Genomic DNA, 56,765 nt, shown 5'->3' with positions numbered 1-56,765 from the left:
TTACCGCGTCAATCTGCGCCACGGCGTCAGCCGCCTGCGCTCAGGCATGCGCCACACGGTCGGCATCATTTTTCATGATGCCAAGTGAGTGCTGGCTCACGCCTCCCAATAGGGCGGATCGCCAAAGATATCGCGCAGCCATGCGGTGAGCGCGCGCAGTTTGGCGGACCCGCGCCGGTCCTCGGGACAGGCGATGTAGATGGTGGCTCCTTCCGGCTCGGCACCGACATCGACGACAGCCAGTCGGTTGTCGGCAAGCTCCGCCTGGATGAAGTATGCGGGAAGCAGCGCCAGGCCGAGGCCGGCAAGCGCGGCATCGCGCATCAAAATCCCATTATTGACGCGCAGCGCGGTTTCCGGGCGGATCGTCACCAGCCGCCGCGAAATTTTGAACCGCCAGTCGGCGGCACCCCTGATGGAATAGATGATGCCCTTGTGCCGTTTCAGGTCCTCGATCGTCCCGGGCCGTCCGAACCGCTCGAGATAGTCCGGCGAAGCCACCAGGAAGCGGCGGCTGGAAGCCAGTTTCTTGACGATGACAGGTCCGTCCTCGACGACCGGCCCGTGACGCAAAATGGCGTCATAGCCATCGGCCACTATGCTGACGAAGCGGTCATCGAGATCGAGCGTCAGTTCGATCCCCGGATGCTTCGCCAGGAAGCCATACAGCGCCGGGCCGAGATGCAGGATGCCGAAACTGGTTGGAGCCGCTATTCTGAGCGGCCCGGCAAGTTCGCCGCGGCGCTCCGCGATTTCAGCGCTGGCATCGGCCACCTCCTGCATGATGCGCTTGGCGCGTTCGTAGAAACTTCGCCCTGTCTCGGTGATGGATAGCTTGCGCGTCGTGCGGTCCAGCAGCTTCGTGCCGAGGCTGCGCTCAAGCTCCGACAACCGCTCGCTGACAACTGATTTCGACAGCGCCATGCGCCGGGCCGCTTCGGTGATCGAACCGGATTCCGCGACGGCGACAAAGGCGGCGGCGGATTCGAGCTTCAGCATTGTTCGGCTTTCCCGAATTCACAATCAGGCGACCGTCGCCTAACGAAATCAAGGACATGGTGTCATAGTTGGCGAGGCCGCGATATGGCGGCCCCAAACAAAATCTCGGCGGGAGTATGGTATGTTTCGTCCTTTGGTCATCGTCCTTGGTCTGTTGGCAATGAGCGTTCCAGCTTCAGCCCGCGTGGTCCCTTTTCCGGCCGGTTTCAAGACGCAGACGATCGAGACCAACGGCACCAGCCTGCATGTGCGGGTTGGCGGAAAAGGCCCGGCGGTCGTGCTGCTGCACGGCTTTGCCGATACGGGAGACATGTGGGGAGCGGCAGCGATAAAGTTGATGAAAGACCACACAGTGATCGTGCCCGACCTGCGCGGCATGGGCCTTTCGGCGCATCCCGACGGCGGCTATACCAAGAAAAACCAGGCGGTCGACATCGCCGGCGTGATGGATGCGCTGAAGATCGACAAGGCCGATCTGGTGACGCACGACATCGGCAACATGGTCGGCTATGCGCTGGCCGCGCAATATCCGAAGCGCATCACCAAATGGGTCGTCATCGACGCACCACTGCCGGGCATTGGCGACTGGGACAAGATCAAGCAAAGCCCGCTTTTGTGGCATTTCAATTTCCGCGGCCCCGACATGGAACGGCTGGTCAAGGGCCGCGAGCGCATCTATCTCGACCGCTTCTACAACGAACTGTCGGCCGACCCGAAAAAGATCGACGAGGCGACGCGCGTCCACTACGCGAAACTCTATGCCCGGCCGCACGCCATGCATGACGCGTTCGAACAGTTCAAGGCATTCGACCAGGACGCCATCGACAACCAGGCGATGCTGGCCGGCGGCGGCAAGCTGGCCATGCCGGTGCTGGCGGCCGGCGCCGAGAAATCGGCCGGCACGGCACAGGCCGACATTCTGCGCTTCGTCGCCAGCGATGTGACTGGAGCCACCGTACCTGCCTCCGGCCATTGGATCATGGAGGAAAACCCCGACGCCACCGTCAAGCTGATCACCGATTTCCTCGCCAGGTAACAACCTCGCGGAGCGGCCATTCCGGGCTTTGCCGAGACCGGTCTTATAACACAAAGCCGAACGGGGTTGACCGGCCGCTGCCCCCGGTCACCCCGCCGGCGCGTAGCGGCTGACCACCATGCCGCAGGCATAGGCCTTCGAGGCGAGCAGCCGCAGCTTCCCGAAGCCGCCCTGGTCGAAGATGCGGCGGCCCGCGCCCAGCACGGCCGGGTTGACGAACAGCTGGAACTCGTCGACCAGCCCGGCCGCGATCAGCGAGGAAGCAAAGCCGGCGCCGCCGAAGACGGCGATGTCGCCGCCCTCGCCGGCCTTCAGCGCCTCGACTTCACGCGGCAGGTCGCCACTCACCACCGTCGTGCGTTCCCATCGCGACGACTTGAGCCTGTCGCTCGGCACCACCTTGTGCGCCTCGACGATGCGTCGGGCGAAGGCGTAGAACGGATCGGCCGGATATTTCCGCGCCGCATGGCCCCAATGGGTGAGATAGCCCTCCTCGGCCATCTTTCGGCTGAGCAGGATGGTGTCGATGCCGGCGAACACGGCGTTGAAGTCCCGCTTCAGCTCGGCGTCCCAGCCATTGTCGTCGCCCCATTCCCAGAGCTGCCAGGCATGGTCCTCATTGGCGCCGACGAAACCGTCGACCGATATCTGCATCTGAAGGATCAGCTTTTTCATGTCTGGAGGGTCCTCCTCGTCTCAATCGTCAAATGGTTTACTTATGGAACCATTGACATGAAGTCAAAATGATGTCAATAGTAAAGTGATTTAAAAATGGAACCATAGACATGTCGACGCGCCAAAGATCCGGCTGCCCGATCAACCTGTCGCTCGAACTGCTCGGCGACCGCTGGACGCTGCTCATCATCCGCGACCTGGTCTTCGCCGGGAAAAAGCATTTTCGCGAGTTCCTGCAATCCGATGAAGGGATTTCCTCGCGTACGCTGGCAGAGCGGCTGCAGACGCTGCAGGACGAAGGCATCCTCACCCGCAGCGACGACCCGACCCACGGGCTGAAGGCGATCTACCGGCTGACCGAGGCCGGTATCGACCTGTTGCCGGTGCTGGCCACGCTCGGCGCCTGGGGCAGCAAGCACCGCAAGGCCGACGATCATCTCGCCCGCATCGCCGACGAACTGGCCGCCGGCGGCGATGCGGCGCTGGAACGGATCAAGGCAGCGCTGCGGGCGGAGCATGCTGGATAGGGGCGCGTGGCGGGCCTTCCGTCCAGGTGATCGGTTTAATTTTAACATTTCGTAAAACAATACGTAGAAACCCCTGCTGTAGTACCTGGTACTAATCTGACGAGGGGCGCTGTCGTGTTGAAAGACTTCTGGGCTTCGGAGCGCGGCAATTTCGCGCTGACCACGGTGATCGCGATGCTGCCGCTGATGCTTGGCGTGGCCGGCGCGATCGATCTGGTGGGCACGAGCGACGACGCCGACCACTTGCAGAACTCGCTGGACGCGGCGGGGCTCGCCATCGGGACAAAGTATTATGCCGGCATGGCGGCTGGCGACATACAGCAACTCGGCCAGAACTTCTTCACGGCCAATATGCGCGCCGCCGACCAGCAGGAATATTCGGGAAGCGTCGCTGCCCTCACGGCAGCAGCCAGCGGTAACCCCAGCGCCTACTACATTTCGCTTTCATCCAGCATCAGCCGCCCGAGCTTCATCAGCGCCCTGCCTAACTGGCAAGCCTCGCGCTCCACCCTGGTCAAGATCGTGCCCGGTGCGCAGGCCTGCGTACTTGCGCTCGATCCTCACGCATCCGCCGCGGTCAACCTGCAAGGCTCGACCGACGTCGCGATGAACCACTGCGTGATCGCCGCCAACTCGGACGCGGCCGATTCCGTCAACAGAGGCGGATCTGCGCTGGTGAGCGCCAGCTGCGTTTCGACCGTTGGCGGCACTTCCGGCCTCTTGCCGCCCAACGCCAGCTTGAGTTGCGGCAATCCGCTCGAACGTCAGTATGCGTCGTTTGACCCGCTGGCTAACGTCACCCCTCCCCCCTACACGCTTTGCCAGACGGCACCCAACGGCAAATCCATCACCCTTTCGCCCGGCACCTATTGCGACAAGACATGGTCGGGAAACATCACGCTCAACCCCGGCGTCTACATACTGCGTGGGGTCACCATAAAGCCCGGCGGAAATGGCAGCCTCGCCGGCCAGGGCGTGACGATATTCCTGATGGAAGGCGCGCAGATCTACATCAACGCAAACGAACAGGTGACCCTCTCGCCTCCCACCAGCGGCACCTATGCCGGCATCACCATATTCCAGGATCGCGGCAATACATCGCCGCTGACACTGAACGGCGGGGCCGGCTCGGTGATCAGCGGCTTCATCTACGCGCCGGACGCGCCGATATTCTACGCGGGCAACTCGGATATGAATTCCCAGGGCGATTGCATCCGGCTCGTCGGCGATACCGTGCAGATGACAGGAAATTCGGCCGTGCAGTCGGATTGCGCGGCGGCGCTCGGAAATCGCGAAATGTATGCGGGCCGCCTAATCACGCTCGTCAAGTGAGCCGAGAGAGCTTGCCGCCGGCGGCAAGCCGTCTCTGGAAACGATCAAGACGGCGTTGCGGGCTGGGCATATTGGTTAGGCGGCGGCTCTCTTCCAGGTTCAGGCTAAGCAGCTTTCCTTTCGAAGTCAGAGCCGCCCCTCGCCTGCCTGCCGGCATCCTCTCCGGTAGAGTGACGGGGAGAGGGCCACGCTCATCGCCGATGTCGCCAATCCGCGGGATGCTTTCAACAAACCCGTTCCTTGCTTGACAATGATCCCTTTTTGTTCTTCATTCGTTCGCATCTATCAGCAACTGCGGATGAGCGGTCGGGATGGAAACGACAGCCACCATCCTGCATGCCGATCTCGATGCCTTCTATGCCTCGGTCGAGCAGCTGCTAGACCCGTCGCTGCGCGGCAAGCCGATCGCGGTCGGCGGCGGCGTGGTGCTGGCCGCCTCCTATGAGGCGCGCGCCTTCGGCGTGCGTGGCGGCATGCCGGGGCGCAAGGCGCGCGAGCTTTGCCCGCAGCTGATCTTCGTCGGCGGCAATTTCAGCCACTATCAGCGGCTGGGCGACGCGGCGATCAAGGTGCTCGACGATTTCACGCCAGTGGTGGAACGCGTCTCCATCGACGAAGCCTTCGCCGATGTCGCCGGTTGCACGCATCTGTTCGGGCAGCCGCGAGAGATCGCCGAAACCATCCGCCGCCGCGTGCGGGCCGAACTCGGCCTGCCGATCTCGATCGGCGTGGCCCGCACCAAGCATCTGGCCAAGATCGCCTCGCAGGTCGCCAAGCCCGACGGGCTGGTGGTGGTCGATCCCGGCACCGAGCTTGCCTTCCTGCACGATTTGCCGGTCTCGCTGATGTGGGGCGTCGGCCCGGCGACCAGGGCGCGGCTGGCCGAAATCGGCGTCGAGACCATCGGCCAGCTGGCCAGGACGCATAGCGGCGCGCTGATGCGGCTGCTCGGCCCCGCCGCCGGCGAAAAGCTCGCCGCCCTGTCTTGGAACCGCGACCCGAGGAAGCTGGAGACGAAGCGCCGCGCGCATTCGGCCGGCGCGCAATCGGCGCTTGGCCAGAAGCCGGCCGTGGCGCGGGTGATCGTGCCCACGCTGCTGCATCTGGCCGACCGCGTCGCCAGCCGGTTGCGCGCCAAGGCGCGGCCCGGCCGCACGGTGACGGTGCGCGTGCGCTTTGCCGACCTCCGCGCCGTGACGCGCTCGATCACCCTCGACCAGCCGATCTCGGCGACCACCATGCTGGCCGAAATCGCCGGCGATCTGGTGCGCGGCGTGCTGGCCGATCACCCCCGCGAGAAGACGATCTCGCTGCTGGCAATCTCGGTCTCGCATCTGGAGGAAAGTGCCGAGCTGCAGCTCGACCTGCCGCTCGGGCTTGCCGACGAAAAGCGCCGGCCCGGCACCGAAAAAGGCCTGGCGCGCTTCGGCGCCGACCGCGCCATCGACAAGATCCGCGAGCGCTTCGGCAAACAGGCGGTCGGCTACGGCACGGTGGCGTTGGAAGCGGCGCGCTCGGTGCCCGACGAATTCAGGGAACTGGCGGAAAAGGAACTGTGAACGGATTGCGCACCCGTCTCAGCCTCTGATCGCCCTGCCCGTCTGCTGCAGCAGCTCAAACGCCGCGAACCGCTTGGCGTGCCAGCCGGCCAGCGGCGCGTTGGGATGATAGACTTCGCCGAGTTCCGACATGACGGCCATGGCCGTCACCAGATCCTCATAGGCTCCGGCAGCGACGGCTCCGAGCATCGCCGAGCCCAGCAGCACCGGCTCCGGCGAGGTCGGAGCCACCACGACCAGGCCGGTTGTGTCGGCCAGCAGTTGGCGGACCAATGGGCTTTGGCCCGCGCCGCCGCTGACGACGATCGTATCGACGGCAATGCCCTTTTCGCGCTCGGCGCACACGATCTGGCGCGCGCCATAGCCAAGACCGCAGATCCCGGCGACATAGAGCGCGACCAGGCTGTCGAGGCTGGTGTCGAGATCGAGCCCGGCGATCAGCGCATGTGCGTCCGGATCGGCGAAAGGCGCGCGATTGCCAAGAAATTCCGGCACGACATGGATGCCGCCGGCCAGCGCCGGCACAGCCGCCGCCCCGCCCCGGCTTTCGGCCTGCAGCGACAGCCAGACGCTGAGAGTGAGCCCTGCGGCTCGTGCTTTCTCCGTCGCTTCGCCGGCTGCCGGATGCAAACGCACCAGGTGGTCGATGGCCGCGCCTGCCGCCGATTGCCCGCCCTCGTTCAGCCACAGGCCCGGCACCATGGCCGAGAAATACGGACCCCAGACGCCGTCGACAAAAGCTGGCTCGGCCGTCGTCGACATGGTGCAGGCCGAGGTGCCGAAGACATAGGCCATGCGCGACAGAACACTGCCGGCCGCGCCGCGCGCGCCGACCGTGCCGATACCACCGGCATGCGCGTCGATCAGGCCCGCCGCTACCGCTGTTCCCTCGGCCAGGCCCAGCTCTGCGGCCGCTTGCGCCGTCAGCCCGCTGCCGAGTGCCGCACCGGCTGGCACGATCTCGGTGCCGATGCGCGTGAAGGCCTCGTCGGCGAGTGCCCCAAGGCCTATCTCGCGGAAATATCCCTCGTCCCACCGGTTTTCATGCGCGAGGTAGGTCCATTTGCAGGTCACCGTGCAGACCGAGCGGGCAAGGCTGCCGCTGGCACGCCAAGTCAGGAAGTCGGCGAGATCCAGAAACTGCCAGGCCGCGTCGAAGGTAGCAGGCATGTTTTCGGTCAGCCACAGAAGTTTCGGCGTCTCCATCTCCGGCGAGATGACGCCGCCGACATAGTTCAGCACCGCCTTGCCACTGCGGTTGATGCGGCGCGCCTGTTCCGCCGCACGGTGATCCATCCACACGATGATGTTGCGCTCCGGATCGCCAGATGGGCCAACCGGCAGCGGCGCACCGCCTTCGCCCAGCACCACGAGCGAACAGGTGGCGTCGAAGCCGATCCCGGCGATCGTCTCCGGCGCGGCGCCGGATTGGGCGACGGCCTCGCGCACCGCGGCACACACCGCACGCCAGATGTCGCGGCTCGACTGCTCGACGATGTCACCGGGCTCGCGCCACACCTCGATGTCCCGCTTGGCCGAGGCCAGCAGGGTGCCGGACAGATCGAACACCCCGGCGCGTGCGCTACCGGTGCCGACGTCGATGCCTATGTAATGGGGCAAGGAAAACCTCTGATTTCAGGGAGCAGCAGGTCGTAAGCAGTGAGTGGACGGTGGTGACGTGGTGCGTGGCTATTGACTACTCCTCAGAGATCATTGCTTTGCGGCAGGATCACGAGATCCCTGATGGTGACGTTCCTTGGCCGGGTCAGCATGAACATCACTGCTTCGGCCACTTCGCGCGGCTGCATCAGGCCACCGGCGGCAAGCTCTTCCTCGAGCTTTGCCTTCGGCCAATCGTCGACCAACGCCGTCACCACCGGGCCGGGCGCCACCGCACCAACGCGCAAGCCGTGCCTGGCGACTTGCCGGCGCACCGTGTGGACAAAGGCCTGCACGGCATGCTTGGACGCGGTGTAGATCGGCTCCCAGACCACCGGAACCAGTCCGGCGATCGAACTGGTGACGATGATGTCGCCGGTCTTGCGCTCGACCATGTACGGCAGGACGGCCTGGATCGAGCGGAAGCAGGCGTTGATATTGAGGTTCAGCACGCGGTCCCAGAGGTCGGGATCGCCGTTCGCCACCTCGCCGCCGACATAGGCGCCGGCATTGGCGTGGAAGATGTCGAGCTGGCCGGCCTTTTCCAGGATCAGCGGCATCATCGTTGCAACGCTTGCCGGCTGCATCAGCTCGATCAACAGCGGGATCGCCTTCGGACCGAGTTCGGCACAGAGTGTGTTCAGCGTCGCCTCGGCGCGGTCGACCAGCACCACGGTGGCGCCTGCCGCCAGCATATGCCTGGCGCATTCCAGACCGATGCCTGAAGCCGCACCGGTGACGGCGGCAACTTTTCCGGACAGTTCTTCACTCATGTCTTCACTTCCTGTTGATGGGTTCAGGCTCGGCCATGAGAGACACGCGAGCGGCGTGCCAGCGAGTCGACGATGACTGCGATGGCAAGCACGGCGCCGGTGATCATGTACCTAAGCGACGAGGACAGATCGAGCAGCGTCAGCCCGCTGGCGATCGACTGGATGACGATGATGCCGAGCAGCGCCGAATAGGCACTGCCGCGACCGCCGAAGAGGCTGGTGCCGCCGATGACGGCGGCCGCGATGGCGTTGAGGTTGACGTCGCCGGTGCCGGCCTGCTGGCTGGCCGACGCAAGGCGGGCCGCCGACAGCACGCCGCCGAATGCGGCCAGCATCGAGCACAGCACGAAGGCGCTGGAATAGATCAGCCCCACGTTGATGCCGGCACGCCGCGCCGCCTCGCGGTTGCCGCCGACCGCCGACATCGAGCGGCCCCATTTGGTCCGCGTCAGCGCGTAGTGCATGGCGATGGCCAGGCCGACGAAAAGGCCGAACATCCAGGGAATGCCGCGTGCCCGGTTGAGATAGAAGACGATGACTTCCAGCACGAGCGTTATCGCCACGGCGCGCGTGATCAGGCCACCGCTCGAGGGCGCCGACAAATTGGCGGCACGGCGGCGCGCCACGGTGCGCAGGCCGGTAACCAGCATGACGATGCCTGGCACGGCCGCCAGCCCGAAGGAAACCCATTTCGGCATCACCAGCAGCTGGCCGAAATTCACCAGGTTCGAGCCGTAAGGCAAGTTTATCGAGCCGGTCGATCCCAGGATGTAAAGCTGCAGGCCGAGTACCGCGAGCAGGCCGGCCAGCGTCGAGACGAAGCTCGGCATGCCCAGCCGGTTGAACAAAAGCGCATAGAGCGCGCCGATGGAGCCGCCGACGGCGACGGCGGCAAGAATGGCGAGCGCCACCGGCCAGCCCTGGTTGACCCAGAGCGAGCCGACCAGTGCTGAGGCAAAGCCGCTGATCGAGCCGACCGACAGGTCGATCTCGCCGACCATGAGCACACAGACGATGCCGAGCGCGATGACGCCGACGGTGGAGCAGTCAAACAGTAGGTTGACCAGGTTGCTGCTCGACAGGAAGATCGGGTTGATGCTGGCGAACACAGTCCAGATGATAACCAGCCCGACGACAACCGGCAGCGAACCAAGATCGCCGGAGCGCACGCGATCGGAAAAGGCGCGGATAGTGCCACCGATCCCGGCCTCGTGTCTGACACGCACATCGGCACGGTCGAGCGGCGCTGGAGCAGGCTTCTGGGCTTCAAGGCTCATGAGTGTGGCTCCTGCGTGTGATCTGGCCTCGCCTGCCGGCGCTCCGCACGCCGCGAAACCGAATTGTTCGACGCGCCGGTGATGGCGCTGACCAGTTCCTGGTTCGAGGCGTCGGGCGTGAAGATGCCGTTATTGCGGCCAAGCCGGAGCACGACGATACGGTCGGCCACCGCGCGCACGTCTTCCATGTTATGGCTGATGATGACGACGCCGAGGCCGCGATCGCGCACGCGCTCGATCAGGTTGAGCACCTCGGCCGTCTGCGCCACACCGAGTGCGGCCGTCGGCTCGTCGAGCAGGATGAGTTTCGGCTCAAGCAGCAGCGAGCGTGCGATCGCCACTGTCTGGCGCTGGCCGCCCGACAGCGACGCCACCACCTCGCGCACGCTTGGGATGCGCGCCGACAGTTCGTTGAGCAGCGTCCAGGCGCGTACTTCCATTGCCACTTCGTCGAGCCGCAGCGGGTTGAGCTCGCGGCCAAGAAAGATGTTGGCGACGATGTCGAGGTTCTCGCACAACGCCAAGTCCTGGAACACGGTGGCGATGCCGAGCGTGAGTGCTGCACTCGGGTCGGCAAGCACCACCTGCTTGCCTTGAAAAAAGATCGCGCCCGAACTTGGCTGATGCACACCGGCAAGGATTTTGACCAGCGTCGACTTGCCGGCGCCATTGTCGCCGACCAGCGCCACCACTTCGCCGGCATGCACGTCGAGGTCAATGTCGGTGAGCGCCGAGACGGCGCCGAAATTCTTCGAGACGCCACGCAGGCTGAGCACCAGCTCGCCTGTCGGAACCGCCGGGGTATCGATCATGCCTGGAACACCTCTTCAAACCAGTTCGGAATATGCGCTGTCCGGCCACGACCGGACAGCGCAACGGGCAAAGGTCGCGGTCAGTTGATGCCCAGCTTCTTGCAGCCTTCCGCGTAACGGTCGACGCACAGTTCAGCCGCGGTGTTGATCTTCTTGTCGATGATCTCGGCCTTCAGGTTTTCCTGCGTCACGACAGCAGGGGTGAACAGCTGCGAGGGCGTATCATACAGCGTCATCTCGGCTTTCGGCGTCTCGCCCGAGAGCAGCTTTACAGCGACGTTCGCCGCCGCCGCCGCCACGATCTCGCTCGGCTTGGAGATGGTGTTGTACTGATCGCCGGCAATGATCAGCTGCAGCGCCGCGATCGTGGCGTCATTGCCGGTCACCGGCGGAACTGGGTCGACACCGGCGGCCTTGAAGGCAGCGATGGCGCCGCCGCCGGTGCCGTCGTTGGCGGCAACCACGCCGAGGATCTTCGGACCGAAGCGGGTGATCTGGCCGCCTGCCCATTGCTGCGCCTTCGGCGGCGCCCATTCCGGCGTGTCGAATTCGGCCAGGATCTGGTAGCCGCTGTTGTCCAGGCCCTCATGGATACCCTTCTTGATCAGGCCTGCAGCCGCGTCGGTGGGCGAACCGTTGATCTGCAGCACACCGCCGGTGGCCGGATCGACCTTGAGCGCCTTCAGATGGGCGACCAGCGAATCCGCGATGGCCTTGCCGATGCCTTCATTGTTGAACGAGACATAGAAGTCGGCCGGAGCGGTCGGGATCGGCCGGTCATAGGCGATGACCTTGATGCCCTGGCTTTGCGCCAGCTTGACCAGCGAGGCAGCGGCGGTCGAGTCGACGGGGTCGAGCACGATCGCCTTGGCGCCCTGCGAGATCACCGAGTTGAACTGCTGCTGCTGGCGCGAGGCGTCGGCATCGGCGTTCTGGTAGATCACCTTGCAACCCGGGCACAGCTTCTTCATCTCGGCGGCGAAGCCGGGATAATCGTGCTGCTCGTAGCGGGTCGAGGCCTGGTCGGGCATCAGGAAGGCAACCGTGGCATCGGTGACCTCGGCGGCACGGACGCTGGCAGCGGTGCCGGCCAGCAGCGACAGCGCGAGCGCCGCCATGCCGGTCGACTTTAATGAAATTCTGGTCATTCGGTCTTCTCCGTTTCTGGATATGGTTGTAAGAAGGTCGTTGACTGCTTTTGTGTGGAGACACGACCTCTCCTGGCCCCAACTGCTATTGGGACCAGGGCCGGGAGGCGGCCATTCCAGGCTGCGCCGACATCCTCCTGGCGCGGAGGATTTCCCGGACAAGCGTTCTCCATCGCGGACCGCTTCCTTGCGGTCCACGTCCTCATGTCGAAAACTTCTATCTCCTCCCTTGGCTCCTCCCGTTAAGCGGCTTTTCCCGCGTTGATATTGTCGGCCAGCAGGCGTCTGAAACGCGAGGGCGGCATGCCCTTCTCCGCCAGGAATTGCCGGTTGAAATTGGACAGGTTGTTGAAGCCCACCTCGTAGCAGATGTCGGTGATCGAAGCCTGCTCGTCGCTCATGAGTATCTGGCAGGCAAGATTGATGCGCAGCCGCTTGACATACTGCACCAGCGACATGCCGGTGTGGCGGCGAAACGAACGCGAAAACGCGCCGGTCGATTGCCCGGCGATGGCCGCAAGGTCGGCCTCATCGAACAGTTGCGTCAGATTTTCCCTGATATAGGCGAGTGCTTTGTTCATGCCGGCTGTCATGTAGCCGGAGGGGTCGGGCCGGTAGCTGGCGCTGGCCAGCAGCCGGATCTCCTGGGCGCGGCTGAGCAGGCCCGCGATCATCATGAACAGCTCGATGCGGCGCACGCCCTGCGCCTGCATCATCTCTTCCATCAGCGGCGCCAGCTCCTTGTTGGTGCGGGCGGAAAACAGCACGCCGCGCCGCGATGCCTCGAGCAGCGGGCCCAGCCCCGCGAGCTCCGGCAGAACATGCATGGCGTCGCCGATAAAACTCTCCGAGAACTGGATGATGCGACCGCGCAGTGGAATGGAACTGTCGCGCGGAATGTCGCTGACCCAATTGTGCGGCAGGTTGGGTCCGGTCAGCACCAGATTGCCCGGCTCGAACTCGCCGATGAAGTCTCCCACGAAATACCGGCCGCTGGTGAAGATCACCTGATGAAGCTCGTATTCGGGATGGAAATGCCAGCGCACCGTGTGGAAGGGATAGCCGTGCGACCACGCTTTGAAAGACTCACCGCGTCTGATCTGGACAACTTCCAGGTCCGGTTCCATGTCCGTTTCCTCCCGGGCCGGCACGGATCATTGCCGCATTCGGCCCCAATTCCCTAAACCGGCCGAATTGGTTTCGGCTCTGCATTTCGAAACCACGGTACCGGCTCGTTTGAGCAGGCGCCACCACGATTCAGGGCAGCGGATGATACTTTTTTGACCGGGAGGAGATGTGGGGAAGCGATATTCGGACAGCCTTGCTGATTGCCGCGCAATGGTTCGCGCCGGCACCGAGGGCGACCACCGCCCACCCTCGTCCTGGCGCGCGTTGCCGCGGTCGATCTATAGGCCCAGATCACCAAGCCGCCATGCAAGTTCCGCGATCGTAGGCATGTGCGCCATCACCCGAGGCCCTGCTTCAGCAGCTGTTCGAAGTTCGCGCCGCCATGGCTGGCCAGAGCCGAATTCCAAACAGTGTTCAGAGCCGCGCCGTGCCGAAAATCCGGTCCCAGAATATCGACGTCACGCCGAAATTGGCGGTATCGTCGACATGGTGGTGCACCGCGTGGCGGCGCTTGAGCGTGTAAAGGTAGCTCGGATGGCTGGGGTGCCAGTGATGGATCATGTGGTGGACGCTGATGTACCAGAGATAGCCCAGCATCAGGCCGCAGCTCACCGCGCTCGCGGCCACGAAGCCGGAAACCAACCAGACAGGCAGGAACGCGACCAGCGCATGGACGCCGAGGCTGAGCCAGGTCGGCGTACCCACCGAGCTGCGCTCCTCGACATGATGGCGGTCGTGCAGATCCCTGATCCAGGGAATGTGGTGAAGGACGAAGCGGTGCAGGACGTATTCGATCAGCGTCCACAGGCCGAGGCAGACCAGCACCGTGCCGATCCAGTCCGGCGCGCTCTCTTCTCCGGCCTCGATCAGCCCTGCCACCCCCAATATCGCGATCACCAGGGGATAGACCACGAAGTCGCTGTAATAGCCGATCAGACTCAGTTGCATTTGGACGCCCCGCTGACTTTCGACGCCGCCCCAGAAAACGATGCCATCAGATTGCCGAACTCGCCTATGAGGTGCAATGCATGCATCTGAAATAGCGTCGCAATTCCCTGGTGCAAGGATCGGCACCCATCATCCCGGACGAATCAGATGGCGGCCGAAGTCGCACCGGCGCCACAAACGGACATGCAAAAATGGCAAAACGCAGTGCGGGATTGCTGATCTATCATCGAAGCCATGGCGATATCAGGGTGCTTCTGGTTCATCCCGGCGGACCGTTCTGGGCGAAGAAGGACGATGGCGCCTGGTCGATCCCGAAGGGCCTCATCGGCGAAGACGAGGATGAGCTCGCGGCAGCGCAACGCGAAACTGAGGAAGAGCTCGGCCTGAGAGTGGAAGGTCCATTCGAGCGTCTCGGCGACTACAGGCAGCCAGGTGGCAAGATCGTTGTGGCCTGGTCCGCCGAGACCAGAACCGGGATCGACGTTGCCACGATCAAGAGCAACATCTTCACGATGGAATGGCCGCCGCGGTCCGGGTCGATGAAAGAATTTCCTGAGGTCGACAGAGCAGGCTGGTTCAGCCTGCCCGAGGCCGAGGTCAAGATCCTTGCCGGGCAGCGGCCGATGCTGACGGATTTGTTAGCGCAGCTGGATGCCGCGTGATCGCCGGCCAGGTCCCTGGCTCGTCACATCGTTTCGCGCAGGATCACCGTCGGTTCCATCAGCACCATCCGGCGCGGCTGCTTGGGATCATTCAGAAAATCGATCAGCGCGCCGATTGCCAGGAAGCCGGCCTCGGAAATGCGCCGTTCGATGGTCGACAGCGGCCGCACCAGCAGCGGCGCGATGTAGATGTTGTCGAAGCCCATCACCGCGCAGTCGTCGGGAACGCTCAAGCCCCGCTCCCGTAGCGCGACGGTGGCCCCCATCGCCAGCATGTCGCTCATGCAGCGCATGGCGGAGAAGCTGGTGCGGTCGAGCAGCGTGATCGTCTCGATTTCGGGGAATGGGCGCCGCCACGGCGACTTCCGGGATTGACGCGCGTGTCTGCTCACTGCAATGTCTATTAACCAGCTGTTAACCTTGCGACGGCTGAGATCGGGGGCACTTTGGAACCGTTTTTGGACGCGAACCTCCTGAATTGGGACGATCGGGCCGAACTGCACGCGACCGACAGAACGGGCAGCTACCGCATTGAGAATGTGCTGGCTGGTGGATCCAATCTCTATGAGCTGGAAACGCGCGAGGTCGGAGACATTTTCGGCAAGGACATCGTCCATCTGCAATGTCACATCGGGCTCGACACGATCAGCCTGAGGAATCTCGGCGCGGGCAGCGTGACCGGCCTGGACTTTTCACCGAGGGCGATCGCCGCGGCGAGGGATTTCGCCTCCAAGGCAGGCAGTGACGTTCGCTTCGTGGAGGCGCCGCTATACGAGGCGGTCGAAGCGCTCGACCAGACCTATGACGTAGTCTACGTCACCTGGGGGTCGGTGAACTGGCTTGACGATGTCTTTCGTTGGGCGCGGGTGGTCGCCGATCTTATGCGGCCTGGCGGCCGGCTGTACATGGCCGAGGGCCATCCCTTGATGTTCCAGTGCAACCGCAAGGCTGCCGCCCTCGAATTGAAGGACGACTGGCGAACGCCGGTGGCGCGACCGCTCGCCTGGAACGAGAATCAGACCTATACCGGCGACGAACGAACATTGAAGCACCCTCGATACTATGAGTGGATCCATCCGATCAGCGACGTGGTGAACGCGCTGATCGCAGCGGGGCTGACGCTCGATTTTCTCAACGAGCATGACACGGTTTCCTGGAAGCATTTTTCATTCGCGGTGAGGGCCGGCAGGGATATGTACCGCCTGCCCGAAAAAGCTCCAAAGATTCCAATGGCTTATTCAATTGGAGCAACCAAGCGCGGCGTCGGGACGTATCGGATCGTCCAGAAAAAAGTCGATAGCCACTAACGTTATGTGGCGAGTGCTGGTGCGATTGCCCGCGCCAGCACCCGAAGGCGCAAAAAAAATTTTAAAGACTGTGAAGGCCAAAATTAAGTTATTGCGAACTAATATTCCCTTGATAAGGCTCACCCAGAGAGCCTGACAAGCACAAGGGAACCTCGCCCTATTGGCTCGTTTCGCCAAAATCCTCGGCCGCGCAAGGGTGGCCGTCTTCTCACCGGCAAGGATCCCGGTGGGGATCGCGATTGTGGTTATTGCCGTTTGCGCGGCGTTCGCGGACCATCAGAACAAGATCGTTTCGGACCAGGCCGCCCGCGCGGATGTGCTGGCCAAGGTCAACGTCATTCGCGCCAAGCTCGAAGGAAACATCAACGGCAATCTTCAGCTGGTTCGAGGTCTGGTCGCCGCGGTCACGACCGAACCATACATGGGAGAGCAACGCTTCACGGAACTTGCCAGCCGCCTGTTCAGCGAAGAGTCCCAACTTCGCAATATTGCCGGCGCGCCCGACCTGGTCATTTCCTTGATGTACCCGATGGCCGGCAACGAGAAGGCCATCGGTCTCGATTACCGCAAGAACGACCAGCAGCGCGCGGCTGCCCTGCGAGCGCGCGACGAGCGCAAGCTCGTTCTCGCTGGCCCGGTCGATCTGGCGCAGGGAGGACAGGCCTTCATCGGTCGATTCCCGGTATTCGTAAAAAGCGCGGGCAACACCGACCGGTTCTGGGGCATTGTTTCCGCGGTCGTCGACATGCAGCGCCTTTACCAGGCGACGGGTCTCCTCGACAAGAATCTCGGGATTGACGTGGCGCTCATCGGCAGTGATGCCCTTGGCGCGAAGGGAGTCCAGTTCTTCGGTGACCAGCGAGTCGTCAAGAACAATCCGGTGACGGCCGACGTTCTGCTCCCGTCGGGCTCCTGGCAGATCGCCGCCATTCCCAAGAACGGTTGGCCCGCCACTCCCGCCAACGCATGGCTGCTGAGGGCGATCATGGCGGCAGCGGCCGCACTGATCTTGATCCCCTTCCTGGCGGCAGGCCGCCTGATCGACGAGAGGCAGCAAAACTACTGGGAGTTGCATCGGCTGTCGCGACGGCTGGAGCTTGCTCTGGAGGCGTCGGCCATCGGAGTGTGGGAGCACGACCTCGAAACCAACCATCTGACGTGGGACGATCGCGTCAACGAGATCTACGGCAGAGAGTCCGATGGCGAGCCGCGCGGATATCCGGACTGGGCCGGGGCCATTCATCCTGCCGATCTGCCTGGCGCGCTTGCGGATTTCGACAAGGCAGTGGCCGGGCGAAACACATATTCGTCGGAATACCGGATTGTTCGGCCGAACGGTGAAATTCGTCACGTCCGGTCCACGGCTATCTTCTACCAGATCGCAAACAATTCGCCTCGAATGGTCGGCGCGGAGTGGGACGTGACTGCAGACGTCCTGCTGAACACCGATCTGGTTCGCGCAAAACAGCTGACCGAGTCGAAAAATACGGAACTCGAATCTGCCAAGGCGCGCATAGAACACATCGCCCTGCACGATTCGCTGACGGATTTGCCCAATCGGCGTTATCTGGACCAGGTGCTGGAAGATTATGCGGCAAAGGCCAGACTCAACGGCGGCTGCGCGGCGCTGCTTCACATCGATCTGGATCGCTTCAAGCACATCAATGATACGCTTGGTCATGCGGCCGGCGACGCAATGCTGGTGCACGCGTCATCCATCCTCAAGTCCAATGTCGGCGACCGCGGTTTTGTCGCTCGGATTGGAGGAGACGAATTCATCGTGCTCTGTACGGTGTACGGCAATGTCAGCCAGGCCGCGGCGCTCGCTGACAACATCATTGAGCAGATGCGCAGACCTGTTTATTACCATGGCCATCAATGTCGGTTTGGCGTCAGCGTCGGAATTGCGATCGACAATGATAGAGACACCGATGCCAGGCAGTCGCTGGTGAATGCCGATATTGCCCTCTACCGGGCAAAGAGGCGGGGCCGCAACCGCTATGAATTCTTCAGTGGAGAACTGCAAAGCGAGATCGTCAACACGAAAAGAGTTGCCGACGAGATTCTAGCCGGTCTCGAGCGAGACGAATTCATCGTATTCTACCAGCCTCAATTTGATGCAAAGACGCTGGAAATCGTCGGCGTTGAAGCGCTGGCGCGGTGGAGGCATCCAGAGAAGGGGATTCTGACGCCTGACGCTTTCCTGAAGACCGCCGAAGAACTGAACGTCGTGTCGGTGATAGACCGGAAAGTCCTCCAGCAATCGCTTTTGGATTTCGAAGCGTGGTCCGCCGACAAGATCGGTATTCCGCGCGTGTCGGTCAACGTTTCGGCACGGCGCCTTCAAGACGAGGAACTCCTGAAGAGCTTGCGTGACCTCAACATCAGAAAGGGAACTTTTTCCTTTGAACTCGTCGAGTCGATCTTCCTCGACAACAACGACGATCTGGTCACATGGAACGTCGAGCAGATCAAGCAACTCGGCATCGACATCGAAATCGACGATTTCGGCACCGGTTATGCCTCTATTGTCAGCCTGCTCAAATTGCAGCCTCGCCGCCTCAAGATAGATCGTCAGTTGGTGGATCCTATCGTGAACTCACCCCAGCAACGGCAGGTCGTCTCGTCGATCATCGAAATCGGCAAATCCCTGGGTATCGAGATCATAGCCGAAGGCGTCGAGACGATGAAGCACGCACGTGTGCTCAAAGGGCTTGGCTGCGACATATTGCAAGGCTACGCATTCGGGCACGCAATGGATTCCGACCGGCTGAGAAGCTTCGCTCGATCTCGACGGTTGCCCGTGGCAAGCTAGAGCAATTCCAGGAAAAGTGCGTGGCGGTTTTCCGTCCTGAATTGCGTAATAACAAAGACTTAGAGCGGGGCAACGATCCCGCCAAACGCTGAACCGCTCTAACCTTATTCGAAATCCCGCATGCGTTCTATCGCGGAAAGCTTCGTGCGCCTCAGCCAAACCGCGCAGCCGTCCACGCCCCGCCCGCCGCGTTCGACTCCACCGCCGCGGCGACGAACTTCACGCCGCGCGCGCCATCGACGACATCGGGAACCTGCGCCGCGCGCGCCGGATCGACCACGCCGCCCGACCGATGCGCGCGGATGATGTCGGCGGCGTCGCGGTAGAAATTGGCGAAGGCCTCGATATAGCCCTCGGGGTGCGCCGCCGGCATGCGCGAGACGCGCCGGCTTTCCTCGGTCGAGCCATGGCCGCCGCGCACCAGTGTGCGGGTTTCCTCGCCATATCGGGAGAAGCGCAATTCCTCCGGCCGGCCACCCGACCATTCGAGGCCGGCCTTGTCGCCATAGATGCGTACGGAGAGGTCGTTGTAGTGGCCGGGCGAGGTCTGGCTGGCCAGGATCGTGCCGCGCGCCCCGTCCGTCCAGCGCACCAGCACATGCGCGTTGTCGTCGAGTCGCCGTCCAGGCACGGCGGTGAACAGGTCAGCCGACACAGTCTCGGCCTCGCGGCCCGAAATGTAGCTCGCCAGGTTGAAGGCATGAACGCCGATATCGGCCAGCACCGCCGACTGCCCTGCCCTTGCCGGATCGGTGCGCCATTCCGCCTGCTTCTGGCCCTCGGCGTCGATCGGCCTGGTCAGCCAGTCCTGGATATAGGCGCCCTGCACGGACACGATGCGGCCGAGCTCGCCCGCCATCACCATTTCGCGCGCCTGGCGCACCATGGCGTAGCCGGTGTTGTTGAGGGTGACGACGAAGCGGCGCTTTCGCGCCCGCGTCAGCGCCACCAGCGCCTCGGCGTCGCCAAGCGTGGTCGACAGCGGCTTGTCGCAGATGATGTCTATGCCGGCCTCGAGGAAGGCTGTCGCGATCGGCGCGTGCAGATGATTGGGCGTGACGATGACGACCGCCTCGATGCCGTCCGGCCGCACGGCCTCGGCCTTCGCCATGGCGTGGTAATCGGCATAGCTGCGCTCCGGCGCGATGCCGATCTCGGCGGCCGAGGCGGCGGCATTCTCCGGATCGGACGACAGCGCGCCGGCGACCAGTGTGATCTGGTCGTCGAGCCGCATGGCGAGGCGATGCACGGCGCCGATGAAAGCATTGCGGCCGCCGCCGACCATGCCCACCCTCAGGCGCTTGCGCGTTGATCCGTCCGATGTTGCGTAGACCATCTTTGAAAACTCCTCCCGGCCGACCATCCCGCCGACGCGGGAGACCCTAAAACGCGGCTACCACTTTCGAACAGGATTTCCAATTTCCATATTGTAAAACGATCGTATCGCGCTAGCCTAAAATCATGAGCGGGGCGCGCAAATCATCCGGTCGATCCAGTGCCGACGAGGCCGCGACGCGCAAGCGCGGGCGCTCGCTGGCGGCATTGGGCTATATCCAGCCGCAAACCTATGAGGAACTGCGCGCGGTGCTGTCATCGGGCACCGTGCATTTCCCAAAGCGGCTGCGCCAGGTGGCGATCTTCCTGTGGCAGCATCCGAGCGACGTCGCGCTCGGCACCATCGCGCAGGTGGCGGCGCAGGCCGGCGTGCAGCCCTCCACACTGGTGCGCTTCGCGCAGATCTTCGGCTATGCCGGATTTTCCGATTTCCAGGGCCTGTTCAAGGAGCACGTCAAGGGCTCGTGGCCGGAAGGGCGAGGCGAACAGCGCAGCGAGGCCGAGCCCATTGCGCAGCTGCATTTCCTGCACGGCATGGTCGGCGCCTCGCAGGCTTCGCTTGGCCGCATCGAAAGCGGCTTCGACGTCGAGAATTTCGAGAAGATGGTGGCGCTTCTGGCCGCCGCCGACCTGATCTATGTCATCGGTTCCAAGCGCGCCTTCCCGGTCACCGCTTATCTGTCGCTGACGCTCTCGCAGCAAGGCGTGCGCAACGTGCTGGTCGACAATGTCGGCTCGACCGCGCTCGACCAGGTCGGCTGCATCGGCGGCCGCGACGCCGTGCTGGCGGTTTCCTTCAGTCCCTACAATTCGATCACGCCCGACCTCGTCGCCGTGGCGCATGAGCGCAAGGCCCGCATCGTCACCATCACCGACAGCACCTTCAGCCCGCTCACCCGGCTGTCGGACAGCTGGCTGGAGGTGGTGGAATCCGACTTCGCCGGCTTCCGCTCGCTGGCCGCCTCGCTGGCGGTCGGCATGGCGCTGGTCCATGGCGTGGTGGCGCGGCGCGGCAAGTAAGCTGGTTCTGGATTGTAGCCCTTGTGGCGGAGGTCGCCAATTGCCGAAGTCGGCGCCGCCCCTCATCGCCCTGCCGGGCACTTCTCCCCGTATAGTGACGGGGAGAAGGGGCTGGACGCAGCGCCGGCGCCTTCTTGCGACGCTGGGGATTGGCGAACCGGCGGTGAGAGCGCCCCTCTCCCCGCTCTGCGGGGAGAGGATGCCGGCAGGCAGGTGAGGGGCAGCGCCAGCCAACAGCGATTGTCCTATGAACCCACGCTGGCCCGATTGACTATCGGGAACCATCGTTCCATATTTCAAAAAATAGAAACTTTGTTCCGGGAGGAGGAATGGAGATCCGGCTCGACGGCAAGGTGATTTTGGTCACCGGGTCGACGCAAGGTATCGGCCGTGCCATCGCCGAAACGCTGGCGCGTTCCGGCGCGGCGGGCCTTCTGGTCACCGGCCGCGCGAAGACGCGCGGCGAAGCCGTGGCGGCGGAGCTGTCGCAATTGGGCACGCCGGCGATCTTCGTCGCCGCCGACCTCGCGGATCCGCAAGCCCCTGCACTCCTGGCTCAATCCTGCGTCGAGCGCTTCGGCCGCATCGACGGTCTCGTCAACGCCGCCGGCCTCACCGACCGAGCCTCCTTCCTCGATGCCAGCCTCGACGACTGGGCCTCGCTGTTCGCCGTCAACGCCCGCGCGCCCTTCTTCCTGATGCAGGCTGTCATCGCCGACATGAAGAAGCGCGGCCAGGGCGGCGCTATTCTCAACATCCTGTCGATCAACGCGCATTGCGGCGCGCCGGAGCTCGCCGTCTATTCCGCCACCAAGGGCGCGCTCTCCACGCTGACCAAGAACGCCGCCAACGCCCACCGCTTCGACCGCATCCGCGTCAACGGCATCAATGTCGGCTGGACCGACACGCCGGCCGAGCGCGTCATGCAATCTGAAACGCTCGGCCACGGTCCGGGCTGGCTCGACGCCGCCAACGCCGCGCAACCTTTCGGCCGGCTGCTGGCGCCACACGATATCGCGAATCTTGCCGTGTTCCTGCTCTCCGACGCCGCCGGCCCGATGACCGGCGCCGTGATCGATCAGGAGCAGTCGGTGATCGGGGCGAACCGGTGAACACTTCGCCGGAAACGCTCCGGCCCGAGATGCTGGAGAGGCTTCCCGCCACCGTGCAAAAGCCGGCCTACGACCGGGCCGCGCTTCAACCCGGTATGGCGCATCTGGGCGTCGGTGCATTCCACCGCTGCCACCAGGCCGAATACACCGATGATCTTTTGTCGCGCCAGTTCGACCGCTGGGGGATTGTCGGCATCAACATCCGCCCGCCTCATCTCGCCGAGACGCTGGGCCGCCAGAGCGGGCTCTACACCAGGCTGATCCGCGAGAACGATCACGTCGAGGCGCGCGTCATCGGCAGCATCGTGAAGGTGGTGGACAGCCAGGACAGCGCCGGACCAGCGCTAGACGTGCTCGCCTCACCCGACATCGAACTGGTGACGATGACGGTGACCGAGAAAGGCTATTGCCATATCCCGTCGAGCGGCGAGCTTGATCTCGGTCACCCCGACATCGTCCATGACCTTGCCAACCCGGAGACACCGCGCAGCGTGCCCGGCATCCTCACGCGGGCGCTGGAGTTGCGCCAAGCCACGCATGGCCAGCCGCTGACGCTGCTCTCCTGCGACAACATCCCGACCAACGGCCTTATCCTGGAGACCGTGGTGCGGACCTTTGCCGAACGGCGCGGCAACGGCCTGGCCGACTGGAACGCAGCCAACGCCGCCTTCCCCTCCGCCATGGTCGACCGCATCGCGCCGGCGGTGACGCAGGACGATCTCGACAGCGTCGAGCAATGGTTCGGCTATCACGACGGCGCCGTCGCCGTCGGCGAGCCGTTCCGGCAGTGGGTGATCGAGAAAAAGTTCGCTGGTCGCATGCCGCGCTGGGATCTGGTCGGCGCGACCTTCGTCGACGATGTCACGCCGTTCGAGCATCTCAAGATGCGGGTGCTGAACGGTGCGCAGACGACGCTCGCCACGCTCGGCGTGCTGGCCGGGCTCGAACACACGTCAGACGCCATCGCCGACCCGCTGCTGTCGGTCTTCGTGCGCCGCATGCTGGTCGAGGAGACAGTGCCGACGCTGATGCCGGTCCCCGGCATGGAGCCGTTGGCCTATGTCGAGCAGAGCCTCGGCCGGTTGAAGAACACCGCGATCCGGCACCGCAACCACCAGATCGCCACCGATGGTTCGCAAAAGATCGTCCAGCGCCTGCTCAACCCGATCCGCGACCGGCTGGACCAAGGCGCCAGCATTGGCCTGCTATCGGTGCCGGTCGCCGGCTGGATGGCCTATCTGATCCAGGCCTCGGAACGCTTCGGAAAAAGCTGGCCGGTATCGGATCCCTATGCGGGCAAGGTCGCCGCGATTGCCGACGCCACCGGCCGCGATACGCCGGCGCTGGCTGCCGCCATCCTGGCCATCGACACGATTTTCGACCCCGGCCTTGCCGCGAACCAGACATTCCGCGAGGCCGTCACCGTGGCGCTTGGCGAGCTGCTTTCGGACAATCCGATGGCGGCTGTCCGGCACAGTCTTGAACAAGATGAGGTCGCGAGGTTGAAGCGATCCAAACAATCGGCATTATAGGCATCGGTCGTGAAGCCACGGCCAGGGGAGGCATGATGAAACTTGGACTGCTCACCGCACCGTTCGCGGAGACGCCGCTTGGCGATGTCGCCGGCTGGGCCAGCTCGGTCGGCTTCGAGGCGCTGGAAATCGCCTGCTGGCCGAAATCCTCCGGCGCCAGCCGACGCTATGCCGGCACCAGCCATATCGACGCCGCCTCCACCTCGCCCGCACAAGCCAAGGAGATCGTCGCCTCGCTGGCGGAGAAGAACATTTCCGTTTCCGGCCTCGGCTACTATCCCAACCCGCTGCATCCCGATGCCGCGCACCGCGAGGCGGTTATTGCCCATCTGAAGAAGGTGATCGTGCTGGCCGCCAATATGGGCGCGCCGTTGGTCAACACCTTCTGCGGCGGCGATGCCGCCAAGCCCATCGACGTCAACTGGCAGGACGCTCTTAAGGTCTGGCCCGAGATCGTCGCCTTTGCGCGCGACCACGGCGTGAAGCTCGCCTTCGAGAACTGCCCGATGATCTTCAGTTATGACGAATGGCCGGGCGGGCACAACATCGCCTATTCGCCGCAGATCTGGCGCCGGATCCTGGAGACCTGGGGCGGCGATATCGGCATGAATTTCGACCCCTCCCATCTGGTCTGGCAGATGATCGATCAGGCCCGCTTCATCAGGGAATTCGGTCCCTACATGCTGCATGTCCACGCCAAGGACCTGATGATTGATCATGACGGTTTGTACGAGCGCGGAATCCTTTCGGCTGGCATAGGCTGGCAGGTGCCGCGCATGCCGGGGCTGGGCGATGTCGACTGGAGCGGTTTCTTCTCCGGGCTCTATCGTGCCGGTTATGACGGATCCATCATCATCGAACACGAGGACAGGCGATTTGAAGGCAGCGACGATCATGTGAAGCGTGGCTTCCTGCTTGCCCGCGACGTGCTGCGCCCCCTCGTCAAATGAATTGAAGCGCGCTGCGTGACTCAGTTTGTCAGCGGCACGCTTTAACGGGTTGAACTGAAACTGAAAAACAATGTGGAGGAGTACTGAAATGAAGAAAATCCTGACCATGGTCCCGCTGCTTGCGGGTGCTGCCTTGCTGGCCTCGATAGGCGTGTCGTCGGCCGCCGGCAAGTACACGATCGGCATCTCCAACACCGTGCAGGGCAATGGCTGGCGCGAGGAGATGGTGTGCGCCATGAAGGCGCAGGCGCTGGCTTCCGGCGAGGTCGCCAAGCTCAACATCGCCCATCGCAACACCGATGCCGCCGGGCAGCTGGAAGACATCCGCAACCTGATCAGCGCCAAGGTCGACGCCATCGTCGTCAACCCCGCCGATCCGGCCGGCATCAAGGCGGGGCTTGAGGAAGCCACCAAGGCCGGCATCGTCGTCGTCGCCGTCGACCAGGCGGTCACCGAGCCGTCGGCCTACATCATCTCCAACAACCAGGAGGAATACGCCTATCTCGGCGCCAAGTGGCTGTTCCAGCAGATGGGCGGCAAGGGCGAGGTGTTCTACATGCGCGGCGCCGCCGGCGCTTCGGCCGATAGCGACCGCGACAAAGGCTTCAAGAAGGCGCTGGCCGAATTCCCCAATGTGAAGGTCGCGCAGGAAGTCTTCACCGGCTGGCAGCAGGACCAGGCCAAGCAGCAGATGCTGTCGTTCCTGGCCACCGGCACGCCGTTCAACGGCGTGTGGACCTCAGGCATCGACAACGTCATCGTCGACGCCCTGGTCGAATCGCAGGCGCCGCTGGTGCCGATCGTCGGTGCCGACAATGCCGGCTTCGTCGGCCAGTTGAGCTCGGTCAAGGGCCTCGTCGGCGCGGCGGTGACCAACCCCGGCTCGATCGGCGGTGCCGGCGTCACACTGGCGCTGCAGATCCTCGACGGCAAGAAGCCGGCGGAGCACACCGTGCTGGTGCAGCCGCAGCTGTGGGAAAACGCCACGGAAGAAGGCAAGGCCAAGCTGAAGGCCGCCGCCGATCCCTCGCTCAGCCCGGAATGGCCGGTCTCGATCATGATCCCGGACTGGACGACCTACACCAAGGACCAGATCGTCGCCTGCAAGGGCCCGGGCGAGTAATTGGGCTGCTGACGGCCATCCGTCGGCGCCGCCCCTCACCTGCCTGCCGGCATCCTCTCCCCGTATAATGACGGGGAGAGGGACACTCGTCGTCGATTTCGCCACCCTTCAATGTTCGAAAAGGGCACCAGCATCGCGGCCAGCTTCTCTCTCCCCGTTTTACGGGGAGAGATGTCCGGCAGGACAGTGAGGGGCGGCGCCGACATTCGCACTGATTTGGTCCCACAACCGAGACCCGAACGATTGACCGCAAATCCTCTCCTCGACGCCTCCGGCGTCGCCAAGAATTACGGCGCGGTCGCCGCGCTGCGCAACGCGTCGCTCTCCGTCCTGCCGGGCGAGGTGCACGCGCTGATGGGCGCCAACGGCGCCGGCAAGTCGACGCTGGTGAAGATCCTGACCGGAGCGATCTCGGCCAATGCCGGGCGCATCCTGATCCGTGGCGAGGCCCGCGACATACGCTCGCCCGCCGCCGCGCGCCGCGCCGGCCTGCTGCCCGTCTACCAGGAGCCGTCGCTGATCCCCGACCTTGACGTGCTGTCCAATCTGCGGCTCACCGGCACGCCGGTCGAGCCATTCCGCGCCTGGGTGCGCGAACTCGGCATTCCTGACCTCGATCTCCGCGACACCGCGCGCGACATTCCGCTGGCCATTCTGCGCGTGCTGGACCTGGCCCGCGCGCTGGCCGTCGAGCCCGATGTGCTGCTGCTCGACGAGATGACGGCGGCGCTCCCCGCCAACCTCGCCGAAAAAGTGCTGGAGGTGGTGCGGCGCCAGGGCGACAGCGGCCGCGCCGTGATCTTCATTTCGCACCGCTTCGTCGAGATCGCGGCGCTGTGCGACCGCGCCACCGTGCTGCGCGACGGGGCAACCGTCGGCGTCGTCGACATTGAGCCGGGCGTCGAGGAAAAGATCGTCGAGCTGATGCTCGGCACCCGCATCGTCAAAACCCACGTCGCCGCCCGCACCGCCGCCCAGAAGGCAGCGCCCGCCTTTGCCCGCCCCCGGCTTGCCGTGCGCAATCTGCGCGTCGGCACCAAGCTCAACGACGTCTCCTTCGATCTCGCCGATGGCGAGGTCGCCGGCGTCGTGGCACTGGAAGGCCAGGGCCAGGACGAATTGTTCGCGGCCCTTGCCGGCTCGATCAAGCCGTCGGGCGGCACGATCGAGGTCGACGGCCAGCCGGCGAAGTTTTCTCACCCCATCGACGCCATCCGTGCCGGCATCGCCTATGTGCCGGGCGACCGCTCCGAGGCGCTCGCCATGCAGCGTTCGGTGCGCGAGAACATCGCCCTTCCCTTCAGTGCGGCTCTTCGCAACTGGGGGCCTATTCGTATGCGCAGGGAGCGCGCCACGGTACTCAGCGCCATCCAGCGGCTGCAGATCGACACCCGCGCGCAAGGCGAGGTGCAGCGCCTGTCCGGCGGCAACCAGCAGAAGGTGACGATCGCCCGCTGGATCGCCGCGGACGCCCGCACCATCCTGTGCTTCGACCCGACGCGCGGCATCGATGTCGGCACCAAGCAGGAGATTTACAAATTGCTGCGCGAGCTCGCCGGCCACGGCAAGTCGGTGCTGTTCTATACGTCCGAACTGGAAGAGGTGCAGCGCGTCTGCGACCGCGTCATCGTCATCTTCGGTGGCCGCCTCGTCGATATCTTCCCGGTCGAGGAAGCCGACGAACCGGCGCTGATGCGCGCCGCCTACGGCCTGCCGCGCGGCGCCAAGGCCGATATCGGCATTCTCGCCGATCCCTCGGCGAATCCGTCGGATTCGACGTCGGCCAATGCCTCCGATGCGCCGGAGGCCGCGCCATGAACCATTTCCTGCGGCGTCAGGGCTGGGTATCGGGCCTGTTCGCCCTGCTCATCGTTCTGTTCATCGTCACCAAGCTGATCCAGCCCGGCTACGGCAGCGGCGATTTCGGCTCGCTCGCCCGCGCCGTCTTGCCCTATGCTTTCGCCGTCGCCGCGCAGACCGTGGTCGTCATCGCCGGCGGTATCGATCTGTCGGTCGCCGCCATGATGGCACTGACCAGCGTCACCGCCGCCTCGATGATGGCGGGCGCGTCGGAAGAATACGCGCTGTTCGTCGTGCCCTTCGTGCTCGCCATGGGCTTCGTGCTCGGCGCGCTCAACGGCCTGCTCATCGTCGTCACCCGCGTGCCCGACATCGTCGTCACCCTCGCGATGCTTTTCGTGCTGCAGGGTGCCGCCCTTCTGGTGCTCGAAGCGCCCGGCGGCGCGGCCGCCGAGTGGCTGAAGGCGCTGATCTCGGGCACGGTGCCGATACCCGGCCTGCCCGACGCCGTCGACGCCTGGGTCCCGAAGGCACTGCTGGTGCTGATCGTCTGCCTCGCGATCATCTGGATACCGCTCAGGCGCTCACGCCTTGGCCTCTCCATCTACGCCATCGGTTCCAGCGAACTGGCGGCGTTCCGCAGCGGCGTTCCGGTCAAGCGCACCCGCATCATCGCCTATGCGCTGTCGGGCCTGTTCGCCGCCTTCGGCGGGCTGGCTCTGACCATGAGCACCGGCATCGGCGCGCCCATTCCCGGTCCCTATCTCCTGGCCAGCGTCGCCGCCGTGGTGCTGGGCGGCGTGGCGCTCGGCGGCGGCAAGGGCGGCCTGCTCGGCCCCATCGTCGCCGTCTTCGTGCTGCGCCTGGTGCGCACCGACCTGACGCTGCTCGCCATCGACCCCAACGTCACCGCCATCATCGAAGGGCTGATCATGGTCGCCGTGGTGATGTTCGGCGCGTTCATCACGATGCGGGGGCGGCAATGATGGGAAGGCATCGGCGCGCCTTTCTTCCTTCCCCCCTTGTGGGGGAAGGTGGCCTCGCGAAGCGAGGTCGGATGAGGGGTGCTCCAGAAGGCACCGACGCCTCATTCCTTCCAGCACCCCTCATCCGTCTCGGCCCTACGCGCCGATCCACCTTCTCCCACAAGGGGAGAAGGGGTAGACGCGTCGCTTGCGCCACCCTATCGCGAACAGGAGCCGCCTCATGAGCACCACCGCGATCACCCAGCCCGTTCCCTTCGGCCGCCGGATAAAGCGCTTCATGGCCGACCGGCCGCTGGTCCCGCTGATCCTCCTGCTCGTCATCCTGGTGGTGATCCTGCAGATCCTGCGCCCCGGCATCGTAAACGAGCGCTGGATCGCCAACACCATCAAATTCGCCATTCCGCTGGCCATCCTGGCCGGCTGCCAGACCATGACCATGCTGACCGGCGGCATCGACCTGTCGGTGGGCACGGTGGCGACGATGAGCGCCTTCATCATGGCGACGCAGATCGTCAATCAGGACCCGGCTATCGCCTTCCTGCTGGCGATGATGCCGGCGGTGCTGATCGGGCTCGTCAACGGCGTCGGCGTCGGCGTCTTCCGCGTCCACCCGCTGATCATGACGCTGGGCACCAGCCTGATCGGCACCGGCTGCCTGCAGGTCTACCAGCGCACGGTGATCGCGTCGGGCGCCAAGATACCCGATTTCCTCAACTGGCTGGGCACCGGCGTCACCTGGGGTTTCCCCAACGCCCTGCTGCTGTTCGTGCCGCTGGCGGCCCTCATCGTCTTCACGCTGGCCCGCACCGGCTTCGGCCGCCTGCTCTACGCCGTGGGCGACAATGAGCGCGCCACGCGCCTCTCCGGCGTGCAATACTGGCAGGTGATCACCGCGCTCTACATCACCTCGAGCGTGCTCGCCGGCATCACCGGCCTGCTCTATATCGGCCTGATCAAGGCCCCGTCCCTGTCACTCGCCGAACCCCTGGTGCTGCCTTCGGTGGCGGCGGCCGTGATCGGCGGCACCTCCATCTTCGGCGGCCGCGGCGGCTACACCGGCACCATCATAGGCGCACTCATCCTGACCGTGCTGACGACGCTGCTGACGATCTTGCAGATGCCGGAGGGTGCGAGACGGATCCTGTTCGGGCTGATCGTGCTGTTCGTGACGGCGGCGTATCTGCGGATTGTGGAGGAGCGATAGAGGATGAACGGCTGATCTGGGCGGAAGCGGACACTTGCCCGCCCGATGGCTGCAATTCGCGAGGGGCGGTGCAGGCCCGGATCACGCGTTTGTTTGACGCCTTGGCCTTAAATGCCTTGCTCTTGGGCAGCGCGCTTGGAAATGTCGCGTTATCCCGTTCTTAGGACACCAAGGAACAGATCCATGCGCAACATCTTGCTCGCAGTTGCTTTCATCGCCGCCTCCGCCACGCTTTCGAGCACCGCCTATGCCCATGCCCATCTGGAAGCTGCCCAGCCGCCGATCAACGGCACGGTGAAAGACGCCCCCACGGAACTCGACCTCAAATTCAGCGAGGAGCTCAACCTGAAGTTCACCGGCGTCAACGTCATCGGACCGGACAAGAAGCAAGTCAAGACCGATGGCGACATGCTGATGGACGGCGACAAGACGTTCATGGTCAATCTTCCCGCCGGGCTCGCCGCCGGCACCTACAAGGTCGAGTGGCATGCGCTGTCGCAGGACGGCCACAAGACGCATGGCGACTATAAGTTCACCGTGAAGCCGTGATCGATCAGAGGGGCCCACGATCATGCCCCCTCTTTTCGCTTTCGTGATGACGGACCGCCCAATGTTGCCTCCCCCGGCCGCCCGATGATGCCGGACACTTTCCTTATGGCCTGCCGCTTCGTTCACGATGCGGCGCTGATGATGCTCTGGGGCGGCTTCGGCTATCTGGCGGCGCTTGTGCCTCGGCGCCTGGCCGGGCCGATCGCGGACCGGCTGGCTGGTTCCCGCCTCGTTGCGGTCGGGCTTGCGCTGGCCACCACGCTTCTCGCCCTGCCGATCCAGACCGCCATGATCGGCGACGGCTGGACCGATGCGGTGAACGGGCGGGTACTGACCGATGTGCTGATGACGACCAGCGTCGGGACGGCATGGCTGGCGCAACTCGCGGCTGTCGTCATCCTTGTCTTTTCGCAATTGTCTCCTGCCCGCTTCAAGACGGCAGCGACCGCCGGCGCGGCAGCGCTCGGTCTGGCCGCGCTCGCCTTCAGCGGACATGCGGTCATGCAGGGCGGCTGGCAAGGCGTTGTTCATCCGCTCAACGACGTCCTGCACGTGCTTGCCGCCGGCGCATGGATAGGCGCGTTGCCGCCGCTACTCATTGTGCTCGCGCAATTCGGCCAGCCGCCCTTCAAGGCCGAGGCGACGGTGGCACTGCGCCGCTTCTCGACCGCCGGCCACTGGGCTGTTGCGCTGGCGATCCTGTCCGGTATCGGCAATAGCCTGTTCATCGTCGGCTGGCCACTCGGCATCTCCCCTACCTACCGGGCGCTGCTGACGGCAAAGATCGTCGTCGTCTTCCTTATGACGGCGGCAGCTATCCTCAACCGCTATTGGTTCGTGCCGCGCCTCGGCCGACACCGCGCCTCCGCCCTCGCCGCAATCCGGACAGGCACGCTGGCCGAGATAGGCCTCGGCCTTGCCGCGATCTTGCTCGTCTCGATCTTCGGCTTGCTCGATCCGATTGGCGGGAACTGATCGAGTCGCCTCACCATGGCGCGGTGTCCATCTCGTGCCAGAGCCGACTGTGCGACATCACCGTCGAAAAACTGAGAAGCGCTAGCTCAGAGCACCCATTGCACGACCAAGCCCAGGACACAGAGCGACATGACCAGCGTGGATAACCATCCAAGCGCGCGTAGCCAGCCTTGCACGGGGAATTCTCCCATAATCTCCCGGCGATGGGTCATCTGCATCATGACCGCCATCACCGGCACCGCACAGACGCCATTGATCACGGCACTCCAGTAAAGCGCCTTGATGGGGTCGATCGGTGTAAACATGATCCCCATCCCCAAGGCCCCGGCGCTCGCCAGGGTGGCGTAAAAGGCGACAGCTTCCTTGGGCCGGCGCTCAAGACCGACTGGCCAGCGAAAAGCTTCGCCCACCGCGTAGGCGGCCGAGCCTGCGAGGACAGGCACGGCGAGCAGCCCGGTGCCAATGATTCCAGCGGCAAAGATTATGAACGCGAAACGGCCGGCCACCGGCTCCAAGGCCTTTGCGGCGTCTGTCGAAGAACCGATATCCGTCACCCCGGCCTTATGCAGGGTTGCGGCACTGGTGATGACGATTGCGATCGCGATCAGATTCGAGAAGGCCATTCCCATCAGCGTGTCGGCGCGGATGCGTGAAAACGCCGGCGAGGCCTGCCAGGGCGCCCAACGGAGTGGCTTGGCCTTGGGATCGAGTTGCTGTTCCTCGACTTCTTCCGAGGCTTGCCAGAAGAACAGATAAGGCGAAATGGTCGTGCCCAGGATTGCAAGCAGCGTCGTGAAAAAGGTCTCGTTCCAGCTTATGCGGGGAATCAGAATGCCGCTTACCGCGTCACCCCATGATACATGCGCGAGGAAAAGGGCACCGACATAAGCAAACAGGCTGAGTGTCGTCCATTTGAGGACGGTGACGTATCTCGAATAGTTCAGGAACACGATCGCCGAGATGCAAATCGCACCGAAAAGGACGACATAAAGCGAGCTCGGGCCACCAACCAGGAGCTTTAGAGCGTCGCCCATGGCGCTGAGATCAGCCCCGATGTTGACGACGTTGGCGACAAACACCAGCGTAACGATAAACCACGATAGCGAAACCGGGTAGTGCCGGCAGAGATTGCCGGATATGCCCCGCCCTGTGGTTCGGCCTAACCGCGCCGCTATCTCCTGGATCGCCGCCATGAGAGGAAAAGTGAAGAGAAGCGTCCAGCTGATAGAGAACCCGAGTTGCGCTCCGGCCTGGCTGTAGGTGCCGATGCCTGATGGATCGTCGTCGGAGGCGCCGGTGATGAAACCCGGGCCGATGGTCCGGAGGAGACGCTGAAATGGTCCTTTTGCCGAGACGTTGTTCTGGTCTTCGGCGACTTTGGCGCTGAGATCGGTCACGACTGCCCTCGCGCCTCTCAACGAAGGCCGACCGCATTGGTTTCATAATGCTAATAAAAAGCGTGGCTTACCAAGGCGCGAACCATTGCCCTCGGCACTGAAACTGCGCTCGTGCCGGTGTATCCAGGCCTTGGGACCCCTTCCCAAGCCCTGGCGTTGGCCGACCAAGTTCCCGTGCCGGCCGAATTGGTCTGGCCGGCGCTTCGTCGCTTCGGCCATTACAGCGCTTCCAGTGCGGCTCTGTGAACGCGCCGACATATCAAGGCAGGCTGATCCGCGGATCGGGCCTAGGCCGGTTTGGCGTACTGTTCGGCGCTCAGCACTTCGATGCACTGGAACGGTGCCTTGCCTTCCACCCAGGCGTCGTGGCCGGGCGGGATCGTGTAGGACATGCCTTCACTGAAGGTCTTTTGCGTCCCGTCCTTCATTTTGATTGTGATTGTCCCGGACACGACATAGCCTACATGTGAGACTTGGCAGCTGTCGGTCTTGACCACCGGCTTCACGCATTCGGACCATCGCCAGCCCGGCTCCATGTTCATCCGCGCGAGCGTGTAGCCTGGCAGCCGCACCACTTCGACGCGCGTCTTGGCGGGCGAGCGCACCTCGTCCGGTTTGTCATGCGATTTGGCTTCCAGTTTCGTGACGTTCATTGCAGCTTCGGCCATGGCATCCTCCCATCTTTTTGAAGCGGAGCCCGACACCGCGATCGCCGGGGACCGCTGTCGCATCCATACACCATTTCATCAGCATTCGCTAATGTAACAGGCCTAGTCCGGCCTCGGATACAACTGGCGGCCGCGCCACCCTCACCAGAAGCCGATGAGTGACCTCAGGACCACCGCCGTGCCAGCGCCGTTCCGCCAGCTCTTGCGGAAGCCGGCTCGCGCATGGGCAACATTGCCGTCGGGCAGCCTGTGCGATCCGCCGGATGCTGAACGCGTCATAGTCGCCTCACAGCGCCAGGCTCCCCTGCTCCGCCTCCTCGGCATTGGGATCGCCGGGTGCGGTAGCCCAGGCGAGTTCAACCAGCGTCACGGTGCGTTTTCCCGTACCATCGACCTGGCACACGATCAGGCCCTGCTCCTCGATATAGGTCAGGAGACGCCGGGCGCGGCGCAGCGAGTGCGAGCCATAGGCGCGGGCGATCGCGGCGTCGCTTGGACACGGCCAGCCCTCTTTCGCCGCACGCGCGATCATCATGAACACGCCCTGCATGTCGTCGGGCAGCAGGGAGGCGCGGACCGAGACGTCGCGCCACGCATCGTCCTCGGTGGTTTCGGACCCCAGCCCGGCACGCGCGCGCGTCAGCATGCGGCGGAACGCGGGCAGATCAGGCACCACCGAGGCGAGGCCCTCGATGCGGCAGCGCACGACGAATTCCTGGTAGAGCACGCCGATGACGCGGAACCCGGCATCGGGCTCCGCCAGCACGGCGCGCAGCACACGGTCGACCCGCTCGCGCCGTTCGGCCAGATCCTCGGCGCTGATCGGCGGTTCCACCGGCTCGGGCCGGATTTCCAGCGCCGCCGATTTCGCCGCCATCAGTTGGTCGAGCAGATCGGGCGACGCCGTCCGGCGCGGCGCGCGCGCCGTCTCGGGCGGCGGCGCCGCCAGGATGATCGCGCGCGCGTCCTCGAGCGCTGCCCCCGGCAGCGGCATCAGCCGCGGCGTGCCGTTGCGCGGGCTTGTATCGGTCGGGCCGATGCGCAGGCCGAGCGGCCGCCGCGACAGCGCCGGCCCCAGCGCCATGAACTGCCCGCGCTCCAGGTCGCGAAACGCTTCCGCCTGGCGCCGCTCCATGCCCAGGAGATCGGCCGCGCGCGCCATGTCGATGTCGAGGAAGGTGCGGCCCATGAGGAAGTTGGACGCCTCGGCCGCGACGTTTTTGGCGAGCTTGGCCAGCCGCTGTGTGGCGATGATGCCGGCCAGCCCGCGCTTGCGGCCACGGCACATCAGATTGGTCATGGCGCCGAGCGAAAGCTTGCGCGCCTCGTCGGAAACCTCGCCGGCCACCGCCGGCGCGAACAGCTGCGCCTCGTCCACCACCACCAGCATCGGATACCAGTGATCGCGCGCGACCTCGAACAGCCCGCCGAGGAAAGCGGCCGCGCGCCGCATCTGGTTCTCGGCATCGAGCCCTTCGAGATTGAGTACCGTGGAGACACGATGGATGCGCGCCCGCTCGCCGGCCGCCTGCAGGCCACGCTCGGTATGCTCCTCGGCATCGATCACCAGATGGCCATAACGCTCGCCCAGCGACACGAAGTCGCCTTCGGGATCGACGATGGTCTGCTGGACCCAGGGCGCGCTCTGCTCCAGCAGCCGGCGCAAGAGATGCGACTTGCCGGAGCCCGAATTGCCCTGCACCAGAAGACGGGTCGCCAGCAGCTCCTCGAGATCAAGGTTCGCCGGTGCGCCCGCCGTGGTGTGGCCCATCTCGATCGCAACGGTCATGTCTCGACTCAGGCTCTCCCTTCGCAGACGGGCTTATCAACCCCATCGCGGCGCGTCGAGCCGCACCGGGCAGAGGCTTCGCGTTGCGCACAGCCGCGAGGAGCGGTGAATTGCCTCGGTAGGGACCAGCGGGCAAGGCGCAACTGGTGCAGCCGACCGATCGCCGTCGAGCCTGTGGATAGTAACCACCTGTTCACCATGGGCCGGCGTTCAGGTTGAAGCCGTTCGGCATCCGCGTAGCCTGACCCTGCATCGCGACCCCAATGTGATGCACCCCAACGCCCCAAATGGCGACCGGCGTTTTCAAGTTCTCTCCACAAGTATACGCCGGTCGCCACCCTCATCGCCCATCATTGCCGCCGCACGAAACCGGTTGTCTGGCGCAAAGCCGGGGTTGACCGGCCCGGAGCGCGAGGCGACACTTCATGCGAAGAGCAGTTCCGGGAATGCCCACTGCCAGCCCGGACTGCGCAAGGCGAGTGCGAGGAGGAAACGCGATGGACGAGCCCGAACGGTGGCGCCACATGTCGACGGCGCCGAAGGACGGCAGCCGGATCCTGGTCACGGTCCGCCCCTCCGAACAGGGACCGGCGGAAGTCGACCTCGCCTACTGGTCGCGCGCCGACCAGTTTGCCGAAGAGGGCTGGCGCGCCTCTGATTCTTCTCCAGGCCGCGTTATCGAATATGCCGAGCCGGAGCTGAAATGCTGGATGCCCCTACCCTCGGCCAACCTCGCCCGCGCCTCCATGCCTGCCCCTTGGGAGGGCGACGACGCCGGGCAGTTGGACGGCTCGGGGATTTAGGGGCCATCGGTGAAGCTGCTGATCTCCCCCCTCGAGGGGGAGATGGCCGGCAGGCCAGAGGGGGTTGCCGCGCGTGAGGCGCCAGCCTCTTTTTTGCAGCAAAGAGGGTGTCGCGTCAGGTCGGACCGACCCCCTCTGTCGCCTTCGGCGACATCTCCCCCTCAAGGGGGGAGATTTGCAGCTTCATCCTCTCAGAACAGAAATGCAGCCGTCGCCGGGTTCGGCCCCGTCCGGCCGTCAGCGGCATCCATCCCCGCGATCGCCTTCAAATCCTGGGCGTCCAGTTCGAAATCGAAGACGTCGAAATTGGCTGATATGCGGTCCTGGTGGATCGATTTCGGGATGACGATCAACCCTTGCTGGAGATGCCAGCGGATGATCGTCTGGGCGGCGGACTTGCCGTGCTTCCTGGCAATGCCCGCAATGGTCGGGTCGCTGAGCAGCCGGCCGCTGCCGAGCGGGCTCCAGCTTTCGGTATGGATGCTATGCCCAGCATGGAAATCCCTGAGTTCGCGCTGCTGCAAGCGCGGATGCAATTCGATCTGGTTGACGACGGGCGTCACGCCGGTTTCGCCGATGATGCGCTCCAGATGGTCCCTGTTGAAATTCGAAACACCGATCGACTTGATGCGACCGGCCTGCTTCAGCTCGATGAGGGTCTTCCAGGCCTCGACATATTTGTCCTGGCTGGGCACAGGCCAGTGGATCAGGAACAGGTCGATCTGCTGGATGCCGAGCTTCTTCATCGTATCGTCGAAAGCGCGTAACGCCGCATCGCGCTGGTGGGCACCGTTGCGCAGCTTCGAGGTGATGAACAGCTCGCTTCTCGGCACGGCGGCACCACGGATCGCCTCGCCGACGCCCTCCTCGTTCTGATAACTCTGCGCGGTGTCGATCAGCCGGTAGCCGGCCTTGATTGCCCAGCCCACGACCTGCGCGGTGATGTCATGATCGACCTGCCACACGCCAAGGCCAAGTTGAGGAATGGTCGCGCCGTCGTTCAACGTGATCTGTTCGGGCATGGTGGGATCCTTTGCGAAGAGATGTCCGGGCGGGCGGTGCACGCCTATCTAGGTTGGATAGGGGCCACGGCCAGTCGCCGGCGGACAAATTCGCGAGAGATGTAAGCATGCCAACTTCTGGACAGAGGGGGCGTGAAGGAACGCGGCGCTGGTTCGTGGTCCGCCTTTCCCGCCTCTGCACCCTCACCTCGGCCGGCGCACCGCGCGCACCACGCCGGCGGGGCCGCTGCCGCAGAAGAAGCAGTCGCCGCCATCGGATTCCAGCCCCGACACGTTCTTGCCGGCCGGCATGTCGAGCCTTTCGAGCACCTTTCCGGTCTCCGGATCGATGCGCCTGATATCGCTCTGGTCGCCTTCCCAGGTGGCGTGCCACAGTTCGCCGTCCACCCAGGTCACCCCGGTGACGAAGCGGTTGGACTCGATCGTGCGCAGGATTTTTCCGCTCTCGGGATCGATCTGGTGGATCTTGCGCTCCCGGTACTGCCCGACCCAGAGCGTGCCCTCGGCCCAGGTCAGCCCGGAGTCGCGGCCGCCGCCGGGCGCCGGAATGGTGGAGAGCACCCCGCCAGTATCGGGATCGATCTTCTGGATGCGGTCGCCGGCGAGCTGGAAGAAATGCCGGCCGTCATAGGCGGTGCCTGCATGGGCGGCGACGTCGATCGAACGCAGCGTCTGCCCGCTTTCCGGATCGAACGCGTTCAGCCTGTCGCCTGAGGCGAACCAGACATTCTTGCCGTCGAAGCTCACGCCCGCGACCTGGTCCACCCCTGAAAAAGGCCCGTATTCGCGCAGGATTTCGGCCGCTGAATGTTTCATGTCTTGATCCTCACAATGATGTCATCCTGCCTGTTCGTTTGCCTGGAGCATGATCCGTTCCGAAAAGAGGCTCCACTTCGGGATCATGTCCTAGCCGTTCGGCAGCGGCGCCGGGAGTAACAAGGTGGTCGTGAATCCCGCCACCGGCGGCGTCATCCAGCGGCGCGCCCGGCCATGGCCGAAGGACTGCACCTTGCCGGCCTCGGCGAGCGGCTCGAGCGCCCGCTGCACGCTGCGCTGGCCGGTTCCGAGCGCCAGCGCCAGGGCCGAGCTCGACCAGGCCTCGCCATCGGCAAGCAGGGCAAGCACGGCCGCGTGCCGTTCCTCGATCGGCCGCGCCAGCACCATCACGGCGCGCGCCTGAAGCGGCGCCAGCGTGAAGCCGCGCCTGGTGGCGCTGATATCCGCCAGCACGCCAAGCTCGGCGCGCAGCCGGCCGATCTCGACGCGTAGGCGGGCGCGGTGCGATTCATCGGCATGCTTGCCGCCGAAGGCCCGCGCCACGAGCTCCTCGCGCGACACATCCCCAGGCCATACTTCAGCGAGCGCACGCGCCAGCGCGAACAGCACCGGCCGGCTCGCCAGCGAAACCGTGGTCTCGCCGCTGCGCACCGCATAGCGGAAGGCATCGACGATCAGCGCTGGCGATCCTTGCAATGCCTCGACCTCTTCGAGGAGCACCGGCCGCTCCGCGCCCTGCGTGATCAGCCGTGCCGCGGGTGCCTCCAGCGCCTGGAATGCGCTGTCGACCTCCGCCATGAGGCCGGCAATGCCGGCCTGGCGGGCGGCGTTACGGGCCCATTCCAGCGCCGCGCGCGCCGGCCGGGTCCTGAGGCGCCGCATGGCGATGCCGGCGACCGCGAGCTCATGCGCGGCCCGCGGCGCCGGCGGAAGCGGCGTCGGGTCGAGCCCTGCCAGCACATGCTCGGCCTCGTCGAGACGGCCGATCAGCAGCAGGCGCCGCACCTTGAGGTGCCCGGCGTGCGCCGCGTTCAGACGGTCGCCATGCTTTTCCAGCGTCGCGCGCGCCGCGTCGAGCGCCTTCGCCGGCCAGCCGAGGTCGCGCGAGACCAGCGCGATCTCGGCTTCGGCGACAACGCATCTGGCGCGCGCGACGGCCTCTTTCGGGCCGAAGGCGCGTGTGGCCCGCCGCAACAATAGCTTGGCGCGCTCGAAGTCGCCGAGCTGCGCCATGGCGATGCCGCGCAGCGCCAGTGCCGGCGCGTCCTCGCGCAAGGCGACCCGGTCAAGCGCGCCGAGCGGATCGCCTCCGGCCAGTGCCAGCGCCGCCGCCGTGATCAGCGAGTCCATTCAAATCCCGTCACACTTGTAACTCCCACCCCGAAAAGCTCCGCCCTAACTTAAGTCACCGCAGCCAAGCAGCAAGCCGCATCGGCAGCGAGCGGCGCAACAACGGAGAACACCGAATGTCCACCGACGCAACCAACGGCAGCACCGGGCGTGCCCAGCGCCACCCCTGCTGTGCCGGCCCCGAGGATGCGGATGCCATTGCATTTGCACCGCCCGCCCCGCCCGGCTCCACCATGGCTCAGGATGCCCAGGCAACGACAGCCCGCAACGACACCATGACTGACAAAGGAGAAGACCAATGACCAAGCACATGACGATGAAGACCCCGCCGATCGTCTCACGGCAGGAATGGGACGCCGCGCGCGAAAAGATGCTGGTGAAGGAGAAGGCGACATTGCGCGCCAAGGACGCGCTCGCCGCCGAACGCCGGCGCATGCCGTGGATGGAGGTGGACAAGGCCTATGTGTTCGAAGGCCCCAATGGCAAGGCAAGCCTGCTCGACCTGTTCGAAGGCCGCCGCCAGCTGATCGTCTACCGCGCCTTCTTCGAACCGGGCGTCTATGGCTGGCCCGATCACGCCTGTCGCGGTTGCTCGCTGGGCGCCGACCAGGTCGGCCACCTCGCCCATCTCAACGCCCGCGATACCACGCTTGCCTACGCTTCGCGCGCGCCGCAGCCCGACATCGCACGGCTGAAGACGCGGATGGGCTGGGACATGCCCTGGTACACAATCACCGACAGCTTCGACAAGGATTTCGGCGTCGACGAATGGCACGGCCACAACGTGTTCATCCATGACGGCGAGCGCATCTTCCGCACCTACTTCATCAACAACCGCGGCGACGAGGCGATGGGCACGGTCTGGAGCTATCTCGACGCCACGCCGCTCGGCCGCCAGGAGGTCTGGGAGGACTCGCCCGAAGGCTACCCCCAGACCCCGCTCTACAGCTGGTGGAACTGGCACGACAATTACGAAGCCGGAGCCGACAAGAAATGGGCCGAAGTGGCCGCCGCCGGCGAAGCCGCTTTCCGCGACAAGGGCGACAAGTAGGGACAATCCAGCTTGGGCTCCTCGCCCCCCACGGAGTGCAGGGCTATCGCATATGGGCCAAGGCTTTCGCCCTACGAGTACCCCACCCCTAACCCCTCCCCACAAGGGGGAGGGAGACTTCCGTTGACGCCGATCCTGACCAATCGAGCATGTTTTCGATCCCAAGGCGTAGGTAAAGGTGCGCGCGGCAGCATTCCCTCCCCCTTGTGGGGAGGGTTAGGGTGGGGGTCCCTCTTCGCAAGACTCCATATGCGATAGCCGTGCCACCGAGTGGGGGAAAGATGGCTCGGCGAAGCCGGGACCGAGCGGGGGCCCCGCGAGAGCCCCCTCTCCGGCCGCTGCGCGGCCCTCCCCGTCTTTGGCAGGAGCGAGGAAACCAGATCCGACGGCTCGCGACCATCAAGGAAAAGACCATGAGCGATATCCATTCCGGCATCGGCAGTGCGACCCCCGAAAATACCGCCAGCCTCGGCATCGCCGACTGGCTGTGCCTCGCCGCGGCACCCACCTTCGCCCTGATGGCTCTGCTTTCCTGCATTCAGGGCAGCGACGCGGCCATGCTGTGCATGGGTGCTTCGCCGCTGACCGGCCCGATCCTGACCGGAATGCCGGCGATGTATCTGCTGATGAGCGCTTTCCATCTGGCGCCCTGGCTGCGGGTGATCTCCGGCCGGCAGGTCCGATAGAACGAGCGCCCAGCACCAGACATCCCCGCATAACGGAGAAGACGATGAAACTGGTCAGGCTGAGAGCGCCCGATGGCTTGGACAGGCTTGAACTGGTCGAGGAAGATCCGCCGCAGCCAGGGCCAGGCGACGTTCTGGTGAGGATCCGCGCCTGTTCGTTGAACATGCGCGACGATTTCGCGGTTCGGGGCAAGACGCCGCTCGCCGACGGCCGGGTGCCGCTCTCCGACGGCGCCGGCGAAGTCGTCGCGGTCGGCGACGATGTCGATGCCTTCAGGCCCGGCGACAGCGTCGTCAGCACCTTCTACCCCTGGTGGTTGGACGGCGACATGACGCCCGCCACCAAGTGCGACATTCCGGGAGAAAGTATAGACGGTTTCGCAAGCGAATATGTGTGCATGCCGGCGCACGCCTTCACGAAAGCGCCGGCCGGCTACACACATGCCGAAGCGGCAACGCTCACCTGCACGGGCGTCACCGCCTGGCGGGGCCTTTTGGCCTCGCGTTATATATGAGCAATAGCTAATTGACAGGTCCGGGGAAACGGCGCTCAGTGCTTGCACAGGTGGATCGCAGCATCAGGCGGGCGATTTCGGCCGCTGGCGTCACCTTGGGGAGGATGCCATGCCGACAATCATTGGCCATCACGACATCACGAAGGACACCAAGCACTGGCTCGGTTCACCCAAGCGCAGGGAGCTTTTCGGCTCGATCGGGATCACTAACATCCGTACGTTCGTCGATCCGCAGAACCCGAAACGCGTGGCCGTGATGATGGACGTTCCCGACATGGACGCCCTGGCGGCAATGATGAAGAGCAAGCAGGCCGCCGATGCGATGGCCTTCGACGGCGTGGTCCCGGAATCGCTGGTGATCCTGGTCGAAGCGAAGGCATAGCCCTGAGCCGACCCGTGTCAGCCTGAGAAGACGTGTGCGGGCAAGCCTTGGCGCTCCGGTGGGTAACTGTCCCTCTCGCGCAGTGCCACCGACGATCAGCAGGGACGAACCGGCGCGTCGGGCGCGGGACGAAACGCGCGATCGGCCAAATACCTGTCGAGAGTATCCACGAACCCGTCGATGTCGGCCTCTGTCGTGCGATGGTTGACGATGGCGCAGCGCACCACCAGCTCGCCATTGAGGGTCGTCCACGAAGGCGCGGCCAGGCCGGATTCCTGAAGATCCAGCACCAGGTCGCGGATGAATTCAGAGCCCGCCCCGCGAATGCCGAAACAGACGATGTTGAGCGCCACGGGCGCTTTCAGCTGGAATGCAGGGTGGCGTTCCAAGGTTTCGGCGAGATGGCGGGCGAGCCTGCATGTGTGTGCTATCGAGCCGCCGATGCGATCGGTTCCAAGCGCTTCGATCGTCATCCATGTTTTCAAGGCGCGGAACCCGCGCGACAGGTCCGGGCCGAGATCACAGGGCCAGGTTTCGCCGGCGGCGAGCCCGCGGTCGCCGCGCTGCAGATAGGCGGCCGGCTGTGCGAACGTGCGCTTCTGGGCATCGCCGTCGCGCACCAGCAGGAATCCGGCATCGTAGGGAACCTGACCCCATTTGTGGAAATCGAGCGCCACCGATGCCGAATTCTCGATGCCCTTGAACAGTTCGCGCAGGGAATCGGACAGCACGGCGAGTGCACCGATCGCTCCATCGACATGAAACCAGAGTTTCTCCCTGGACGCGATTTCAGCGATTTCCGCCAGCGGATCGATCGCCCCGGTGTTTACCGTTCCCGCCGTGCCCACGACCAGGAACGGCAAGAAGCCTTCCGCCCGATCTTCCCCGATAGTGTCGCACAGCGCGCCAGGCAGCATCCTCCCGGCATCGTCGACGGCGACTGTCCTCAGATTTGCCGATCCGATGCCGGACAGCTGCATTGCCTGCGCGATGCAGGAATGGGCTTCGGCCGATGTATAGGCGACCAGCTGGCGGTCACAGTCGCGCAGCCCGGTCTCGCGGACGGACTGACCCAGCGCCTCGGTCTTGGCGATCGTCACCGCGACGAAGTTTGCCATTGACGAGCCGGTGAGGAATAGGCCGTTTGCCCCAGCGGGGTAGCCGAGCGCCTCGCTCATCCAGCGCACGATCTGCTGTTCGACCACGAGACCGGCATGGTCGCGGCCGCCGCAATTCATGTTCAGGCCGCTGGCGACGATTTCCGCGACCATGCCGATCGGCGTGCCCGCGCCATGGACCCATCCCATGAACGACGGATGCAGGTTGCCGGTGGCGAACGGCACAATGTGCGCGCGCACGTCGTCCAGGACATCGCCCAGTTCGCGGGACTGCTTCGGCAGCGGGCGGACAAACCTGGCGCGCGCCTCATCGCTGGGCCGCTGCCATACCGGTCTCTGCCTGATCGTTTCGATATGGGCGATCATGTCGTCCAGCAAGCCGTGCGCGAGCTCGCGAAACTGATCCCAGTCAGATGGATCAAGGCTGCCGACGGCCGCTTCTGTTGCCGCCACGCGCTCCTGCTCGATCGCCCGCGACATCAGGCGCCTCGGTGATGGTGAAGGGCCGCCGACAATTTGTGGAAGAAGACGTCGAGCCTGGCTTCCATCGGAGCGAACGCCTGGTGCAGCGGCTGGCCGGCCGACATCGCCTGCGCAACGCCGATCACGTCGGGAGCGGACGCGGCAACGCGCAGGACCGTGCGCGAACCGAGCCGCACGGCTTGCCCGACATGGCAGATCGGCCCCCCGTCGAGACCGCGCATCGACAGTTGGATGCTCTGGCACTCCTCGAACGACGCGAAAGCGGCGGCCCCATTCATGACGGTCAAGGGGACCATGGCACGGGAGCCGAGGTGGTCGCCTTCATCATCCTGATGCAGCGAGACGCCTTTCACCGCATCGATTCGAGACCGCACCATCCGGACAAACTGCTCCTTGACGAGGCTTTGCCGAGATTCGTCGATCGCCGCGTAGCGGTCGAGATGGGCGAGCGCCGCGACCCAGCGCAGCCCCAGTCCCAGGTTCAATTCCGACTTGAAGCCGAACCGCGTCCGTTGGCGAAGGGCCGCGGGCCAGTCCTGCGCCGCGCTGTATTCCGCAAGGCCCGCTGGAATGTCGGATCTGGCGGCAAGCTCCTCGGCAAATGCCGTGGGGATAAGGAGAGCGCCGGAAAAAGGCGGGCCAGCGACGAACTTGGATCCGGTCAAGGCCACCAGAAAACCATCCGCAAGGTCCTGCCTCAATCGCGAGATCGAGCCGCGGAACTGGCAGGCATCGACGATGACCCGCACCCGGTCCGGGGCAAGGGCCGCGACGTGGCGCGCCGCCTGTCGGGTTACGGCCGGCAACCCGGTCTTGGACGCATCGAGCACATGGACGAGGACATCGCGATCCCGCTTCAGCTCCATTTCGACGGTGGCGATGATCTCGGCATCGATGTCATGCTGGTGGCGAGGCTCCCCCGTCTCGTTGCGAATGGCGATCGTGCGCACCTCGATGCGGTCCGGCGGCAGCCCCTCAAGCGGCGCACCAGCCTCGACGGTGCTGCCGAGGGCGGTCAAATCCGAATAATGGAACCCTGCCGCCGCCCGTGGAACGCCGTTTCCTGTTTCATCGGGCGCGACAAGCACATTGGTCAAGGGGCGCCTGGAGACGCCCGCGACCATGCAGAGCGCGAGAAGCTCCGCATCCGTTCCGGAAGCCGCGAGCACCACCTGCGCGCCCGCGCAGCCGAGATTGCCGGCGATCCGGTCCCGGATGTCGGCGAACCATTGCTCGGAGGCGACAGGGGAAGGCGACGCGATATCGATGAGACGCGCGAGCCCGGCACTGGCCGCCTGGAACCCTTCGCGGGAGATGTTGCTTGCCGTCGTCGACGAGAACGAGATCTCGTCGTCCGCCGGCGTGGCGCGCGTGCCATAGCGGTTGCGCCGCGTGATCGCGTCCGGCCAGATGCGTCTGTCGCCGCCTGTCTGCAGCAGGAACGAAACGGATGCCGGCGAACCCGCGCGGTGGTCGCGGCCGATCGTTTCCAGGTCCGGGCCCGTCGGCACCGGCAGGATCCCGCGCTGAATTGCAGGCATGATGGTCTCCGAAGTCAGGGCGGTGGTGAGTTGATTGCGATCAAAGCGGCGTCGAGTTCACGCGCGCCGTGCGCCGTGCCAGCGCGTTTTCGAATGCCGCGAAGAGTTTGCGCATGGCGCTCTTCTTGTAGGGAAAGATGCTCTCCCAATCCATCGAATGGACGATCATCGCCACATCCGCCTCGAACACCAGCAGCCGGCCGTCGGCGAGTTCAGCGCAATCGATGGCGAAATAGTCCAGCCCGAGGCGCCGGTGAAGGGCTTCGAAGGCATGCGCGTGGCGCACCGCGAAATCGCTGTCGAAGCTGGCCATCCACGCCGCTTCCTCGGCACGCCTGTCTTCGTGCTGGGTCATGCCGGCGTTCAGATAGTGGACCATCCAATGTTCGGAGACCGCGAGATGGCTGGCATAGGGGCGCCCGTCGATGAACGCGACACGCTGCTTGCGGAATTTGCGGTCCGTCCCGCTATAGTCGATGAATGGCGTGACATAGAATTCGGCCTCGGCGTGCGAATTCAAATAGGCCGAAAGCTCCGATCGCGTGGAGATCTTCTCCATCCCCTTGCCGGCATGCGTGCCGGCCGGGCGCACGATCACCGGAAACGCCTTCGCCGCGAGGATTGCCCCGACCTCGATTTCCCCGCGAGCCAGGCTCTCGATCACGGCCCGGTCAATGCGCGCGGCGGGCGGAGCCAGGATCGAAGGCTCTTCCTTCAGCGCCTCGGCGACGCCGTCCCTGGACAGCGCCATGATGCGGCGCGGCGCGTTGTTGACGATGGGCCCGGCCCAATCGCGCAGCAGCCGGTCGAGGTTCGCCAGCACGGCCAGATTTGCCGCCGACTCGCCGACAGCCACGAACGCGACGTTATGCTCGGGCACGTCCTTCAGATCGGCCGTGTCGGCATCGACATAATAGAGCAGCAGGTTCGTGTCGGAATCCTCGAGCAGGAATTCGATCGGCGTGTTGGCCATGAAGTCGCCGGCCGTCATGAACACAAGGACGTTCAGGCCCGTACCGCGTCCGTTGCGGACCCGGTATTGGCGGCTGATCTCGAGCGCCGCCTTCTGGCTGAGCGCCGCCTTGTCTTCCTCGCCGATCGCATGAAGCAGGATGGACACGTCCAGGAATGCCGCGGCATCGGTCACATCGGCGGAGATGCGCCCGAACAGCCCGTTCCACAACGGCGAGATATCCCGCCCCTCGAAGACGGCCCGCACGATGGGCGCCTTGCCCATGATCAGATTCCGATCGTCGAACGTCTCGATTTGAACTGCCGCGCTTTTCAAGCCCTCAAGCCTTCTGCCACGCGGTGGTTACGGCCGGTTCAGCCTCCACGCCGCCTGCACGATGTGCGGTGGCACTTTGGGCTGCGGCGCTTGTGCGAGCCTTGTGGCCCGGCGGGCGGATCGCAGCGTTGGCAGCTGCTGGCCTCGGTCAGCGATCGGCCTTCATTGATGTGCCCGCTCCGAACCGCAAGCCGTCCATCAACAGCTTGACCAGCCGGCGCGAGCGATCGCGCCACTCCGGCGTGTCCGGCGCGGAGTAGATGCCGCCGAGCGCGTGCAGCACGTCCGAGGCGTCGACGTCGCCGCGGATGGTGCCGTCGGTCACCGCCGCCTCGACCAGTTGCCGCAGCGCCTGCGAGATCCGCCCGGACGTGTCGGAAAACAGCGTCGAATTGGTGGTGAGCAGGATGCGCAGGCTGGTCGCCAGGCCGCGCTTGGTGGCGATGTAATCGACGAAACGCCGCATCCACTCTTCCAGCGCGACATCGGAGGGATATTTGGCCGCAAGCTCGCCGGCCGCCACGCACAACCCCTCCGCCTCACGGCGGTAAACAACCTCGACCAGATGCTCGCGGGTCGGGAAATGCCGGTAGAGCGTGCCGATGCCGACGCCGGCGCGCCGCGCGATCTCCTCCAGCGAGGCATCGATGCCGCGCCCGGCGAACACCTCCGCCGCCACCTCGACCAGCCGGTCGCGATTGCGCCGGGCATCCGCGCGCAGCGGCTTGCCCGCCGTGGCGGTCTGTTCAGCAATAATCGACGGCTCAACGGCCAATTTTTTCTCCACTGTCGAAATATGGGGCTTGAACCCGGTCGGGTCAGCCCCCACGTAATAAACGGAGGCGCCTCCGCTTTAGTGGAGTGCCTTTATCATATAAGCAGGGGAACCGGTATGTCACGTCCGCAAACCGCCGAGCGTTTAATCTCCCCCCTCGAGGGGGAGATGTCGCCGAAGGCGACAGAGGGGGTCGCCCCGCATGAAGCGCCAACCCTCATCCGCCGCAGGAGGTTGCATCCGGTCGAACCGACCCCCTCTGGCCTGCCGGCAATCTCCCCCTCGAGGGGGGAGATTACGCCCTTCGCGCCCTTGCCCTCATCTAGCCTAACCCCAATTCATTCCCATCCGCGTCAAGCAACTGGAGCCAGGCGCCCATGACAAACACAATCCCCGTCCATCTCGACATCAACGGCCACCATCACGAATTGCGGATCGAGCCACGCGTCACGCTGCTCGATGCCTTGCGAGACCGCCTCGGCCTGACCGGCACCAAGAAGGGCTGCGACCACGGCCAGTGCGGCGCCTGCACCGTGCATGTCGACGGCGAGCGCGTGCTGGCCTGCCTGACACTGGCCGCGCAGGCCGAGGGCCGCGCCATCACCACCATAGAGGGGCTTGCACGGGAGGGCGAACTGCATCCCGTGCAGGCTGCCTTCCTCGAACAGGACGCCTTCCAGTGCGGCTATTGCACGCCCGGCCAGATCATGTCGGCGGTGGCCTGCATCCGCGAGGGCCATGCCGGCTCTGACGATGAGATCCGCGAATACATGGCCGGCAACCTCTGCCGCTGCGGCGCCTATCCGCACATCGTCGCCGCCGTCCGCCAGGCAGCCCTGGAGGTCGCGTCATGAAGGACTTTTCCTATCTTCGGGCCATCTCGACCGACGCCGCGCGCGAGGCGGCCGCCCTGCCCGGCGCCATGCTGCTGGCCGGCGGCACCACGCTGATCGACCTCGCCAAATGCGGCGTCGCCGAACCCGACACGCTGGTCGACATCACCCATCTCGAGGGACTGGACCGGATCGCGGTCGACGAGCGCGGCGCCACCATCGGCGCGCTCGCCCGCATGGGTCGTGTCGCCGACCATGCCGACATCAAGAGCCGCTTCCCTGCCGTCTCGGAGGCGCTGTGGCAGGCGGCTTCCGCGCAGATCCGCAACATGGCGACCATCGGCGGCAATCTTATGCAGCGCACGCGCTGCCCCTATTTCCGCGGCCCCTCGAACTTTTCCGCCTGCAACAAGCGGCAGCCCGGCAGCGGTTGTTCGGCGATCGGCGGCGTCACCAGGGGACACGCCGTGCTCGGCACCAGCGAAGCCTGCATCGCCATGTACCCCGGTGACCTCGCCACCGCGCTGGTCGCCTTCGACGCGACCGTCCATCTCGGTGATCGGCGTATCCTGGTCGACGATTTCTTCCTGCTGCCCGGCACCACCCCGGACAGGGAACACGCGATCGAACCTGGCGAGATGATCACCGCCGTCGAAATCCCCTCCTCCGCCGCCGCACGCCGCTCGACCTATCTGAAGATCCGCGACCGGCAGTCCTATGAATTCGCCGCGGCCAGTGCCGCCGTCGGGCTCGAACTGGAAGCCGATGGGCGCACCATCCGCGACCTGCGCGTGGCGCTCGGCGGCGTCGCGACCAAGCCCTGGCGGGCGCGCGCGGTCGAAGACGCCTTGAAAGGCAAGGTGCTGGAGCCGGACGCGGTGCGGGCCGCCAGCCTGCTCGCCGTCGAGGGCGCCGTCGACCATGGCGCCAACCACTACAAGATCGAGCTCGCGCCGCGCGTCGTCGCGCGCGCCATCCTCAAATTGGGAGAAGCGGCATGACCGTTCACACAAGACATGGCGATGCGTCCGATGGCGCGCTGGCGGAAGCCGTCGGCGGCCGGCTGTCGCGCGTCGACGGCCCCGCCAAGATCACCGGCGCGGCGAAATACGCCGTCGAGCAGCAGCTCGAAGGCCTCGCCTATGGCGTGCTGGTCGAAAGCACGATCGCATCGGGCAAGGTGCGCGCGATCGACACCACGGCGGCCGAGGCGGCACCGGGCGTGCTGCGAGTGCTCACACCTGACACCATCATCAGCCTCAGGAGCGCGTCGGACTGGTTCGGCACGCCGCCGCCGGACAAGCCCTATTGCCCGCTGGCGCGCGACATCGCCTTCTCGGGTCAGCATGTCGCCGCTGTCATCGCCGAGACCTTCGAGCAGGCGGCCGCCGCGGCGGCGCTGGTCAAGGTCAGCTATGACGAGACGCCGGCAATCGTCGACCTCAGCGATAGCAAGGCCGGCGACGGCATCCCGATCGACGCCATGACCAAGGAATGGGGCGACGCCCAGGCCGCTTTCGCCTCGGCCCCGGTGCGGATCTGCGCCGCCTACAACACGCCGCGCGAATACCAGGCGCCGATGGAGCCGCATGGCCTGATCGCGCGCTGGGAGGGCGACAGTCTGACCGTGTGGGAGCCGAGCCAGTGGCTGGACGGCATGGCCCGCACCTATGCCGAATGGTTCGGCGTGCCGTTCGAGAATGTGCGGCTGGTCTCGCCCTATATTGGCGGCGGCTTCGGTTCCAAGGCGCTGGCGCTCAGCCATGGCGCGGTAGCGGCATGTGCCGCCAAGATGCTCGGCCGTCCGGTGCGGCTGGTGATGACGCGCCCGCAAACCTTCACCGGTTACGGCGGCCGCGCCGCGACCCGGCAGACGGTGACGATCGGCGCCGACCATGACGGCCTGATACAGTCGATCGTGCATCGCGGCGTCAATGAAACATCGATCGACGGCATGTGGGTCGAGCCTCTCGGATCGGTCACCTCGATCATGTATGCGACGCCGAATTTTTCCTCCAGGCAGAATGTCGTGCGGGTGAATTCGGTGGTGCCGGGCGCCATGCGCGCGCCAGGCGAAAACCCGAGCGCCTTCGGCATCGAAAGCGCCATCGACGAACTCTCCTACGAGGTCGGTATCGATCCGCTGGAAATCCGGCTGCGGAACTACGCCGAACAGGATCCGGAAGCGAAAAAAGCCTGGTCGACCAGGCAGTTGCGCGAGGCTTTTGCCGTGGGCGCCGAGCGCTTCGGCTGGGCCAGGCGCACGCCGGAGCCACGCTCGATGCGCGACGGCAACCAGCTGATCGGCTGGGGTGTCGCCGCCGGCACCTATCCGGTGCGGCGCGCCTATGGCGAGGCGGTCGTGCGCATCCTGGCCAACGGCTCGGTCGAGGTCGAAAGCTCCTCGATCGACATGGGCCAGGGCACCTACACCATCCTGGCGCAGACCGCCGCAGAGACGGTCGGCGTGGCCGCCGACGACGTGGTGGTGAAGCTCGGCGATTCCCGCTTTCCCCGCGCCGGCGTCGCCGGCGGCTCGCGGCTGGCAGGCGTCATGACGGGTGCGGTCCACAAGGCGGCGAGCGCGGCGCTCGACCAGCTGGTGGGGCTGGCGATCAGCGATCCGCGCTCGCCCTTCCACGCGCTGCAGGCCAACACGCTGGTCGTCGCCAACGGCCGTATCACCGCGCCGCGCGGCGACGGCCCCGATGTCTCGATCGCCGAACTGCTCAAAAACGTCGGGCGCGACCGCATCGAAGCGATGGGCGACACCATGCCGGCCAATTCGAGCGCCGAGGACCGCTACAAGAACTACACCACCATCGCCATGGCGCCGCCGCACACCGAGGGCGACTATTCCCGCCACTCCTGGTGCGCGCATTTCGTCGAGGTGCGCGTCGACGAGGATTTCGGCACGGTGCGCGTGTCGCGCGTGGTGTCGGCGCTGGATTCGGGCCGGCTCTACAACCCGAGGCTCGCCGAAAGCCAGTGGAAGGGCGGCATCATCATGGGCATCGGCCAGGCGCTGCTCGAAGAAGGCATCATGGACCGCCGCCACGGCCGCATCGTCAACAACAACCTTGCCGACTATCTGGTGCCGACCAATGCCGACATTCCCGACATCGAGGTGATCTCGGTCGGCATCCCCGACCTGCATTCCTCGGTGCTCGGCGGCAAGGGCGTCGGTGAACTCGCCATCGTCGGCGTCGCCCCGGCAATCGCCAACGCGGTGTTCCACGCCACGGGCAAGAGGGTGCGGGATTTGCCGATCACGCTGGAGAAGCTGATTTAGGACTGAGCAATCTCCCCCCTCGAGGGGGAGATGTCGCCGAAGGCGACAGAGGGGGTCGCCGCGCGTGGAGCGCCAACTCCCCTTGCGGCGCAGGCAAGGCCAGCCCGGTCGAACCGACCCCCTCTGGCCTGCCGGCCATCTCCCCCTCGAGGGGGGAGATTACGCACTCCTCCATCACGTCCCCTGCCCCTTCAGGAACTGGCTGAGCAGATCCACCGGCAACGGGAACACCACCGTGGACGAGCGCTCGCCGGCGATGTCGTGCAAGGCCTCGAAATAGCGCAGTTGCATGGCCTGCGGCTCGGCCGCCAGCATGCGGCCCGCCTCGACCAGTTTCGCCGCCGCCTGCTGCTCGCCATCGGCGTTGATCACCTTGGCGCGCCGCAGCCGCTCGGCCTCGGCCTGCTTGGCGATGGCGCGGATCATGTTTTCGTTGAGGTCGACATGCTTGATCTCGACATTGGACACCTTGATGCCCCACGCATCGGTGCGCTGGTCGAGGATTTCCTGGATGTCGCTGTTGAGCCTGTCGCGCTCGGCCAGCATCTCGTCGAGCTCGTGCTTGCCGAGCACCGAGCGCAGCGTGGTCTGCGCCAGCTGGTTGGTGGCGGCCATGAAGTCCTCGACCTGGATGACCGCCCGCTCGGCGTCGACGATGCGGAAATAGAGCACCGCGTTGACCTTCACCGAGACGTTGTCGCGCGAAATCACATCCTGCGGCGGCACGTCCTGCACCACCACGCGCAGGTCGACCTTCACCATCTGCTGGACGAAGGGAACGAGGATGATGAGACCGGGCCCCTTGACCCCGGTGAAGCGGCCGAGCGTGAAGACCACGCCGCGCTGATATTCCCGGAGGATGCGGATGGCCGCGGACAGGAAGATGATCACGACCAGCGCAACGACCAGATAGGCCACGTAACCAATCATCATTGTCTTGCTCCATTCCTTCCCGCGTCGCGCCGCCGCACGGTCAGCACGAGGTCGGCGATGCCGGTCACCTCGACGCTGTCGCCGGCCGCGATCGGTTCGTCGGCCTTCGCTCGCCAGCGCTCTCCCAGGGCCAGCACATGGCCCTCGCCGCCCTGCCAGTCGAGGATCTCGGCCGGCTGGCCGCGCATCGCCTCGCCGCCGACGCGCGGCGGGTTCTTGCGCGCCGCCCAGAGATAGGTGCCGCTCAGCAGCGCCAATCCAAGCGTCAGCGCGGCGGCGGGACCAATGACCGCCCATGACATGGCAAAGCCCGGCCCTTCGACCCTGAGCAGCATGGTGGCGCCGAACAGAAAGGCGGCCACGCCGCTAAGCCCAAGCACGACGGTGGGATTGAAGGCCTCGATGATGAGGAAGACGACGCCGAGCAGCATCAGGGCAAGGCCGGTATAGTTGATCGGCAGGAGATCGAGCGCGTAGAGGCCGAGCACGAGACAGATGGTGCCGATGACGCCGGGCGCCACGGCACCCGGGCTGGTGAACTCGAAGACGATGCCATAGACGCCGACCAGCATCAGGATGACGGCGGTGTTGGGATCGGTGATTATGGAAAGCAGCCGGATGAACCAGCCGGGCTCCAGCGTCTCGACCGGCAGCCCTTTCGTCGCCAGCACCACTTTCCTGCCGGCCACATCGACGGTGCGCCCATCGGCCAGTTGCAGGAGCTCGGTGGTGTCGCGGGCGACGAAGTCGATCACATGTTCCTGCAGCGCCGCATTGGCCGAAAGGCTCGCCGCCTCGCGCACGGCCTTCTCGCCCCAGTCGCCATTGCGGCCGCGCAGTTCGGCGAGCGAACGGATCAAGGCGACGGCATCATTGGTCACCTTTGCCATCATCGCGTCGCCCGCCGGCCGTCCACTGGCGTCCTTCTGGTCGCCCTGGCCCTTCTGGTCGCCCTGGTCCTTCTGATCGCCCTTGTCGCCGCCTGGAAGCGATGGCAACCCGCCAATCTCCACCGGCGTCGCGGCACCCAGATTGGTGCCGGGCGCCATGACAGCGACATGGGTGGCGTAAAGAATGTAGGTGCCGGCGCTCGCCGCATGGCCGCCGGCCGGCGCGACATAGCCGATGACGGGCACCGGCGACGCCAGTATATCGGCGATCATCTCGCGCATCGAGGTGACCAGCCCGCCGGGCGTATCGAGCTGCAGGATGAGGACCGCCGCGTCCCGTTTGGCCGCGGTATCAAGCGCTTCCTCAAGCTGCCTGCTGCTTGCCGGCCCGATGGCGCCGTCAATGGCGACGCTCAAGGCAACCCTCTCGCTCCCGGCCGAAGAGAAGGGACAAAGGACAGCCGCGACGACGAAGGCCGCGGCAAGAAGGGCCACCCGCGCGAAGGTCACGCTCAAAGCTCCATCGATTCAATATGGGGTTGTATTTTGGCGAGTCCATAGAGGACATCGGCGATCGTGGCGGCCGAAGCGACGGCCGAGAGGGCAAGGTGGCCGGCAGGCCGGAGAGAACGCGCCAGGAATTCCGGCCCTCGGCGCGTCGTATGAATCCGCTTCGACGGGACGCGCTTCAGGAGCGAGCGCAAATCACGGGGCTTGGGACTGCGAACACGTCCAACCGCCGGTCTCCCCCGCGGAGCAGATCGGCGGCTTCAGCGCCAATCAGCTGCCAGCGGCGTGCCGATGTCCGAAACGAGTTTGACGAGATCGGCCTGGCGCCTCGTGCTGGTTTTGGCGAAGATGCGGTTGAGGTGTGTCTTCAGGGTGTTTTCGCCGATGCCGAGCGACGATGCGCTCTGCGACGCGGACAATCCGCTGCCGATGCGCAGCAGCACCCGCGCCTCCGCGGGGGTAAGGTCGAACAATGTGGTGAGAACGGCTTCCGGCAGTGGCGAAGCGGACGTCGTGGTCGACACGAAGACGGCGGCGCATGCGGGCCGGAAAACCGCCCGGGCGGTTCCTTCGGTCAACGGCAACACATAGGCGACGGCCGGCGGCTGACCCGGGGCCGAAATAGGCAGGCCTATGCCTCGGGCGCCAAGCGAGGCATCCGCGCTGGCGGCATTGGCGATCGCATCCAGCAGGGGACGGGCCACCGCCGGGTTTTGCACCTGGAGCAGGCCCTTCCTGGAAAGAATCGGGCCCTGCATCGAAAACATCCGTTCGGCTGCCCCGTTCGCGTGAAGGATCGCGCCATTGGCGCCGGTCAGAACAACAGGCACCGCCAGATGGTCGAGCGCCTGGCGATAAAGATTGGCGGTGACGCGGGTCTGATCGAGCAGGTCGCCAATCAGCGACGCACGGCGCAGATGCGGCGAGAGCAATGCCAGGAAACGCTGATCTTCGGCTGAGATGGCCGCCCTCGTGGCCCGCGTGGTGCAGCCCACGAGCCCGATCCGGTCCGATGTATGAACGAACTTGGTGATGCAGCCTTCACGCAACCCCTGCGGTTTGGCCCAATTCTGAAAAAACGGCGTCTGCTGGAGTTCGGCCTCGCTCATCTGAGACAGCGTGGCGACAGGAGTGTCGACGTCACCGACGACCGCGGCCTTCAGCCCCGGAATCGTGTCGAAGTCATAATCGTCCTGGAGCACGCGCATCTGCTCCGGATCCCAGGGCGATTGGGCCGCGAAGCGGCCATGATTGCCGTCGGTGCTGGCAAGCGCGATGGTGGTATAGGCGGCATCGACAGCCGTTGTGATCCGGGTCATCACCCCGGCCCAACCGTCGGGGTTCAAAACGCAATCATAGATATCGCCGATAATCGAAGAAAGGAGTTCGCTGCTTGGTCTCTCCATCACGCCTCCAAGCATGCCCCCGATCCCGCCGCTGGCGGATCTTGCGGCGTCATACTTTCGGATGACGCCAGGCGCGGTCGCTCTCGATTAAAGGTTCAATTCGATCAATTGAACGCCAGGCGGCCACTGTTGCCGGTTATTCTCACAATGGAAAGCATCGCGTTCGATTTTTTTTGAAACCGGGTGCTCTGTTGGGGTCTTACATTGTCGCGAAAGACGGTGTTTTCATCGGCTCAATTGCCATCACATCTTGACGAACGCGAACGATTTACCCTCTGGCAAGACATTCATGTCGCGGAAATATGGGCGGTCGAGTACGGCATATCGCAAAACCTGCCCTTCGAAGCCGCGATCGAAGCCACGGCTGTCGGGCCGCTTGTTCTTGGCCAGATGTCTGGAACCATCAAGCATGCGACCAGGAAGGCGAGCAACATCGCCGAAGACGACAATGACGGCTATCTGCTGCTGATCAACAAGGCCGACACCGTGCTGTCCGGGGCTCAGGTCGGCCGCGAATATGGCATCGGTCAGGGAGAAGCCGTGCTGGTCACCGCGTCGGAAGCACTGAAAATGGGCGGCGCGGACAGGAATGTATGGGCGAATGTGGTGGTCCCGAGCGCCATCCTTTCCAAGGCCTTCCCGCAGATCGACGACAGGCTGGCGTTGAAGATCGACGCCGACAACGAAGCTCTCGATCTTCTCAAGCGGTATTGCCTGCTTCTTGAAACCGGCCGCCCGCTCGCCTCGCCCGATCTCATAGCCCACGCGACGGAGACGATCGTCGATTTGATTGGCCTGGTGACCGGCGCGAAAGGTCAGGCTGCCGAACTGGCCGGCCTTCGCGGCCTGCGCGCCGCCAGGCTGCAGGCGATCCTGTCGAAGATCGCCGGCAATTTTGCCGACCCCGGCATCTCCGCCCAAGGTGTCGCGCAAGAACTCGGCCTGTCGGCGCGCTACGTCCACGATCTCCTTCAGGAGACGGGCACCAGCTTCACCGAGCGCGTTCTCGAGCTGCGCTTGCAGCGAGCCCACAAGATGCTTTCGCACAGACACAATGACGACATGCGGGTCAGCGACATCGCCATGATAAGCGGATTCAGCGATGTGTCGTACTTCAACCGCTGCTTCCGTCGCCGTTTCGGCCATACGCCGACGGGGGCCAGATAGACCTGGGCACCCTCCGGCAACCGGCAAACCGGCGCCATGTCTGATTCCCTCTCCTTGAAAGGCCGAAAAGCCACGGCGCCGGTGGCGATCGATGGGACCAAACGGCCACAGTGCGCGGAAAAGGCACGGCATTTCACTCCAGTCCAATTCCAGTGCTGCCCTGCCCAAGACAACAGCCGGGCGCCGATGACATGTCAGCCTCAGGGTGCAACGACTGCCAGGTCAGGGGATTGAATGCCGCAGAATGGATTTGAAGGCCGCAAGATGAAGGCGTTGAAATATCTGGCGTTGGCTTCGACGGCTCTGATCGGCCTTGGCCAGTCGATCTCCGCATCGGCCGCCGATAGCTGGACCGGCGCCGCCTCCACGAACTGGTTTACCCCCGGAAACTGGAACCCCACCGCTGTTCCGACATCGAGCGACGACGTTACTCTCGATGTCACGTTCCCGCATCCGGCGGTGGTCAATGCGCCGAATGCAGCCGCGCACTATCTGTTTGCCGGCACCATTGCCGGTTACACAGGCTCGCTGACGATTACGAGCGGCGGCACCCTCTCCGACACCGCCGGCTATCTCGGCTACGTTTCGAACGCGAGCGGTACCGTGAGCGTCGTTGGAGCAGGCTCGCTCTGGAGCAACAGTTCCGACCTTTTCCTTGCCTTGGGTACGAACAGCACCGGCACCTTGACGATCTCGAGCGGCGGCGCTGTCAGCGACACCGTGGGTCATGTCGGCTACGGTCAGGGCACCGGCACCATGACGGTCGACGGGCCCGGCTCGACCTGGACCAACAGCGGGGCGCTCTTCATCGGCCATGCCGGCACCGGCACGCTGACGATCTCCAAT

At 64.8% G+C, this 56,765-nt stretch carries 55 protein-coding genes (2 of these 55 cut by a window edge); 30 read left to right on the top strand and 25 right to left on the bottom strand.

The window, feature by feature from the left end:
* Positions 1-88, top strand: the 3' portion of a protein-coding gene (locus FJ958_RS08645; protein ID WP_140741547.1) for a 2OG-Fe(II) oxygenase. It extends 656 nt beyond the left edge of the window; only the last 88 of its 744 coding nucleotides appear in the window; the start codon falls outside the window, past its left edge; the stop codon is at positions 86-88.
* Positions 89-96: 8 nt separating this feature from the next.
* Here FJ958_RS08645 and FJ958_RS08640 read toward each other — a convergent pair whose 3' ends face one another.
* Positions 97-999 (bottom strand): LysR family transcriptional regulator, encoded by a 903-nt coding sequence (locus FJ958_RS08640; protein WP_140741545.1) that lies wholly within the window; start codon positions 997-999, stop codon positions 97-99.
* 121 nt (positions 1,000-1,120) lie between these two features.
* Between FJ958_RS08640 and FJ958_RS08635 the strand changes: the two genes are divergently transcribed.
* Entirely contained in the window at positions 1,121-2,035 is a 915-nt protein-coding gene (locus tag FJ958_RS08635) for an alpha/beta hydrolase (protein WP_140741543.1), read from the top strand.
* A gap of 87 nt (positions 2,036-2,122) precedes the next feature.
* Here the strand turns inward: FJ958_RS08635 and FJ958_RS08630 are convergent, their stop codons facing one another.
* The gene (locus FJ958_RS08630) at positions 2,123-2,710 is read right to left on the bottom strand and encodes a dihydrofolate reductase family protein (protein ID WP_140741541.1); all 588 of its coding nucleotides are present in this window, start codon (positions 2,708-2,710) and stop codon (positions 2,123-2,125) included.
* A gap of 110 nt (positions 2,711-2,820) precedes the next feature.
* On the opposite strand from FJ958_RS08630, the gene FJ958_RS08625 reads away from it, so the two are divergent.
* From FJ958_RS08625 to dinB, 3 genes are all read left to right on the top strand, one after another.
* A complete protein-coding gene (locus FJ958_RS08625) occupies positions 2,821-3,237 on the top strand; it encodes a helix-turn-helix domain-containing protein (RefSeq protein ID WP_140741539.1) in 417 nt (138 codons plus the stop codon).
* Between the two features lie 114 nt (positions 3,238-3,351).
* On the top strand, positions 3,352-4,569 hold the full coding sequence (locus FJ958_RS08620; protein ID WP_348642198.1) for a pilus assembly protein TadG-related protein: 1,218 nt from the start codon (positions 3,352-3,354) through the stop codon (positions 4,567-4,569).
* Positions 4,570-4,880: 311 nt separating this feature from the next.
* Entirely contained in the window at positions 4,881-6,128 is a 1,248-nt protein-coding gene (gene dinB, locus FJ958_RS08615; protein ID WP_140741535.1) for a DNA polymerase IV, read from the top strand.
* Positions 6,129-6,146: 18 nt separating this feature from the next.
* Here dinB and FJ958_RS08610 read toward each other — a convergent pair whose 3' ends face one another.
* The 7 genes from FJ958_RS08610 to FJ958_RS08580 form a co-directional block, all read right to left on the bottom strand.
* Complete coding sequence (locus FJ958_RS08610; RefSeq protein WP_140741533.1) at positions 6,147-7,748, bottom strand: FGGY-family carbohydrate kinase; 1,602 nt, start codon at positions 7,746-7,748, stop codon at positions 6,147-6,149.
* Between the two features lie 83 nt (positions 7,749-7,831).
* The gene (locus tag FJ958_RS08605; protein WP_140741531.1) at positions 7,832-8,560 is read right to left on the bottom strand and encodes an SDR family oxidoreductase; all 729 of its coding nucleotides are present in this window, start codon (positions 8,558-8,560) and stop codon (positions 7,832-7,834) included.
* 23 nt (positions 8,561-8,583) lie between these two features.
* Entirely contained in the window at positions 8,584-9,837 is a 1,254-nt protein-coding gene (locus FJ958_RS08600; RefSeq protein ID WP_140741529.1) for a sugar ABC transporter permease, read from the bottom strand.
* Complete coding sequence (locus FJ958_RS08595; protein ID WP_140741527.1) at positions 9,834-10,649, bottom strand: ATP-binding cassette domain-containing protein; 816 nt, start codon at positions 10,647-10,649, stop codon at positions 9,834-9,836. Before FJ958_RS08595 ends, FJ958_RS08600 begins: the two co-directional genes overlap by 4 nt.
* A gap of 80 nt (positions 10,650-10,729) precedes the next feature.
* The gene (locus tag FJ958_RS08590; protein WP_140741525.1) at positions 10,730-11,797 is read right to left on the bottom strand and encodes a sugar ABC transporter substrate-binding protein; all 1,068 of its coding nucleotides are present in this window, start codon (positions 11,795-11,797) and stop codon (positions 10,730-10,732) included.
* Positions 11,798-12,039: 242 nt separating this feature from the next.
* Complete coding sequence (locus tag FJ958_RS08585; RefSeq protein WP_140741523.1) at positions 12,040-12,924, bottom strand: AraC family transcriptional regulator; 885 nt, start codon at positions 12,922-12,924, stop codon at positions 12,040-12,042.
* Between the two features lie 415 nt (positions 12,925-13,339).
* The gene (locus FJ958_RS08580; RefSeq protein WP_140741522.1) at positions 13,340-13,873 is read right to left on the bottom strand and encodes a sterol desaturase family protein; all 534 of its coding nucleotides are present in this window, start codon (positions 13,871-13,873) and stop codon (positions 13,340-13,342) included.
* A 191-nt stretch (positions 13,874-14,064) separates the two neighbouring features.
* On the opposite strand from FJ958_RS08580, the gene FJ958_RS08575 reads away from it, so the two are divergent.
* The gene (locus tag FJ958_RS08575; RefSeq protein ID WP_140741520.1) at positions 14,065-14,535 is read left to right on the top strand and encodes an NUDIX domain-containing protein; all 471 of its coding nucleotides are present in this window, start codon (positions 14,065-14,067) and stop codon (positions 14,533-14,535) included.
* A gap of 23 nt (positions 14,536-14,558) precedes the next feature.
* On the opposite strand, the gene FJ958_RS08570 is transcribed toward FJ958_RS08575, so the two are convergent.
* Positions 14,559-14,927, bottom strand: coding sequence for a substrate-binding domain-containing protein (locus FJ958_RS08570; RefSeq protein WP_140741518.1), 369 nt, complete (start codon positions 14,925-14,927; stop codon positions 14,559-14,561).
* Positions 14,928-14,993: 66 nt separating this feature from the next.
* Here FJ958_RS08570 and FJ958_RS08565 point away from each other — a divergent pair, with 66 nt between their 5' ends.
* Positions 14,994-15,842 carry a class I SAM-dependent methyltransferase gene (locus FJ958_RS08565; RefSeq protein ID WP_246676937.1) on the top strand — a complete coding sequence of 283 codons (849 nt, stop codon included), beginning with the start codon at positions 14,994-14,996 and terminating at the stop codon, positions 15,840-15,842.
* A 232-nt stretch (positions 15,843-16,074) separates the two neighbouring features.
* Positions 16,075-18,657: an EAL domain-containing protein gene (locus FJ958_RS08560; RefSeq protein ID WP_140741789.1), complete on the top strand. Its 2,583-nt coding sequence runs from the start codon at positions 16,075-16,077 to the stop codon at positions 18,655-18,657.
* Positions 18,658-18,808: 151 nt separating this feature from the next.
* Here FJ958_RS08560 and FJ958_RS08555 read toward each other — a convergent pair whose 3' ends face one another.
* The gene (locus FJ958_RS08555; protein WP_140741514.1) at positions 18,809-19,993 is read right to left on the bottom strand and encodes a Gfo/Idh/MocA family oxidoreductase; all 1,185 of its coding nucleotides are present in this window, start codon (positions 19,991-19,993) and stop codon (positions 18,809-18,811) included.
* A 125-nt stretch (positions 19,994-20,118) separates the two neighbouring features.
* On the opposite strand from FJ958_RS08555, the gene FJ958_RS08550 reads away from it, so the two are divergent.
* The 10 genes from FJ958_RS08550 to copD all read left to right on the top strand — a co-directional run bounded on the left by FJ958_RS08550 (position 20,119) and on the right by copD (position 31,243).
* On the top strand, positions 20,119-21,012 hold the full coding sequence (locus FJ958_RS08550; protein ID WP_140741512.1) for a MurR/RpiR family transcriptional regulator: 894 nt from the start codon (positions 20,119-20,121) through the stop codon (positions 21,010-21,012).
* 329 nt (positions 21,013-21,341) lie between these two features.
* Positions 21,342-22,124 carry an SDR family oxidoreductase gene (locus FJ958_RS08540; protein WP_140741510.1) on the top strand — a complete coding sequence of 261 codons (783 nt, stop codon included), beginning with the start codon at positions 21,342-21,344 and terminating at the stop codon, positions 22,122-22,124.
* 29 nt (positions 22,125-22,153) lie between these two features.
* The gene (locus tag FJ958_RS08535) at positions 22,154-23,656 is read left to right on the top strand and encodes a mannitol dehydrogenase family protein (RefSeq protein ID WP_140741787.1); all 1,503 of its coding nucleotides are present in this window, start codon (positions 22,154-22,156) and stop codon (positions 23,654-23,656) included.
* Positions 23,657-23,688: 32 nt separating this feature from the next.
* Positions 23,689-24,606, top strand: a complete 918-nt coding sequence (locus FJ958_RS08530) for a sugar phosphate isomerase/epimerase (RefSeq protein WP_246679550.1) — start codon at positions 23,689-23,691, stop codon at positions 24,604-24,606.
* Positions 24,607-24,694: 88 nt separating this feature from the next.
* On the top strand, positions 24,695-25,729 hold the full coding sequence (locus FJ958_RS08525; protein WP_140741506.1) for an ABC transporter substrate-binding protein: 1,035 nt from the start codon (positions 24,695-24,697) through the stop codon (positions 25,727-25,729).
* A 243-nt stretch (positions 25,730-25,972) separates the two neighbouring features.
* A complete protein-coding gene (locus tag FJ958_RS08520; RefSeq protein ID WP_140741504.1) occupies positions 25,973-27,547 on the top strand; it encodes a sugar ABC transporter ATP-binding protein in 1,575 nt (524 codons plus the stop codon).
* A complete protein-coding gene (locus FJ958_RS08515) occupies positions 27,544-28,515 on the top strand; it encodes an ABC transporter permease (RefSeq protein WP_140741502.1) in 972 nt (323 codons plus the stop codon). Before FJ958_RS08520 ends, FJ958_RS08515 begins: the two co-directional genes overlap by 4 nt.
* Before the next feature lie 220 nt (positions 28,516-28,735).
* On the top strand, positions 28,736-29,719 hold the full coding sequence (locus FJ958_RS08510) for an ABC transporter permease (RefSeq protein WP_140741500.1): 984 nt from the start codon (positions 28,736-28,738) through the stop codon (positions 29,717-29,719).
* 183 nt (positions 29,720-29,902) lie between these two features.
* The gene (gene copC, locus FJ958_RS08505; RefSeq protein ID WP_140741498.1) at positions 29,903-30,268 is read left to right on the top strand and encodes a copper homeostasis periplasmic binding protein CopC; all 366 of its coding nucleotides are present in this window, start codon (positions 29,903-29,905) and stop codon (positions 30,266-30,268) included.
* A gap of 84 nt (positions 30,269-30,352) precedes the next feature.
* Positions 30,353-31,243 (top strand): copper homeostasis membrane protein CopD, encoded by an 891-nt coding sequence (gene copD, locus FJ958_RS08500; protein WP_140741496.1) that lies wholly within the window; start codon positions 30,353-30,355, stop codon positions 31,241-31,243.
* A gap of 86 nt (positions 31,244-31,329) precedes the next feature.
* On the opposite strand, the gene FJ958_RS08495 is transcribed toward copD, so the two are convergent.
* From FJ958_RS08495 to FJ958_RS08485, 4 genes are all read right to left on the bottom strand, one after another.
* A complete protein-coding gene (locus FJ958_RS08495) occupies positions 31,330-32,640 on the bottom strand; it encodes a divalent metal cation transporter (protein ID WP_140741494.1) in 1,311 nt (436 codons plus the stop codon).
* A gap of 287 nt (positions 32,641-32,927) precedes the next feature.
* A complete protein-coding gene (locus FJ958_RS08490) occupies positions 32,928-33,308 on the bottom strand; it encodes a cupin domain-containing protein (RefSeq protein ID WP_140741492.1) in 381 nt (126 codons plus the stop codon).
* A gap of 141 nt (positions 33,309-33,449) precedes the next feature.
* Positions 33,450-33,587: a hypothetical protein gene (locus tag FJ958_RS31540; RefSeq protein WP_181176330.1), complete on the bottom strand. Its 138-nt coding sequence runs from the start codon at positions 33,585-33,587 to the stop codon at positions 33,450-33,452.
* Between the two features lie 7 nt (positions 33,588-33,594).
* A complete protein-coding gene (locus FJ958_RS08485; protein WP_140741490.1) occupies positions 33,595-35,097 on the bottom strand; it encodes an ATP-binding protein in 1,503 nt (500 codons plus the stop codon).
* A gap of 497 nt (positions 35,098-35,594) precedes the next feature.
* On the opposite strand from FJ958_RS08485, the gene FJ958_RS08480 reads away from it, so the two are divergent.
* Positions 35,595-35,900 (top strand): hypothetical protein, encoded by a 306-nt coding sequence (locus tag FJ958_RS08480; protein WP_140611998.1) that lies wholly within the window; start codon positions 35,595-35,597, stop codon positions 35,898-35,900.
* 191 nt (positions 35,901-36,091) lie between these two features.
* Here FJ958_RS08480 and FJ958_RS08475 read toward each other — a convergent pair whose 3' ends face one another.
* The 3 genes from FJ958_RS08475 to FJ958_RS08465 form a co-directional block, all read right to left on the bottom strand.
* Complete coding sequence (locus FJ958_RS08475) at positions 36,092-36,922, bottom strand: aldo/keto reductase (protein ID WP_140741488.1); 831 nt, start codon at positions 36,920-36,922, stop codon at positions 36,092-36,094.
* Positions 36,923-37,105: 183 nt separating this feature from the next.
* On the bottom strand, positions 37,106-37,738 hold the full coding sequence (locus FJ958_RS08470; RefSeq protein ID WP_140612006.1) for a PQQ-binding-like beta-propeller repeat protein: 633 nt from the start codon (positions 37,736-37,738) through the stop codon (positions 37,106-37,108).
* Between the two features lie 90 nt (positions 37,739-37,828).
* Positions 37,829-39,049, bottom strand: a complete 1,221-nt coding sequence (locus tag FJ958_RS08465) for a helix-turn-helix domain-containing protein (RefSeq protein ID WP_140741486.1) — start codon at positions 39,047-39,049, stop codon at positions 37,829-37,831.
* Positions 39,050-39,165: 116 nt separating this feature from the next.
* Here FJ958_RS08465 and FJ958_RS08460 point away from each other — a divergent pair, with 116 nt between their 5' ends.
* The 5 genes from FJ958_RS08460 to FJ958_RS08440 all read left to right on the top strand — a co-directional run bounded on the left by FJ958_RS08460 (position 39,166) and on the right by FJ958_RS08440 (position 41,683).
* On the top strand, positions 39,166-39,351 hold the full coding sequence (locus FJ958_RS08460) for a hypothetical protein (protein ID WP_140741484.1): 186 nt from the start codon (positions 39,166-39,168) through the stop codon (positions 39,349-39,351).
* Positions 39,348-40,100 carry a thioredoxin family protein gene (locus FJ958_RS08455; RefSeq protein WP_140741482.1) on the top strand — a complete coding sequence of 251 codons (753 nt, stop codon included), beginning with the start codon at positions 39,348-39,350 and terminating at the stop codon, positions 40,098-40,100. Before FJ958_RS08460 ends, FJ958_RS08455 begins: the two co-directional genes overlap by 4 nt.
* A gap of 413 nt (positions 40,101-40,513) precedes the next feature.
* Positions 40,514-40,786, top strand: coding sequence for a hypothetical protein (locus FJ958_RS08450; protein WP_140741480.1), 273 nt, complete (start codon positions 40,514-40,516; stop codon positions 40,784-40,786).
* A 44-nt stretch (positions 40,787-40,830) separates the two neighbouring features.
* Positions 40,831-41,301 (top strand): alcohol dehydrogenase catalytic domain-containing protein, encoded by a 471-nt coding sequence (locus FJ958_RS08445; RefSeq protein ID WP_246679549.1) that lies wholly within the window; start codon positions 40,831-40,833, stop codon positions 41,299-41,301.
* A 109-nt stretch (positions 41,302-41,410) separates the two neighbouring features.
* Positions 41,411-41,683, top strand: coding sequence for a hypothetical protein (locus FJ958_RS08440; RefSeq protein ID WP_140741478.1), 273 nt, complete (start codon positions 41,411-41,413; stop codon positions 41,681-41,683).
* Positions 41,684-41,778: 95 nt separating this feature from the next.
* Here FJ958_RS08440 and FJ958_RS08435 read toward each other — a convergent pair whose 3' ends face one another.
* From FJ958_RS08435 to FJ958_RS08420, 4 genes are all read right to left on the bottom strand, one after another.
* Entirely contained in the window at positions 41,779-43,281 is a 1,503-nt protein-coding gene (locus tag FJ958_RS08435; RefSeq protein ID WP_140741476.1) for an aminotransferase class V-fold PLP-dependent enzyme, read from the bottom strand.
* A complete protein-coding gene (locus tag FJ958_RS08430) occupies positions 43,281-44,825 on the bottom strand; it encodes a hypothetical protein (protein ID WP_140741474.1) in 1,545 nt (514 codons plus the stop codon). Before FJ958_RS08430 ends, FJ958_RS08435 begins: the two co-directional genes overlap by 1 nt.
* Before the next feature lie 40 nt (positions 44,826-44,865).
* Complete coding sequence (locus tag FJ958_RS08425; protein ID WP_246679548.1) at positions 44,866-46,062, bottom strand: tetratricopeptide repeat-containing protein; 1,197 nt, start codon at positions 46,060-46,062, stop codon at positions 44,866-44,868.
* 199 nt (positions 46,063-46,261) lie between these two features.
* Positions 46,262-46,888: a TetR/AcrR family transcriptional regulator gene (locus FJ958_RS08420; protein ID WP_140741472.1), complete on the bottom strand. Its 627-nt coding sequence runs from the start codon at positions 46,886-46,888 to the stop codon at positions 46,262-46,264.
* Positions 46,889-47,265: 377 nt separating this feature from the next.
* Here FJ958_RS08420 and FJ958_RS08410 point away from each other — a divergent pair, with 377 nt between their 5' ends.
* Genes FJ958_RS08410 through FJ958_RS08400 form a run of 3 tightly spaced genes read left to right on the top strand, consistent with a single transcriptional unit; the run spans position 47,266 to position 51,013 of the window.
* Positions 47,266-47,742, top strand: coding sequence for a (2Fe-2S)-binding protein (locus FJ958_RS08410; RefSeq protein WP_140741468.1), 477 nt, complete (start codon positions 47,266-47,268; stop codon positions 47,740-47,742).
* The gene (locus FJ958_RS08405; RefSeq protein WP_140741466.1) at positions 47,739-48,722 is read left to right on the top strand and encodes a xanthine dehydrogenase family protein subunit M; all 984 of its coding nucleotides are present in this window, start codon (positions 47,739-47,741) and stop codon (positions 48,720-48,722) included. The genes FJ958_RS08410 and FJ958_RS08405 overlap by 4 nt, the downstream gene beginning before the upstream one ends.
* Entirely contained in the window at positions 48,719-51,013 is a 2,295-nt protein-coding gene (locus FJ958_RS08400) for a xanthine dehydrogenase family protein molybdopterin-binding subunit (protein ID WP_140741464.1), read from the top strand. Before FJ958_RS08405 ends, FJ958_RS08400 begins: the two co-directional genes overlap by 4 nt.
* A 174-nt stretch (positions 51,014-51,187) precedes the next feature.
* On the opposite strand, the gene FJ958_RS08395 is transcribed toward FJ958_RS08400, so the two are convergent.
* The 3 genes from FJ958_RS08395 to FJ958_RS08385 all read right to left on the bottom strand — a co-directional run bounded on the left by FJ958_RS08395 (position 51,188) and on the right by FJ958_RS08385 (position 54,554).
* Positions 51,188-51,946: a slipin family protein gene (locus FJ958_RS08395; protein WP_140741462.1), complete on the bottom strand. Its 759-nt coding sequence runs from the start codon at positions 51,944-51,946 to the stop codon at positions 51,188-51,190.
* On the bottom strand, positions 51,943-53,346 hold the full coding sequence (locus FJ958_RS08390; RefSeq protein WP_140741460.1) for a nodulation protein NfeD: 1,404 nt from the start codon (positions 53,344-53,346) through the stop codon (positions 51,943-51,945). Before FJ958_RS08390 ends, FJ958_RS08395 begins: the two co-directional genes overlap by 4 nt.
* Positions 53,347-53,606: 260 nt before the next feature.
* Complete coding sequence (locus tag FJ958_RS08385) at positions 53,607-54,554, bottom strand: helix-turn-helix transcriptional regulator (RefSeq protein ID WP_246679547.1); 948 nt, start codon at positions 54,552-54,554, stop codon at positions 53,607-53,609.
* A 21-nt stretch (positions 54,555-54,575) separates the two neighbouring features.
* Here FJ958_RS08385 and FJ958_RS31950 point away from each other — a divergent pair, with 21 nt between their 5' ends.
* From FJ958_RS31950 to FJ958_RS08375, 3 genes are all read left to right on the top strand, one after another.
* Positions 54,576-54,929, top strand: coding sequence for a hypothetical protein (locus FJ958_RS31950; protein ID WP_246679546.1), 354 nt, complete (start codon positions 54,576-54,578; stop codon positions 54,927-54,929).
* A gap of 60 nt (positions 54,930-54,989) precedes the next feature.
* On the top strand, positions 54,990-55,919 hold the full coding sequence (locus tag FJ958_RS08380; RefSeq protein WP_246679545.1) for a helix-turn-helix domain-containing protein: 930 nt from the start codon (positions 54,990-54,992) through the stop codon (positions 55,917-55,919).
* A 234-nt stretch (positions 55,920-56,153) separates the two neighbouring features.
* Positions 56,154-56,765: the 5' end (the start) of an autotransporter domain-containing protein gene (locus FJ958_RS08375; protein ID WP_140741455.1), read on the top strand. The gene runs 3,057 nt beyond the window's last position; 612 of the gene's 3,669 nt are visible here — the first part of the coding sequence; its start codon is at positions 56,154-56,156; its stop codon lies beyond the right edge, outside the window.

Source organism: Mesorhizobium sp. B2-3-5, assembly GCF_006442395.1.
In the GTDB taxonomy this organism is placed as follows: domain Bacteria; phylum Pseudomonadota; class Alphaproteobacteria; order Rhizobiales; family Rhizobiaceae; genus Mesorhizobium.
Note: the sequence above shows the minus strand (reverse complement) of the source record. Positions and strands in the feature narration are given on the sequence as shown.

Coding starts and splice junctions, on each gene's coding strand:
- FJ958_RS08640 (WP_140741545.1), bottom strand. CDS start 999: ATGCTGAAGCTCGAATCCGCCGCCGCCTTTGTCGCCGTCGCGGAATCC.
- FJ958_RS08635 (WP_140741543.1), top strand. CDS start 1,121: ATGTTTCGTCCTTTGGTCATCGTCCTTGGTCTGTTGGCAATGAGCGTT.
- FJ958_RS08630 (WP_140741541.1), bottom strand. CDS start 2,710: ATGAAAAAGCTGATCCTTCAGATGCAGATATCGGTCGACGGTTTCGTC.
- FJ958_RS08625 (WP_140741539.1), top strand. CDS start 2,821: ATGTCGACGCGCCAAAGATCCGGCTGCCCGATCAACCTGTCGCTCGAA.
- dinB (WP_140741535.1), top strand. CDS start 4,881: ATGGAAACGACAGCCACCATCCTGCATGCCGATCTCGATGCCTTCTAT.
- FJ958_RS08605 (WP_140741531.1), bottom strand. CDS start 8,560: ATGAGTGAAGAACTGTCCGGAAAAGTTGCCGCCGTCACCGGTGCGGCT.
- FJ958_RS08600 (WP_140741529.1), bottom strand. CDS start 9,837: ATGAGCCTTGAAGCCCAGAAGCCTGCTCCAGCGCCGCTCGACCGTGCC.
- FJ958_RS08595 (WP_140741527.1), bottom strand. CDS start 10,649: ATGATCGATACCCCGGCGGTTCCGACAGGCGAGCTGGTGCTCAGCCTG.
- FJ958_RS08590 (WP_140741525.1), bottom strand. CDS start 11,797: ATGACCAGAATTTCATTAAAGTCGACCGGCATGGCGGCGCTCGCGCTG.
- FJ958_RS08585 (WP_140741523.1), bottom strand. CDS start 12,924: ATGGAACCGGACCTGGAAGTTGTCCAGATCAGACGCGGTGAGTCTTTC.
- FJ958_RS08580 (WP_140741522.1), bottom strand. CDS start 13,873: ATGCAACTGAGTCTGATCGGCTATTACAGCGACTTCGTGGTCTATCCC.
- FJ958_RS08575 (WP_140741520.1), top strand. CDS start 14,065: ATGGCAAAACGCAGTGCGGGATTGCTGATCTATCATCGAAGCCATGGC.
- FJ958_RS08555 (WP_140741514.1), bottom strand. CDS start 19,993: ATGGTCTACGCAACATCGGACGGATCAACGCGCAAGCGCCTGAGGGTG.
- FJ958_RS08550 (WP_140741512.1), top strand. CDS start 20,119: ATGAGCGGGGCGCGCAAATCATCCGGTCGATCCAGTGCCGACGAGGCC.
- FJ958_RS08540 (WP_140741510.1), top strand. CDS start 21,342: ATGGAGATCCGGCTCGACGGCAAGGTGATTTTGGTCACCGGGTCGACG.
- FJ958_RS08535 (WP_140741787.1), top strand. CDS start 22,154: ATGCTGGAGAGGCTTCCCGCCACCGTGCAAAAGCCGGCCTACGACCGG.
- FJ958_RS08530 (WP_246679550.1), top strand. CDS start 23,689: ATGATGAAACTTGGACTGCTCACCGCACCGTTCGCGGAGACGCCGCTT.
- FJ958_RS08525 (WP_140741506.1), top strand. CDS start 24,695: ATGAAGAAAATCCTGACCATGGTCCCGCTGCTTGCGGGTGCTGCCTTG.
- FJ958_RS08515 (WP_140741502.1), top strand. CDS start 27,544: ATGAACCATTTCCTGCGGCGTCAGGGCTGGGTATCGGGCCTGTTCGCC.
- FJ958_RS08510 (WP_140741500.1), top strand. CDS start 28,736: ATGAGCACCACCGCGATCACCCAGCCCGTTCCCTTCGGCCGCCGGATA.
- copC (WP_140741498.1), top strand. CDS start 29,903: ATGCGCAACATCTTGCTCGCAGTTGCTTTCATCGCCGCCTCCGCCACG.
- copD (WP_140741496.1), top strand. CDS start 30,353: ATGATGCCGGACACTTTCCTTATGGCCTGCCGCTTCGTTCACGATGCG.
- FJ958_RS08490 (WP_140741492.1), bottom strand. CDS start 33,308: ATGGCCGAAGCTGCAATGAACGTCACGAAACTGGAAGCCAAATCGCAT.
- FJ958_RS31540 (WP_181176330.1), bottom strand. CDS start 33,587: ATGACGCGTTCAGCATCCGGCGGATCGCACAGGCTGCCCGACGGCAAT.
- FJ958_RS08485 (WP_140741490.1), bottom strand. CDS start 35,097: ATGACCGTTGCGATCGAGATGGGCCACACCACGGCGGGCGCACCGGCG.
- FJ958_RS08480 (WP_140611998.1), top strand. CDS start 35,595: ATGGACGAGCCCGAACGGTGGCGCCACATGTCGACGGCGCCGAAGGAC.
- FJ958_RS08475 (WP_140741488.1), bottom strand. CDS start 36,922: ATGCCCGAACAGATCACGTTGAACGACGGCGCGACCATTCCTCAACTT.
- FJ958_RS08470 (WP_140612006.1), bottom strand. CDS start 37,738: ATGAAACATTCAGCGGCCGAAATCCTGCGCGAATACGGGCCTTTTTCA.
- FJ958_RS08465 (WP_140741486.1), bottom strand. CDS start 39,049: ATGGACTCGCTGATCACGGCGGCGGCGCTGGCACTGGCCGGAGGCGAT.
- FJ958_RS08460 (WP_140741484.1), top strand. CDS start 39,166: ATGTCCACCGACGCAACCAACGGCAGCACCGGGCGTGCCCAGCGCCAC.
- FJ958_RS08455 (WP_140741482.1), top strand. CDS start 39,348: ATGACCAAGCACATGACGATGAAGACCCCGCCGATCGTCTCACGGCAG.
- FJ958_RS08450 (WP_140741480.1), top strand. CDS start 40,514: ATGAGCGATATCCATTCCGGCATCGGCAGTGCGACCCCCGAAAATACC.
- FJ958_RS08445 (WP_246679549.1), top strand. CDS start 40,831: ATGAAACTGGTCAGGCTGAGAGCGCCCGATGGCTTGGACAGGCTTGAA.
- FJ958_RS08440 (WP_140741478.1), top strand. CDS start 41,411: ATGCCGACAATCATTGGCCATCACGACATCACGAAGGACACCAAGCAC.
- FJ958_RS08435 (WP_140741476.1), bottom strand. CDS start 43,281: ATGTCGCGGGCGATCGAGCAGGAGCGCGTGGCGGCAACAGAAGCGGCC.
- FJ958_RS08430 (WP_140741474.1), bottom strand. CDS start 44,825: ATGCCTGCAATTCAGCGCGGGATCCTGCCGGTGCCGACGGGCCCGGAC.
- FJ958_RS08425 (WP_246679548.1), bottom strand. CDS start 46,062: ATGGGCAAGGCGCCCATCGTGCGGGCCGTCTTCGAGGGGCGGGATATC.
- FJ958_RS08410 (WP_140741468.1), top strand. CDS start 47,266: ATGACAAACACAATCCCCGTCCATCTCGACATCAACGGCCACCATCAC.
- FJ958_RS08405 (WP_140741466.1), top strand. CDS start 47,739: ATGAAGGACTTTTCCTATCTTCGGGCCATCTCGACCGACGCCGCGCGC.
- FJ958_RS08400 (WP_140741464.1), top strand. CDS start 48,719: ATGACCGTTCACACAAGACATGGCGATGCGTCCGATGGCGCGCTGGCG.
- FJ958_RS08395 (WP_140741462.1), bottom strand. CDS start 51,946: ATGATGATTGGTTACGTGGCCTATCTGGTCGTTGCGCTGGTCGTGATC.
- FJ958_RS08385 (WP_246679547.1), bottom strand. CDS start 54,554: ATGCGCGTGCTCCAGGACGATTATGACTTCGACACGATTCCGGGGCTG.